The organism is Actibacterium sp., from assembly GCF_055134745.1.
In genome coordinates, this window is the sequence record NZ_JBSRVX010000020.1 from 1 (window position 1) to 50782 (window position 50782).

51 protein-coding genes are annotated in these 50782 nt (G+C 63.1%); 29 read left to right on the forward strand and 22 right to left on the reverse strand.

What is annotated here, in order from left to right; all coding sequences use genetic code 11:
• From ACTCHC_RS04095 to ACTCHC_RS04110, 4 genes are all read left to right on the forward strand, one after another.
• The coding region (locus ACTCHC_RS04095) for a tRNA pseudouridine synthase B (RefSeq protein ID WP_463021189.1) at positions 1 to 630 on the forward strand (630 nt) is incomplete at its 5' end.
• A gap of 66 nt (positions 631 to 696) precedes the next feature.
• Positions 697 to 1203 (forward strand): DUF1643 domain-containing protein, encoded by a 507-nt coding sequence (locus ACTCHC_RS04100; protein ID WP_463021190.1) that lies wholly within the window; start codon positions 697 to 699, stop codon positions 1201 to 1203.
• Between the two features lie 132 nt (positions 1204 to 1335).
• Complete coding sequence (locus ACTCHC_RS04105; protein ID WP_463021191.1) at positions 1336 to 2283, forward strand: calcium-binding protein; 948 nt, start codon at positions 1336 to 1338, stop codon at positions 2281 to 2283.
• 65 nt (positions 2284 to 2348) lie between these two features.
• Positions 2349 to 2657 (forward strand): DUF5665 domain-containing protein, encoded by a 309-nt coding sequence (locus ACTCHC_RS04110; protein ID WP_463021192.1) that lies wholly within the window; start codon positions 2349 to 2351, stop codon positions 2655 to 2657.
• 248 nt (positions 2658 to 2905) lie between these two features.
• Here the strand turns inward: ACTCHC_RS04110 and ACTCHC_RS04115 are convergent, their stop codons facing one another.
• A complete protein-coding gene (locus ACTCHC_RS04115; protein WP_463021194.1) occupies positions 2906 to 3085 on the reverse strand; it encodes a DUF1674 domain-containing protein in 180 nt (59 codons plus the stop codon).
• A gap of 80 nt (positions 3086 to 3165) precedes the next feature.
• Here ACTCHC_RS04115 and ACTCHC_RS04120 point away from each other — a divergent pair, with 80 nt between their 5' ends.
• From ACTCHC_RS04120 to ACTCHC_RS04170, 11 genes are all read left to right on the forward strand, one after another.
• The gene (locus tag ACTCHC_RS04120) at positions 3166 to 4446 is read left to right on the forward strand and encodes an RsmB/NOP family class I SAM-dependent RNA methyltransferase (RefSeq protein WP_463021195.1); all 1281 of its coding nucleotides are present in this window, start codon (positions 3166 to 3168) and stop codon (positions 4444 to 4446) included.
• Between the two features lie 140 nt (positions 4447 to 4586).
• Positions 4587 to 6278 carry a heparinase II/III family protein gene (locus ACTCHC_RS04125; protein ID WP_463021196.1) on the forward strand — a complete coding sequence of 564 codons (1692 nt, stop codon included), beginning with the start codon at positions 4587 to 4589 and terminating at the stop codon, positions 6276 to 6278.
• A 19-nt stretch (positions 6279 to 6297) separates the two neighbouring features.
• Positions 6298 to 7884 carry a bifunctional phosphoribosylaminoimidazolecarboxamide formyltransferase/IMP cyclohydrolase gene (gene purH / locus ACTCHC_RS04130; protein WP_463021198.1) on the forward strand — a complete coding sequence of 529 codons (1587 nt, stop codon included), beginning with the start codon at positions 6298 to 6300 and terminating at the stop codon, positions 7882 to 7884.
• A gap of 7 nt (positions 7885 to 7891) precedes the next feature.
• Positions 7892 to 8362 (forward strand): signal peptidase II, encoded by a 471-nt coding sequence (lspA, locus tag ACTCHC_RS04135; RefSeq protein ID WP_463021199.1) that lies wholly within the window; start codon positions 7892 to 7894, stop codon positions 8360 to 8362.
• Between the two features lie 53 nt (positions 8363 to 8415).
• A complete protein-coding gene (locus ACTCHC_RS04140; protein ID WP_463021200.1) occupies positions 8416 to 8928 on the forward strand; it encodes a DUF3035 domain-containing protein in 513 nt (170 codons plus the stop codon).
• Between the two features lie 84 nt (positions 8929 to 9012).
• Positions 9013 to 10356, forward strand: a complete 1344-nt coding sequence (locus ACTCHC_RS04145) for a M16 family metallopeptidase (protein WP_463021243.1) — start codon at positions 9013 to 9015, stop codon at positions 10354 to 10356.
• A complete protein-coding gene (locus ACTCHC_RS04150; protein ID WP_463021202.1) occupies positions 10356 to 11666 on the forward strand; it encodes a M16 family metallopeptidase in 1311 nt (436 codons plus the stop codon). The genes ACTCHC_RS04145 and ACTCHC_RS04150 overlap by 1 nt, the downstream gene beginning before the upstream one ends.
• A gap of 111 nt (positions 11667 to 11777) precedes the next feature.
• Positions 11778 to 13595, forward strand: coding sequence for a DNA mismatch repair endonuclease MutL (gene mutL / locus ACTCHC_RS04155; protein ID WP_463021204.1), 1818 nt, complete (start codon positions 11778 to 11780; stop codon positions 13593 to 13595).
• A complete protein-coding gene (locus ACTCHC_RS04160; RefSeq protein WP_463021205.1) occupies positions 13592 to 14761 on the forward strand; it encodes a DNA recombination protein RmuC in 1170 nt (389 codons plus the stop codon). Before mutL ends, ACTCHC_RS04160 begins: the two co-directional genes overlap by 4 nt.
• Positions 14762 to 14820: 59 nt before the next feature.
• A complete protein-coding gene (locus ACTCHC_RS04165; protein ID WP_463021207.1) occupies positions 14821 to 15822 on the forward strand; it encodes an LLM class flavin-dependent oxidoreductase in 1002 nt (333 codons plus the stop codon).
• Positions 15823 to 15882: 60 nt separating this feature from the next.
• Positions 15883 to 16479, forward strand: coding sequence for a glutathione S-transferase family protein (locus ACTCHC_RS04170; protein WP_463021208.1), 597 nt, complete (start codon positions 15883 to 15885; stop codon positions 16477 to 16479).
• On the opposite strand, the gene ACTCHC_RS04175 is transcribed toward ACTCHC_RS04170, so the two are convergent.
• From ACTCHC_RS04175 to ACTCHC_RS04185, 3 genes are read right to left on the reverse strand one after another with little or no spacing between them, the layout of a single operon-like run.
• Positions 16467 to 17645: a TIGR03862 family flavoprotein gene (locus tag ACTCHC_RS04175; protein ID WP_463021209.1), complete on the reverse strand. Its 1179-nt coding sequence runs from the start codon at positions 17643 to 17645 to the stop codon at positions 16467 to 16469. The two genes, ACTCHC_RS04170 and ACTCHC_RS04175, sit on opposite strands and share 13 nt — an antisense overlap.
• Positions 17642 to 18277 (reverse strand): enoyl-CoA hydratase/isomerase family protein, encoded by a 636-nt coding sequence (locus ACTCHC_RS04180; RefSeq protein WP_463021210.1) that lies wholly within the window; start codon positions 18275 to 18277, stop codon positions 17642 to 17644. Before ACTCHC_RS04180 ends, ACTCHC_RS04175 begins: the two co-directional genes overlap by 4 nt.
• Positions 18274 to 19029, reverse strand: coding sequence for an SDR family oxidoreductase (locus ACTCHC_RS04185; protein WP_463021211.1), 756 nt, complete (start codon positions 19027 to 19029; stop codon positions 18274 to 18276). The genes ACTCHC_RS04180 and ACTCHC_RS04185 overlap by 4 nt, the downstream gene beginning before the upstream one ends.
• Positions 19030 to 19151: 122 nt before the next feature.
• Between ACTCHC_RS04185 and ACTCHC_RS04190 the strand changes: the two genes are divergently transcribed.
• The 3 genes from ACTCHC_RS04190 to ACTCHC_RS04200 all read left to right on the forward strand — a co-directional run bounded on the left by ACTCHC_RS04190 (position 19152) and on the right by ACTCHC_RS04200 (position 22852).
• Complete coding sequence (locus ACTCHC_RS04190; protein ID WP_463021212.1) at positions 19152 to 20651, forward strand: DUF2125 domain-containing protein; 1500 nt, start codon at positions 19152 to 19154, stop codon at positions 20649 to 20651.
• Between the two features lie 94 nt (positions 20652 to 20745).
• Positions 20746 to 22092 (forward strand): TldD/PmbA family protein, encoded by a 1347-nt coding sequence (locus ACTCHC_RS04195; protein ID WP_463021213.1) that lies wholly within the window; start codon positions 20746 to 20748, stop codon positions 22090 to 22092.
• Positions 22079 to 22852 (forward strand): inositol monophosphatase family protein, encoded by a 774-nt coding sequence (locus ACTCHC_RS04200; RefSeq protein WP_463021214.1) that lies wholly within the window; start codon positions 22079 to 22081, stop codon positions 22850 to 22852. Before ACTCHC_RS04195 ends, ACTCHC_RS04200 begins: the two co-directional genes overlap by 14 nt.
• Positions 22853 to 23162: 310 nt before the next feature.
• Here the strand turns inward: ACTCHC_RS04200 and ACTCHC_RS04205 are convergent, their stop codons facing one another.
• The 3 genes from ACTCHC_RS04205 to dgcN are packed head-to-tail and all read right to left on the reverse strand — an operon-like array spanning position 23163 to position 26009.
• Entirely contained in the window at positions 23163 to 24023 is an 861-nt protein-coding gene (locus ACTCHC_RS04205) for a D-amino-acid transaminase (protein ID WP_463021215.1), read from the reverse strand.
• A 9-nt stretch (positions 24024 to 24032) separates the two neighbouring features.
• Positions 24033 to 24998, reverse strand: coding sequence for an N-acetyl-D-Glu racemase DgcA (dgcA, locus tag ACTCHC_RS04210; protein ID WP_463021216.1), 966 nt, complete (start codon positions 24996 to 24998; stop codon positions 24033 to 24035).
• Between the two features lie 9 nt (positions 24999 to 25007).
• Positions 25008 to 26009, reverse strand: coding sequence for an N-acetyltransferase DgcN (gene dgcN / locus ACTCHC_RS04215; protein WP_463021217.1), 1002 nt, complete (start codon positions 26007 to 26009; stop codon positions 25008 to 25010).
• 202 nt (positions 26010 to 26211) lie between these two features.
• Between dgcN and ACTCHC_RS04220 the strand changes: the two genes are divergently transcribed.
• From ACTCHC_RS04220 to ACTCHC_RS04230, 3 genes are all read left to right on the forward strand, one after another.
• A complete protein-coding gene (locus ACTCHC_RS04220) occupies positions 26212 to 27168 on the forward strand; it encodes an L-malyl-CoA/beta-methylmalyl-CoA lyase (RefSeq protein ID WP_463021218.1) in 957 nt (318 codons plus the stop codon).
• 182 nt (positions 27169 to 27350) lie between these two features.
• Positions 27351 to 28310 carry an acetyl-CoA carboxylase carboxyltransferase subunit alpha gene (locus ACTCHC_RS04225; RefSeq protein WP_463021219.1) on the forward strand — a complete coding sequence of 320 codons (960 nt, stop codon included), beginning with the start codon at positions 27351 to 27353 and terminating at the stop codon, positions 28308 to 28310.
• Positions 28311 to 28431: 121 nt separating this feature from the next.
• On the forward strand, positions 28432 to 29505 hold the full coding sequence (locus tag ACTCHC_RS04230) for a DMT family transporter (protein WP_463021220.1): 1074 nt from the start codon (positions 28432 to 28434) through the stop codon (positions 29503 to 29505).
• Between the two features lie 91 nt (positions 29506 to 29596).
• Here the strand turns inward: ACTCHC_RS04230 and ACTCHC_RS04235 are convergent, their stop codons facing one another.
• Genes ACTCHC_RS04235 through ACTCHC_RS04250 form a run of 4 tightly spaced genes read right to left on the reverse strand, consistent with a single transcriptional unit; the run spans position 29597 to position 32511 of the window.
• A complete protein-coding gene (locus tag ACTCHC_RS04235) occupies positions 29597 to 30202 on the reverse strand; it encodes a pyridoxamine 5'-phosphate oxidase family protein (protein WP_463021221.1) in 606 nt (201 codons plus the stop codon).
• Positions 30180 to 30938, reverse strand: a complete 759-nt coding sequence (locus ACTCHC_RS04240) for a lysophospholipid acyltransferase family protein (RefSeq protein ID WP_463021222.1) — start codon at positions 30936 to 30938, stop codon at positions 30180 to 30182. Before ACTCHC_RS04240 ends, ACTCHC_RS04235 begins: the two co-directional genes overlap by 23 nt.
• A complete protein-coding gene (locus ACTCHC_RS04245; RefSeq protein WP_463021223.1) occupies positions 30938 to 31843 on the reverse strand; it encodes a cell division protein FtsX in 906 nt (301 codons plus the stop codon). Before ACTCHC_RS04245 ends, ACTCHC_RS04240 begins: the two co-directional genes overlap by 1 nt.
• Entirely contained in the window at positions 31840 to 32511 is a 672-nt protein-coding gene (locus ACTCHC_RS04250; protein WP_463021244.1) for a cell division ATP-binding protein FtsE, read from the reverse strand. The genes ACTCHC_RS04245 and ACTCHC_RS04250 overlap by 4 nt, the downstream gene beginning before the upstream one ends.
• Before the next feature lie 158 nt (positions 32512 to 32669).
• Between ACTCHC_RS04250 and ACTCHC_RS04255 the strand changes: the two genes are divergently transcribed.
• Complete coding sequence (locus tag ACTCHC_RS04255; RefSeq protein WP_463021224.1) at positions 32670 to 33479, forward strand: zinc-ribbon domain-containing protein; 810 nt, start codon at positions 32670 to 32672, stop codon at positions 33477 to 33479.
• 9 nt (positions 33480 to 33488) lie between these two features.
• Here the strand turns inward: ACTCHC_RS04255 and mobA are convergent, their stop codons facing one another.
• The gene (gene mobA, locus ACTCHC_RS04260; protein WP_463021225.1) at positions 33489 to 34100 is read right to left on the reverse strand and encodes a molybdenum cofactor guanylyltransferase MobA; all 612 of its coding nucleotides are present in this window, start codon (positions 34098 to 34100) and stop codon (positions 33489 to 33491) included.
• An 82-nt stretch (positions 34101 to 34182) separates the two neighbouring features.
• Between mobA and ACTCHC_RS04265 the strand changes: the two genes are divergently transcribed.
• Both ACTCHC_RS04265 and ACTCHC_RS04270 read left to right on the forward strand, forming a co-directional pair.
• Positions 34183 to 34905, forward strand: coding sequence for an AzlC family ABC transporter permease (locus tag ACTCHC_RS04265; protein ID WP_463021226.1), 723 nt, complete (start codon positions 34183 to 34185; stop codon positions 34903 to 34905).
• Complete coding sequence (locus ACTCHC_RS04270; protein ID WP_463021227.1) at positions 34902 to 35234, forward strand: AzlD domain-containing protein; 333 nt, start codon at positions 34902 to 34904, stop codon at positions 35232 to 35234. The genes ACTCHC_RS04265 and ACTCHC_RS04270 overlap by 4 nt, the downstream gene beginning before the upstream one ends.
• A 28-nt stretch (positions 35235 to 35262) precedes the next feature.
• Here ACTCHC_RS04270 and ACTCHC_RS04275 read toward each other — a convergent pair whose 3' ends face one another.
• From ACTCHC_RS04275 to ACTCHC_RS04290, 4 genes are read right to left on the reverse strand one after another with little or no spacing between them, the layout of a single operon-like run.
• Positions 35263 to 35397, reverse strand: coding sequence for an aa3-type cytochrome c oxidase subunit IV (locus tag ACTCHC_RS04275; RefSeq protein WP_463021228.1), 135 nt, complete (start codon positions 35395 to 35397; stop codon positions 35263 to 35265).
• Between the two features lie 56 nt (positions 35398 to 35453).
• Complete coding sequence (locus ACTCHC_RS04280) at positions 35454 to 35933, reverse strand: hypothetical protein (protein ID WP_463021229.1); 480 nt, start codon at positions 35931 to 35933, stop codon at positions 35454 to 35456.
• Positions 35923 to 36978 (reverse strand): MBL fold metallo-hydrolase, encoded by a 1056-nt coding sequence (locus tag ACTCHC_RS04285; protein WP_463021230.1) that lies wholly within the window; start codon positions 36976 to 36978, stop codon positions 35923 to 35925. The genes ACTCHC_RS04280 and ACTCHC_RS04285 overlap by 11 nt, the downstream gene beginning before the upstream one ends.
• Positions 36978 to 38690: an acyl-CoA dehydrogenase gene (locus ACTCHC_RS04290; RefSeq protein WP_463021231.1), complete on the reverse strand. Its 1713-nt coding sequence runs from the start codon at positions 38688 to 38690 to the stop codon at positions 36978 to 36980. The genes ACTCHC_RS04285 and ACTCHC_RS04290 overlap by 1 nt, the downstream gene beginning before the upstream one ends.
• Before the next feature lie 121 nt (positions 38691 to 38811).
• Here ACTCHC_RS04290 and ACTCHC_RS04295 point away from each other — a divergent pair, with 121 nt between their 5' ends.
• Complete coding sequence (locus ACTCHC_RS04295; RefSeq protein WP_463021232.1) at positions 38812 to 39774, forward strand: L-threonylcarbamoyladenylate synthase; 963 nt, start codon at positions 38812 to 38814, stop codon at positions 39772 to 39774.
• A 6-nt stretch (positions 39775 to 39780) separates the two neighbouring features.
• On the opposite strand, the gene ACTCHC_RS04300 is transcribed toward ACTCHC_RS04295, so the two are convergent.
• A complete protein-coding gene (locus ACTCHC_RS04300) occupies positions 39781 to 40359 on the reverse strand; it encodes a YqgE/AlgH family protein (protein ID WP_463021233.1) in 579 nt (192 codons plus the stop codon).
• 113 nt (positions 40360 to 40472) lie between these two features.
• Between ACTCHC_RS04300 and ACTCHC_RS04305 the strand changes: the two genes are divergently transcribed.
• The gene (locus ACTCHC_RS04305) at positions 40473 to 41288 is read left to right on the forward strand and encodes a protein-disulfide reductase DsbD domain-containing protein (protein WP_463021234.1); all 816 of its coding nucleotides are present in this window, start codon (positions 40473 to 40475) and stop codon (positions 41286 to 41288) included.
• Here ACTCHC_RS04305 and ACTCHC_RS04310 read toward each other — a convergent pair.
• The 5 genes from ACTCHC_RS04310 to ACTCHC_RS04330 form a co-directional block, all read right to left on the reverse strand.
• The gene (locus ACTCHC_RS04310) at positions 41285 to 44692 is read right to left on the reverse strand and encodes an efflux RND transporter permease subunit (protein ID WP_463021235.1); all 3408 of its coding nucleotides are present in this window, start codon (positions 44690 to 44692) and stop codon (positions 41285 to 41287) included. The two genes, ACTCHC_RS04305 and ACTCHC_RS04310, sit on opposite strands and share 4 nt — an antisense overlap.
• 3 nt (positions 44693 to 44695) lie before the next feature.
• Positions 44696 to 46156 carry an efflux RND transporter periplasmic adaptor subunit gene (locus ACTCHC_RS04315; protein ID WP_463021236.1) on the reverse strand — a complete coding sequence of 487 codons (1461 nt, stop codon included), beginning with the start codon at positions 46154 to 46156 and terminating at the stop codon, positions 44696 to 44698.
• A 121-nt stretch (positions 46157 to 46277) separates the two neighbouring features.
• Entirely contained in the window at positions 46278 to 46745 is a 468-nt protein-coding gene (locus ACTCHC_RS04320; RefSeq protein ID WP_463021237.1) for an NUDIX domain-containing protein, read from the reverse strand.
• The gene (gene moaB / locus ACTCHC_RS04325; protein WP_463021238.1) at positions 46742 to 47284 is read right to left on the reverse strand and encodes a molybdenum cofactor biosynthesis protein B; all 543 of its coding nucleotides are present in this window, start codon (positions 47282 to 47284) and stop codon (positions 46742 to 46744) included. The genes ACTCHC_RS04320 and moaB overlap by 4 nt, the downstream gene beginning before the upstream one ends.
• Positions 47281 to 48048 carry a uracil-DNA glycosylase gene (locus ACTCHC_RS04330; RefSeq protein WP_463021239.1) on the reverse strand — a complete coding sequence of 256 codons (768 nt, stop codon included), beginning with the start codon at positions 48046 to 48048 and terminating at the stop codon, positions 47281 to 47283. Before ACTCHC_RS04330 ends, moaB begins: the two co-directional genes overlap by 4 nt.
• Before the next feature lie 303 nt (positions 48049 to 48351).
• On the opposite strand from ACTCHC_RS04330, the gene ACTCHC_RS04335 reads away from it, so the two are divergent.
• The 3 genes from ACTCHC_RS04335 to ACTCHC_RS04345 all read left to right on the forward strand — a co-directional run.
• Positions 48352 to 49305 carry an aspartate carbamoyltransferase catalytic subunit gene (locus ACTCHC_RS04335; protein WP_463021240.1) on the forward strand — a complete coding sequence of 318 codons (954 nt, stop codon included), beginning with the start codon at positions 48352 to 48354 and terminating at the stop codon, positions 49303 to 49305.
• The gene (gene pyrC, locus ACTCHC_RS04340; protein ID WP_463021241.1) at positions 49302 to 50570 is read left to right on the forward strand and encodes a dihydroorotase; all 1269 of its coding nucleotides are present in this window, start codon (positions 49302 to 49304) and stop codon (positions 50568 to 50570) included. The genes ACTCHC_RS04335 and pyrC overlap by 4 nt, the downstream gene beginning before the upstream one ends.
• Positions 50570 to 50782 (forward strand): glycerol-3-phosphate acyltransferase (locus ACTCHC_RS04345; protein ID WP_463021242.1); only part of this gene is annotated, 213 nt, incomplete at its 3' end. The genes pyrC and ACTCHC_RS04345, both read left to right, overlap by 1 nt.

A 50782-nucleotide genomic window follows, 5' to 3' on the forward strand; every position in this document is an offset into this window, starting at 1 on the left:
GAAGTGACCGCCCAAAACGACACCCGGCCCACGGATGACCAGATCAGGGCGGCACTGCCCCGCTTTACCGGCGACATCATGCAGGTGCCGCCCAAGTTTTCCGCCGTCAAGATCGACGGCGAACGCGCCTATAAACTGGCACGCGACGACGAGGATTTCGACATCGCGGCGCGGCCGCTTTACGTGGAAAGCCTTGAATTCGTCGAACGATCCGATGTCGATCACGTGGTGCTGGATATGGTCTGCGGCAAGGGTGGCTATGTGCGCGCCATCGCCCGCGATCTGGGCGAGGCGCTGGGCTGTCACGCCCATGTGCGCGCATTGCGCCGCCTGTGGTCAGGACCGTTTGACGCCGAAGACGGCGTGACGCTGGATCAGGTCGAAGCCCTGGCCCACAGCCCGGATCTGGACGTGCTGTTGCTGCCCCTGGAACAGGGCCTGGTCGACCTGCCCGAACTGCACTGCACCGCCGAAGGCGCAGCGCGGATGCGCAATGGCAATCCCGGCATGGTTCTGACCTCGGACGCAGAATATGGCGACGAGGCCTGGGCCTCGCTGAACGGGCAGGCGGTTGCGGTCGGGATATACAAGGCGGGTGAACTGCATCCCCGCCGGGTCTTCAATATCTGACCCCCTGCCGGTCTGTTGAAACACCCGGCCCTTGCGCGCCCCAGCGTCTCGGGTCAGAACCGGGTCATGATTACCCGCACCCATCTGAAAGGCGATGCCGCCTCGACCGCCGTCTATTCCGATTGCGAAAGGTATCGCTATACACTGACCCGCATATGGGATCCGGCCGGCGCAAAGGCGCTGTTCGTGATGCTGAACCCCTCGACCGCGACCGAGCTCCAGAACGACCCGACGGTCGAACGCTGCGAGCGCCGCGCCCGGGCGCTGGGTTTCGGCGCGTTTCGCGTGACCAATATCTTTGCCTGGCGCGATACAGATCCCAAAAAGATGCGCGCGGCGGCCGATCCTGTCGGCCCGGGAAACGACGCGGCAATACTGGAAAGCGCCCCCTGGGCCGATCAGATTATCTGCGCCTGGGGCACGCATGGCGCGCATCTGGATCGTGGCCCGGCCGTGGCCGCAATGCTGCGTGATACTGGCCTGCCGCTGTTCCACCTGGGGTTGACACAGGCCGGGCATCCAAGCCATCCGCTTTATATCGCCTATACACGTCAGCCCGAACCCTGGCGATAACGACGCCATTAACCGACCGTTAACTATTTGTATATTTTTCAATAGGTTAAATTTCTCCAGCCCTCTATTCTGGCCATGGTGGTGCACATTCGGTCCCTTGGCCCGATGTGCGGTTGAAGCGGGGTAATGGTGATGCTGGGCTTGGCAAGTTTGCTGGGTCTTCTGGTTGTCGGGATGTCTGCGGCCCTGGTCGCAGAACCCCAGCTGACCGAAGATCAGAACGACGATGAAGACACCGATCAGATCGAGGGAACCGAAGACAACGACACGCTTGGCGGCGGCCCGGGCGCGGATTCGATACTGGCTTTCGCCGGGGATGACGTTGCCTATGGCGATCAGGGCAACGATACGATCATCGGTGGCGCGGGGAACGATCTGCTGGATGGCGCATCGGGCGACGACCGGCTGTCGGGCGGGGATGGTACCGACGATCTGCGCGGCGATTATGGCGATGACACACTGCATGGCGGCGCAGGCGACGATACCCTGCTGGGCCAGGACGGTGATGATGTCCTTGACGGCGGCGCCGGTGATGACCGGCTGATTGGCGGGGATGGTGCCGACTGGCTGTCAGGCGGCACGGGCAACGATGCGCTGGCCGGTGGGCTGGGCGATGATGTTCTCATCGGGAATGACGGTGCCGATATCCTGAATGGCAATCAGGGCAATGATACGATCATGGGCGTCAATCCGCACGAGGACGGATTTGCCGACGACGGCGACGGCGATTACCTGAATGGCGATACCGGTGACGATATCCTGATATTGGGCACGGGCGACTTCGCAAGCGGCGGCGAGGGCGCCGACAGCTTTACCCTGGGTGACTGGATTGATCAGGGCCCGTCCAGAATCGCCGATTTCGACCCGGATGAAGATGCGCTGGTCGTCATGTATGATGACGCGGTGCATCCCGACCCCCTGCTGTCATGGGAACCATCGGCTCAGGATTCCGACGGCATAGTGCTGCTGATGGACGGATTGCCTCTGGCTGAAATCAGCGGAACCAGCGGGCTGGATCTGACGCGCATTGCGCTGGTCGCACAAAGCACCGTTGCGACACAGATGGGTCTGGCCGCCTGAGCGGCCCTTGGCGTTACGGGGACAGAAGACTAGGTTGAATACAAACAATATGAAAAGGTAACCGTGTGACACCCCCGCCTGACCCCGACCATGCCTTGCAATCCGAACTGGCGGCCTTGCGCCGCCAGGTCGAGCTTCTCAACGGTCACCGTTTCTTGCGGGTACAGAATTCGCTGTGGCGGATGATGGGGTATAATTTCATGCGTGGCCTGGCCGTGGGGCTGGGCACCGTCGTGGGCGCGACGATCCTGGTATCTGTGGCCGCATATTTTCTGGCGCAGATCAACTTCATCCCGATCGTCGGCGATTGGGCCGCAATGATCGCACAGGAAATACAGGTCAACCGCATGGAGCCGGAGCCCGTTCAGCCCTGACATACGAATGTTTGCCCGGCCTTATCGGACCAGCCCCCCAGGACACCCATCCCTTGGCACTGCGCGCGCCCTGAAGCCCTGGATTTGAGTTGGAGCAATTCATACGAGGCGCGCATGTCGCGCCAGGCCAGAAGGTCGCTGCATAGGCGGCTCCGCTGCCTGCGGCGCGAGTATTTGCACCAATGAGATGCAGGTTTATTCTTGGCAAAAATACCCGTTGTCACCACGCAAAGTGCAAACAGGACGGATCAGAAATCCACCGCGATGCCCTTGCGTTCCCAATCGCCGAACCGCACGGGTTCAGGTCCGTCGCGCCCGCCAAGCTCCTTGGGAAGGGTCAGCTTGGCAGCAGCCCTGCGCCGCTCCTCGGCCTCGGCCAGGGCGCGGCGGGCGGCGGGTGGAAGGTCGTCATGGGGCTTGTCGGTCATTGGTCTGCCTGCTTGTGGGGCGATGGCCCTTGATATACGGCCAGTGCGGCGGGCGGCAAGGTCGGAAGGACAAAAGACAGATGGCAGAGGGTTTCGATCCGGCGCGGGGGGCTGCGGCGCAATTGCTGACACTGGTGGTTCAGGACCATCGTCAGATGGGCGATCTGACAGGTGACGACGGCCCGCTCGTGGCGTTGGAACCTTCTGCACGGGCCCGTGCGCAACGGCTGGCCCTGTCCTGCCTGCGCCATATGGGGCGTGCCGATGCCCTGTTGACCCCCTTGTTGCGCCGCCCGCCACCGCTGCCGGTGCGCAACGTGTTGCGGCTGGCGGTGGTCGAAATGCTGGAAGATGGTGCGCCCCCGCATGGCGTTGTCAATGCCGCGGTTGCCATTCTGCGCAGCGCGCAGAAAACCCAGCATGCGACCGGCCTGGCCAATGCCGTCCTGCGCAAACTGGCGGAAACGCCACCCGAGACCTGGGCCGCCCTGCCGCCCCAGCGCCTGCCGGGATGGTTGCGTGGCCGACTGGAAAGCCGCTATGGCCGCGCCGGTGTTCTGGCGATCGAGGCCGCCCATGCCAAGGGCGCCCCGCTGGATCTGACCCCGAAAGATGGCGACGCAGCCGCATTGGCGGGGGCGGTGGGCGGTATGGTTCTGCCGACCGGCAGCGTTCGCATCACCGGATCGGTGCAGGTATCGGCCCTGCCGGGTTATGACCAAGGTGCGTGGTGGGTTCAGGATGCCGCCGCCGCGATTCCGGCGCGGCTGTTGGCGGCATTGCCGGGCGAACGGGTGCTGGACCTATGCGCTGCGCCGGGCGGCAAGACCATGCAACTGGCGGCGGCGGGGGCAGATGTCACCGCGCTGGATCTGTCGGCGCGGCGCAGTGCCCGGTTGGAGGAAAACCTTGCGCGCACCGATCTTTCGGCGCGGCTGGTCATCGGCGATGCACTGACCTGGCAACCGGATGCACCGTTTGATGCCGTGTTGCTGGATGCCCCCTGTTCGGCGACCGGCACCATCCGCCGCCATCCCGATCTGCCTTTCGCAAGGTCATCGGCCGAGATCAAGCCGCTTTTCGCCCTGCAGGCCGGGATGATCGACAAGGCGTTGGCGTTGCTGAAACCTGGCGGGCGGCTGGTATTCTGCACCTGCTCGCTGTTGCCCGAAGAAGGCGAGGCGCAAGTTCAGGCCGCCATATTACGGCATCCGGGACTGGCGGTTGAACCCGCCACAGCGCCCTGGATCGAACCCGCGTGGCACGATCCGCTTGGCGGTTTGCGGCTGCGCCCCGATTTCTGGTCCGGGCGCGGCGGCATGGACGGATTCTATATTGCAATGCTGCGGAAACCCGCCTGAGGGCTTGTATTGCACGGTGACAGTTCCAGGGTCGAGAGTTATGGTTGCCCAAGAGCAGGATCACCCGCCACAAGAGCAGAACCTTTTCCATGTCAGCCCGTTCGCCTTTTGAAACCCTGATCTCCGGGCAGAGCGGCTGGATGAACATCTTGCATGCGCGTCTGAGCACCCTGGCGCGTCCGGCCACCGCGTTTACATCGCAACCGGAGCCGCGCTCTATCGGTTCATTCGCCCGTGGCCGGCAGTTGATCGGCGGAAATTTCCTGTTTGCGGGTGCGCTGGTCGAGGCCAGCGGAACAGATATCTGGGATCTTTCCATGCCATCGGTCGCCTTCGAACAGGCATTGCACGGGTTTACCTGGCTGGATGATCTGGCTGCGGTCGGGGATGGCGCGGCGCGGATACATGCGCAAGGCTGGACGATGGCATGGATTGCCCATTTCGGGCGCGGACGCGGGCCGGGCTGGACGCCGAACCTGACCGGACGGCGGCTGATCCGTTGGATCAATCACGCGATCCTGTTGCTGAACGGGCAGCAGAAACAGGCCTCGCAGGCGTATTTCCGGTCACTGGCGCAGCAGACCAATTTCTTGTCGCGCCGCTGGCGCAGCGCCGCCCCCGGCCTGCCGCGCATCGAGGCGCTGACCGGGCTGATCTATGCCGGGCTGTCGCTGACAGGGATGGAACGGCATGTGGCCCCGGCCGCCAAGGCGCTGGCCCGCGACTGCCGCCGACAGATCGACGATCAGGGCGGCATCCCGACCCGAAATCCAGAAGAATTGCTGGAAGTATTCACCCTGCTCAACTGGGCCGCCGCCGCGCTGTCGGGGGCCGGCCGGATGACCCCCGCGGATATTGTCGGCGCGATTGAACGCATCGCTCCGACCTTGCGCACCCTGCGCCATTCCGATGGCGGACTGGCGCGCTTTCACGGCGGGGGGCGCGGGGCTGAAGGCAGGCTGGATCAGGCCCTGGCCAGTTCTGGTGTGCGCGGTGGCGGCCGCGCGGGGCTGGCCATGGGCTATGCCCGGCTGTCGGACGGGCGCAGCAGCGTGATCGTTGATGCCAGCGCCCCGCCTTCGGGGGCGGCTTCGGTGGCGGCGCATGCCTCTACCCTGGCGTTTGAACTGACTTCGGGGCGGCGGCCGGTCATTGTCAGTTGCGGTTCAGGTGCAAGTTTCGGCGCGGATTGGCGCCGGGCCGGGCGGGCGACGCAATCGCATTCGACCCTGTCAATCGATGGCTATTCGTCATCGCGGCTGGGCGGTGTGGGGCAGGAAACACTTGTTGAAATCCCTGACGATGTCGGGCTAGAGCATAGTGCCGGTCCTGGCGGGCAAAGCCTTACCGCCTGGCACAACGGCTATGCTGTGACACATGGGCTGGTGCATGCCCGCAGGCTGGACCTGTCCGCCGATGGCAGATCGCTTGTGGGCGAAGACACGCTGGGCGCCTTTACCGCCCCCCAGCGCCAGGCCTTTGACGCCGCGATGGACCGGGCAAGGCTGGCCGGCATCCCCTATTCGCTGCGGTTTCATCTGCACCCCGATGTGGATGCAGCGATTGACATGGGGGGCAGCGCGATATCGCTGGCCCTGCGCAGCGGCGAGATCTGGGTGTTTCGCCATGACGGCCATGCCGAATTGCGCCTGGAACCTAGCGTTTACCTTGAATCGGGCCGGTTGAAGCCGCGGGCGGCGCGGCAGATCGTGCTGTCGGCGCGGGTTCTGGATTATGCGGCGCAGATCAACTGGACGCTGGCCAAGGCACAGGATACACCGCAGGGCGTCCGGGATCTGGTGCAGGATGACGACACCCCCGGCAGTGACTGAACCAAAGCAGGATTGCCTAATGACCGACCTCGTGCCCATCCGCCGCGCGCTGATCTCCGTTTCCGACAAGACCGGGCTGGTTGAATTCGCCCGCGCGCTGAACGCGCGGGGGATCGAGCTGTTGTCAACCGGCGGCACCGCCAAGGCCCTGCGCGAAGCCGGGCTGAGCGTGCGTGACGTGGCCGATGTCACCGGCTTTCCGGAAATGATGGATGGCCGGGTCAAGACCCTGCATCCGGCAGTGCATGGCGGGTTGCTGGCGCTGCGCAACGATCAGGAACATCTGGCGGCGATGCAGGCGCACAAGATCCCCGAGATCGACCTGCTGGTGGTCAACCTTTATCCGTTCGAGGAAACCGTCGCAAAGGGCGGCGATTATGCCGATTGCATCGAAAATATCGACATCGGCGGCCCAGCGATGATCCGGGCGGCGGCGAAGAACCATGAATTTGTCACCGTCATCGTTGATGTCGCGGATTATCATCCGCTGCTGGCGGAACTTGATGCCAATGACGACCGCACCAGCCTGGCCTGGCGCAAGCGACAGGCACAGATCGCTTATGCCCGTACGGCGGCCTATGATGCGGCAGTGTCCACATGGATGGCGGCCGCCATCGGCGAGACGACCCCCCGCCGCCGCTCCTTTGCCGGCACGTTGGCGCAAAGCCTGCGTTATGGCGAGAACCCGCATCAGTGTGCCGCCTTTTACACCGATGGATCAGCGCGCCCCGGCGTCGCCACCGCCAGACAATGGCAGGGCAAGCAGCTGTCCTATAACAACATCAACGACACTGATGCGGCGTTTGAACTGGTCGCCGAATTTGCGGGCAAGGGCCCGGCCTGCGCGATCATCAAACATGCCAATCCCTGCGGCGTGGCCACCGGCAAGACCCTGAAAGAGGCCTATCAGCGCGCATTTCAGTGCGATCAGACTTCGGCCTTTGGCGGGATCATCGCCCTGAACCAGCCGCTGGACGCCGCCACGGCCGAGGAGATCGCCGGCATCTTTACCGAAGTGGTGATTGCACCGGGGGCCGATGACGCGGCCAAGGCCGTATTTACGTCCAAGAAGAACCTGCGCCTGCTGACCACCGACGGCCTGCCCGATCCGGTCGCGCCGATCCTGACCTTTCGTCAGGTCGCCGGCGGGTTTCTGGTGCAGGACAAGGACAATGGTGCGGTGCTGCCCGCCGATCTTCAAGTCGTCACCAAGCGCAGCCCGACGCAGGCAGAACTGGATGACCTTCTGTTTGCCTGGAAGGTGGCCAAGCACGTGAAGTCGAACGCGATCGTCTATGTCAAGGATGGCGCCACCGTCGGCGTGGGCGCGGGACAGATGAGCCGCGTCGACAGCACCCGTATCGCCGCGCGCAAGGCCCAGGACATGGCCGATGCGCTTGGCCTGGCCGAACCGCTGACCCGGGGCTGTGTCGTGGCGTCGGATGCATTCTTTCCCTTCGCCGATGGATTGCTGACCGCAGCCGAGGCCGGGGCCACCGCCGTTATTCAGCCCGGCGGATCGGTGCGCGATGCCGAGGTCATTGCAGCCGCCGACGAGGCCGGTCTTGCGATGGTGTTCACCGGCATGCGCCATTTCCGGCACTGAGGTCCGCATGCGCCGTTTCGTCATCGCCGCCGTTCTGACGTTGCTGGTTGATCAGATCAGCAAATATGTGGTCGTGTTCGGGTTGAACCTGCATCAGCGGCTGGCGCTGGACGTGATCCCGCCCTTCCTGAATTTCCGCATGGCGTGGAACAGGGGTGTCAATTTCGGCCTGTTTTCGCATGATGCCGATATCATGCGGTGGGTGCTGGCGGGTATTGCCGTCTTGATCGTGGCCGGGCTGACCATCTGGGCGGCGCGGGGGCAGCACCGGCCCGTGGTGATGATATCGGCGGGGATTCTGGCCGGGGGCGCATTGGGCAACGCGATCGACCGAGCCTTGCTGGGGGCGGTCGCCGATTTTCTGAACATGTCCTGTTGCGGCATCACCAATCCGTTTTCGTTCAATATCGCCGATGTGGCGATCTTTGCGGGGGCGGCGGGGGTGGTGCTGTTCTCGGGGCGCGACAAGACCCCGTGACGTATCGCGGCGCTTGGGTTAAACAGGCCCGGCAAGGGCGAAGGAGTGCAAGCATGCGTTCAGCACGCAAAATAGTCGTGATCGGGCTGATGTCCGGTCTGGTGCTGGCAGGCTGTGGCGGCAGCGACCGCGGGCTGATGAACCTGCGCCGTGGCAACACGCCCGACGAATTCGCCATCCTGCCGACCAAACCGCTGGAAATGCCGCAAGACGTCGCAGCCTTGCCGCCGCCGACACCAGGCGGCACCAACCGCACCGATCCGAACCCTGAAACGGATATCGTTGTTGCGCTGGGTGGCAGGCCGGGGCGGGTGGGCGCCGGCGGGGATCCTGCGCTGATGGCGCAGGCAACCCGGTTCGGCATCAGCGCTGATATCCGCCAGACGCTGGCCGCCGAGGATCAGCGATATCGCCAGCAGAATCATGGCCGGCTTCTGGAACGGCTGTTCGGCACATCGGTTTATTATTCGGCCTATCGCAAGCAGTCGCTGGATCAGCGCGCCGAATGGGATCGCTGGCGTGCCGCCGGAATCCGCACCGTTGGCGCGCCACCGCCCGCCCCCTGACGGCTGTTCACGACCGCGTATGCGGGGTTGAACGACCTGAGGTTAAGCGTAGGTTAAACCCGAGATTTGGCGGAGGTGTCGTTGATGTTGCGTCTTGTCGGGCTTTGCGTTGCGCTTGTGGCCCTTTTTTCGGCCCCGGCATATGCCGACAAGGCGACCACATTCACCCTGGACAATGGCATGCAGGTCGTGGTGATCGAGGATCATCGCGCGCCTGTCGTGGTTCACATGGTCTGGTACAGGGCCGGATCCGCCGACGAGCCGGCAGGAAAATCCGGCATTGCCCATTTTCTGGAACATCTGATGTTCAAGGGCACCGATGCCTATCCGGCGGGCGAGCTGTCGCGCATCGTCGAGGCGAATGGCGGATCTGACAATGCCTTTACCACTTGGGATTACACGGCTTATTTCCAGCGCGTCGCCGCCGATCGGCTGGATCTGATGATGGCGCTTGAGGCCGACCGGATGACCGGCCTGCAATTGACCGAGGCCGATGTTGTCACCGAACGGCAGGTGATTCTGGAAGAGCGCAGCCAACGCACCGACAATGATCCCGGCGCGTTGTTCGCCGAACAGCGGCAGGCGGCGCAATATCTGAACAGCCGTTATGGGGTGCCCATCATAGGATGGCGCGCCGAAATGGAGGGGCTGACGCGCGATGACGCCTTGGCGTGGTATCGCAGATATTATGCGCCCAATAACGCGATCCTCGTTGTGGCAGGCGACGTGTTACCCGACCAGGTGCGCGAACTGGCGCAACAGTATTATGGGCCGCTGAAGGCCAACCCCGCGCTGACGCCCCGCCAGCGACCGCAAGAACCGCCACAACTGGGCGAGCGCCGCCTGACGCTGTCGGATGCACGTGTATCGCAGCCCTATGTGATGCGCACCTATCTGGCGCCGGAACGCGATCCCGGCGATCAAAGCCGTGCGGCGGCGCTGACCTATCTGGCCAAGCTTCTGGGGGGGGATGGCGCGACATCGGTTCTGGGCGAAAAACTGGTCTTTGATACCAATACGGCGGTTTATGCCGGATCCTATTACAGCGGGATGTCGATCGACGACACGACCTTTGGGCTGATCGTGGTCCCTGCCGAAGGCGTTTCGTTGCAGCAGGCCGAGGACGCCATGGATGCCGCGGTTGCCGAATTCCTGGAAACCGGTGTCGACCAGACCCGGTTCGATTCGCTGAAAATGCAGCTGCGCGCCGCCAATATCTATGCCGATGACAATATTCAGGGGCTGGCGCAACGCTATGGCGCGGCCCTTGCCTCGGGGTTTTCAATTGAAGATATCGAAGCCTGGCCGCAGGTGCTGGAAAATGTCACGCCGCAGGATGTCATGGATGCCGCACGCGACATTCTGGACAGGCGCAACGCCGTAACCGGCTGGCTGATGCGCGCCGACCCGAGCGAGGTAACCCAATGATGCGTTTCGTGTTTGCAGGCCTGTTTTCCTTGATCCTGGCCCTGCCTGCCGCAGCTGCGGTGGATGTGCAGCAGGTCCGCTCGCCGTCAGGCATCGACGCCTGGCTGGTCGAAAGCCATGACATACCGTTTGTCGCGCTTGAAATCAGGTTCAAGGGCGGCGCCAGCCTGGATGCACCCGGCAAGCGTGGCGCAATCAACCTGATGACGGGGTTGCTGGAAGAAGGGGCCGGCGCGCTGAACGCGCGGGAATTCGCCACCGCGCGCGACGCTTTGGCAGCAAGTTTCGGGTTTGATGTGAACGACGATGCGCTGTCGGTTTCAGCAAAATTTCTGACCGAAAACCGTGACGCCGCCATTGATCTTCTGCATCAGGCACTGGTGGCACCGCGTTTTGATCCCGATGCCATTGAACGGGTGCGCGGGCAGATCGCCATGGCGATCCGCTCCGAGGCCACCGATCCCGGCAAGATCGCCGGGCGCAAATTCAACGCCATGGCCTTTGGCGACCACCCATATGGCACATCGGAAAACGGCACCCTTGATAGCCTGGCCGCGCTGACGCGGGATGACATACTTTCCGCCAAGGATAGTGTGATTGCACGTGACAGGCTTTATGTCGCGGCGGTTGGCGACATAACCGCCGATGATCTGGGCCAGTTGCTGGATCGTCTTTTCGCCGGATTGCCGGCGACCGGCGCCGCGATGCCCGGCCCGGCTGACTATCAGTTGCACGGCGGAGTGACGGTGGTGCCATTCGATACCCCGCAATCGGTGGCCGTGTTCGGTCAGCCCGGCATCGACCAGGACAACCCCGATTTCTTTGCCGCCTATGTCCTGAACGCTGTTTTGGGATCGGGAGGCTTTTCGTCGCGCCTGATGCGCGAAGTGCGGGAAAAGCGTGGCCTGACCTATGGCGTGTATTCCTATCTTTACCCGATGGATCATGCCGCGCTGATCCTGGGACAGGTTGCGTCCGGCAATGGGCGGATCGCCGAAGCCATAGAGGTGATCCGGGCCGAATGGCAACAGGCGCAGGCCCAAGGCATTACCGAGACAGAACTGGAGGCGGTCAAGACCTATCTGACCGGCGCCTATCCTTTGCGGTTCGATGGCAATGGCAATATTGCCGATATTCTGGTCGGAATGCAGTTGCAGGGGAAAGGCGTGGATTATCTGGTGCATCGCAATGACATGATCAATGCGGTGACGCTGGAGGATGTCAGCCGGGTGGCAGCCCGGTTGCTGAATGCTGAGGCATTACATTTCGTTGTGGTCGGCAAGCCGGAAGGGCTGAGTTCGACGAACTGACCGCAAAGGCGATTTTTCTGCGAAAAATCGCGCCTTCGGCAAGGGTATTTGCGCCAAGAATAAGGCCAACATGCATGGTCGAATCGCGAGCAGCATGCTAATTGTTGTGGCATGAATGCGTTGGACCCCCAAATAAGCACAAAACGACCTGTCATCCGACAGCTGGACGAGGCGGCGGTCAATCGCATTGCGGCGGGTGAGGTGGTGGAGCGGCCGGCCTCTGCAGTCAAGGAACTGGTAGAGAATGCGCTGGATGCGGGCGCGCGTCGGATCACGGTGGAATATGCCGATGGCGGCAAGACACTGATCCGCGTCGCGGATGATGGCTGCGGCATGGATGCGCAGGACTTGCCGCTGGCGCTGGCCCGTCACGCCACATCGAAGATCGACGGATCCGACCTGCTGGATATCCACACATTCGGGTTCCGGGGCGAGGCGCTGCCGTCGCTGGGCGCGGTGGGGCGGCTGAAGATCACCTCGCGCGCGGGGGATGATGCGGCAGAAATCGCGGTGGCGGGCGGGGCAATGACGGCGGTGCGGCCCGCGGCGCTGAACCGTGGCACGGTGGTGGAACTACGTGATCTGTTCTATGCGACCCCGGCGCGGCTGAAGTTTCTGCGCACCGACCGGGCCGAGGCGCAGGCGATCGGCGATGTCGTCAAGCGGCTGGCGATGGCCGAACCCTTTGTCGGCTTTACGTTGCGCGATCTGTCGGGGGGCGAGGCGCGTGTCGTCTTTCGCGCCGATCCCGAAAGTGGTGATCTGTTCGACGCGCTGCATGGCCGTCTGGCGCGGGTGCTGGGCGCGGAATTTGCCGAAAACGCGCTGCGGATCGATGCGATGCGCGATGGTTTCCATCTGACAGGCTATGCCGCGCTGCCGACCTATTCGCGCGGCTCGGCGGTGGCGCAGTATCTGTTCGTCAATGGCCGCCCGGTGCGCGACAAGCTGTTGATCGGCGCGTTGCGCGGCGCCTATGCCGATTTTCTGAGCCGCGACCGGCATCCGGCGGCGGTGCTGTTCGTGGATTGCGACCCGCATCTGGTCGATGTGAACGTGCACCCGGCCAAGGCCGAGGTGCGGTTCCGCGATCCCGGGCTGGTGCGCGGGCTGATCGTATCGGGGCTGCGCCATGCGCTGGCCGGGGCCGGGCACCGGGCGTCATCGACGATTGCCGGTGAAACGCTGGGCGCGATGCGGGCCGAACCGTTTGGCCCCGCACGGATCTATCAGATGGATCGCCCGTCGGCGGGGGCGCTGTCGCGGTCCTATGCCGCGCAGGCGCCGCAATTTGCCGAGGCCGCAGCGCCCTTTGCCCGGGTCGAGGATGTGGTGGAACAGCCCGGTGATCTGCCGCTGGGCGCGGCCCGGGCGCAGGTGCATGAGAATTATATCATCGCCCAGACCGCCGACGGCATGGTGATCGTCGATCAGCACGCCGCGCATGAGCGGCTGGTTTATGAGCGGCTGAAACGACAGATGGGCGAAAACGGCGTGGCGGCGCAGGCGCTGCTGATCCCAGAAATTGTCGAAATGTCGGGCGGTGATTGCGCGCGCCTGCTGGAGGTGACGGGCGATCTGGCCCGGCTTGGGGTCAGTATCGAACCCTTTGGCGCAGGCGCGATTGCGGTGCGCGAAACCCCGGCGGTGCTGGGGCAGATCAACGCCGATGCCCTGTTGCGCGATATTCTGGACGAGTTGGACGATCAGGGCGACAGCACCCTGGTGCAGGCAAAGATCGAGGCGATCCTGAGCCGGATGGCCTGTCATGGCTCGATCCGCTCGGGCCGCCGGATGCGGGCCGAGGAAATGAACGCTCTGCTGCGCGAGATGGAGGCGACGCCGCATTCGGGCCAGTGTAACCACGGGCGGCCCACCTATGTGGAACTGAAGCTGGCCGATATTGAAAAGCTGTTCGGTCGCAGATGATCCAGATCGGCACCCAATCCTTCGCGTTCAGCGACCCCGTGGTGATTGCCATCCTGATGGGTTCGGGGATCATGGCCTTGATCCTGATCCTGCTCTTCGTGACGATGGCGCGGGCCGGGCGGTCGGCGCGGCTGGCCGAGCCGCTGGTATATCAGATGGATCAGGTCGGGCGGTCGGTGCAGATGCTGTCGGACGGGCAGCAGCAACTGACCGGCGGGCTGACCCGCGTGGCCGAGGCCCAGGCCGCATCCCAGACCAATATGCTGCACCTGATGGAACAGCGCCTGGCCGAGGTCAGCCGGGTGATGGGCGAAAACCTGCAAGGCACCGCTACCCGCACCGCGCGCAGCCTTGGCGATCTGCAACAGCGGCTGGAAACCATCGACAAGGCGCAGGCCAATATCGAAAAGCTGTCGGGCGATGTGCTGTCCTTGCAGGATATCCTGTCCAACAAGCAGACGCGCGGCGCGTTTGGTGAAATTCAGCTGCATGACATCGTGCTGAAGGCGCTGCCCAAAGACAGCTATTCGTTGCAGGCAACGCTATCGAACGGCAAGCGCGCCGATTGCCTGATCCATCTGCCCAACCCGCCCGGCCCGATCGTAATCGACAGCAAATTCCCGCTAGAAGCCTATGAGGCCCTGCGCAACGCCAAAACGGAACGCGATCTGGCCGAGGCCGCGCGGTTTCTGCGCACATCGGTGCGCGCGCATATCAAGGCGATTTCAGACAGATACATCATCGAAGGCGAAACCGCCGATGGCGCGCTGATGTTCCTGCCATCCGAGGCAGTCTATGCCGAACTGCATTCCAATTTCCCCGAACTGGTGCGCGAAGGGTTTGATGCCCGCGTCTGGATCGTATCGCCGACCACCTGCATGGCCACCCTGCACACGATGCGGGCGATCCTGAAAGACGCCCGGATGCGCGAACAGGCCGGCGCGATCCGCAAGACGCTGAAGATGCTGCACCGCGATGTGGAAATGGTCGTGGAACGGGTGGACAAGCTGAACACCCATTTTTCGCAGGCGCGCGCCGATCTGGACGGGATCGGCACCGCCGCCGAACGGGCGGGAAAACGCGCCGCACGGCTGGACAATTTCGATTTCGAGGAATTGTCGCCCGAAGAAACCGCCACCGTCCTTCCTCTGTCCAAACGCGACTGACCCTTTCCTTTGTGCCGGGCAGGCCCCACATTACCGGCAACAACAGACAGGCCCTGCCGATGATCCCTTATTCCCTGCTTGATCTTGCCCCGATCCCTGAAGGGGCCACCGCCGCCGATGCGCTGGCCAATACCGCCGATCTGGCCCGCCATGCCGAAGACTGGGGTTACACCCGATACTGGCTGGCCGAACATCACAACATGACCGGTATCGCCAGCGCGGCCACCGCGATTCTGATCGGCCATGTCGCCAGCGTGACCAAGACGATGCGCGTGGGCGCAGGGGGCATCATGCTGCCCAACCATGCGCCGCTGATGGTGGCCGAACAGTTCGGCACGCTGGCCACGCTGTATCCGGGCCGCATTGATCTGGGGCTGGGCCGTGCGCCGGGCACGGACGGGCCAACCATGCAGGCCCTGCGCCGCGGGATGCGGGCCGAAGACACGTTTCCGCAGGATGTGGGCGAACTGATCACCTATCTGGGCGATGCCGATCCGCAGGCCCGTGTGCGCGCCATTCCGGGCATGGGCACGCATGTGCCGGTGTGGATATTGGGGTCGTCGCTGTATGGCGCGCAACTGGCCGCGCATCTGGGGTTGCCCTATGCCTTTGCATCGCATTTCGCGCCGCAGGCCCTGGAACAGGCGTTCGAGGTTTATCGCCGCACCTTCCGCCCTTCGGCCCAACTGGACAAACCGCATGCGATGATGGCGATCAACATCTTCGCCGCCGATACCGATGCGGCGGGGGCGCGGTTGCAAACCTCGATGATACAGGCCTTTGCCAATCTGCGGGCCGGGCGGCGCGGGCCATTGCCGCGCCCGGTGGATGATATCGGATCGGTTCTGCCCTATCCGGTGGTGGCGGGTGTGATGCAATCGCTGTCCTGTTCGGCGGTGGGGGCGCCGGATACGGTGCGCGCGCAGCTGTCCAGCCTGATCGACAATTTTCAACCCGATGAGGTGATCCTGTCAGGCCAGATCCACGATCCTGCCGCGCGCATCGAATCCTTTCGCATCGGTGCACAGGTGATGCAGGAACTGGGCGCTGTGCCGGCCTAACGGGACTTGCACCGCGCCGCATTCGGCGGGATGATCGGCGCGCGATAGGGGGGAACCATCATGTATACCGTCGTCGGCCATGCCAATACGCGCGCCCTGCGGGTTTTGTGGATGCTGGAAGAACTGGGCCAGCCCTATGACATGGTTCCCGCCCTGCCGCGCAGCGAAGAGGCCCTGAAATTCAACCCCACCGGCAAGGTGCCGGTCTTGTTGGTTGATGATGCCCCGATCATCGATTCCGTGGCGATCCTGACCTATCTGGCCGATCACCATGGCGCGCTGACATGTCCCGCCGGAACAGTGCCGCGCGCCCGCCAAGACAGCCTGACGCTGTTGATCCTTGATGAGATCGAGGGCCTGTTGTGGATGTCGGGGCGGCACAGTTTCGCGCTGCCTGCCGAACACCGGGTGCCCGCAATCAAGGACAGCCTGCGCTGGGAATTTGCCCGCAACATGAAACGTCTGGTGCCCCGAATGGGTGACGGGCCGTTCCTGATGGGCGATCAGATGACGGTGCCCGATATATTGCTGACCCATTGCGTGATCTGGGCCAGGCGCGCGCGGTTCGACATAGATGAACCTGTCGTGGCCGATTATGCCGCGCGCCTGATGACGCGGCCCGCGTTTTTGCGCGCCCAGGCGCATCAGGCAGAATAACGCGCCGCCGCCTGCCCCGCCCACAGACCCGTTGCCAGACAGGCAGTCAACAGATAGCCGCCTGTGGGGGCCTCCCAGTCCAGCATCTCGCCTGCGCAGAACACACCCGGAACGGCGTTCAGCATAAGCCCGGCATCCAGCCCGTCGAACCGCACCCCGCCGGCGGTCGATATCGCCTCGTCCAGCGGGCGGGGGCCGGCATGGGCAATGGGCAGCGCCTTGATCAGCGCGGCCAATGCGGCGCCTTCGGGCAGGGGGCGGCCGAATTCCATCAGCAGTGCGATCTGCGCGGGATGCAGGCGCAGCACCTTGCGCAGGTGATTGGACAGGCTGGCCTTGCCGCGCGGGCGGGCCAGTTGATCGGCAATGCGCGCGACGTTCCAATCCGGCATCAGGTCGATCTGCAACGCAGCCCCGTCGCGCAGCGCGCGCGACAGCGTATAGATCGCGCCGCCCTCAACCCCGCGGGCGGAAATCACAAACTCGCCCCGCACCGTTTTGCCCCCGGCGGTCAGGGCAGTGCCTTTTACGGGCTGGCCGAACTGGCGCGCCATCGCTTCAGACCAGTCCACGATCAGGCCCATATTCGCGGGCCGGAACGGCGCCAGCGGCACACCCCGCGCGCCCAGCAACCCGGCCCAGTGCCCGTCCGCCCCCAGCCGCGCCCAGCTGGCCCCGCCCAACGCCAGAACGGTGACAGCCGGGCGCAATGCCACCGCGCCATCCGGCGTGTCAAAGGTAACGGCATCGCCCTGCCAGCCGGTCCAGCGCCAACGGGTGCGCAATTCCACCCCCAACCCATCCAGCCGCCCCATCCACGCCCGCAACAGTGGTGACGCCTTCATCACACGCGGAAAGACGCGGCCAGTGCTGCCGGTGAACACATCCTGCCCCAACCCGCGCGCCCAATCCTGCACCTGCGCCGGGCCGAATTGTTTCAACATCGGGCCCAACGGGCGGTCATCGCCATATTGCGCCAAAAAGCGGTCAGCGGGTTCGTCCTTGGTCAGGTTCAGGCCCGATTTGCCCGCCATCAAAAACTTGCGCCCGGCGGATGGCTTTGCCTCGGCCAGCAACACCCGCCGCCCGGCCTGTGCCAGCGCCTGCGCCGCCATCAGCCCGGCAGGCCCCGCGCCGATCACCAGCGCATCAAGGGTATCGGTCATCGCCGCACGGGCGGCTGGCCATTGCACATTGCCTTGATCGCGGCGCGGTTTTCGGGCTGGGCGGCCATCGCATCCGTGGACAGGGCCACAATTTCATCCTGCATCGCATCGCCCGGCACGATCCGGTCGATCAGGCCGAACATCAATGCCTCATCCGCCGTCAGCTTTGCCGCCCCCATCAGGATCAGCTTGGCCCGCGCGGGCCCCACAAGGGCCGCCAAACGGCCCGGATCAGACGGCTGCGGCAGGAACCCCAGCTTGATCGCGGGGTAAAAGAATTTCGCCCCCGGCACCGCTAGCCGCAGATCACAGGCCAGCGCCATGCCGAACGTGCCCCCCGCCAGCGTGCCATTCAGCGCGGCAATCGTCAGACAGGGCAAGGCCGCCAGCCGGCCAGACACGCTTTCCCAGATCGGGTCGGTGGCCAGCCCGGCATGGGCCTCTTCCAGATCGGCCCCGGCGGAAAACACCTTGCCGGTGCCCGTCAGCACCAGCACGCCGATATCGGAACTGGCGGCCTGTTCAAAGATTTCGTCCAGCCGCCCCAGCATCGTGCGGGTCAGCGAATTGGCCTTGTCTGGCCGGTTCAGCGTGACGGTCCAGCGGCCCCCGTCGATATCAAGCCCGATCATGCGATGACCCCCACGCGTTTTCTGATGTTTTCATCCCGCAACGAAACCTCCTGTCCGATAAATTCATCCGCATCCGGCCCGCACATCCAGACCAGCGCGCGGCCCACCCATTGGGGCGGGATATGCGCCGACCAGTCCAACTGGCTGACCCGGTTCACCCCGCTGGCGCGGATTGCCCGCTGCATATCTGTGGCCACGGTTCCGGGCGACAGGCCCATAGCCCGGATGCCAAGGGCGCGATATTCCAGATCCAGCGACCGGGTCAACATCGCCACACCCGCCTTGGCGGCGCAATATTGGCTCCAGCCCTGCATCGGGGCGTGGGCCGCGCCAGAACTGACAGTCAAAACCGTGCCGCCCTGCGTGGCAATCATGCCGGGCAGCACGGCGCGCATGCCGTGAAACACGCCCTTCAGATTGATGTCGATCGCGCTGCCCCATATGGCCGGGTCCGCCATATGTATCGGCGCAATCGGTTCAATGACCCCGGCATTGTTGATCAGAACATCCACCGGCCCGAACCGGGCCACAGCTTGTGCCACGGCATCTTGCATGGCCGCGAAATCGCTGACATCGCAGCCCAGTGCCACTGCGCCCGGCCCGATTTCAGCCGCCAAGTCCTGCATCGCGGGCAAATCGCGCGCCATCAGCGCCACCCGGGCACCAGTCGCGGCAAAGCACCGCGCCGCCGCCGCGCCTATCCCACGGCTGGCTCCTGTGATCACCACGTGTTTCTTCGCGATTTGCGCCATCGCCCGCCCCTGTTCAGCCCGCAGATATTCCCCACAAACAGCTTTGTGATCCCACCCTACCCTTGACCCTGACCGGACGAAAGCCGAAGCTGTTAGCGAGTTATCCAGTTAGGAAAGTTTCCATGACCTATCGCCGTTTATGCGCCGCGGCCGCCCTTTGGGTCGGCGCAATGACAGCCCCCGCCGCCTGGGCCGATGTAACAGCCCGGCAGGTCTGGGAACAGATGCAGGACTTCAGCAAGGCGACAGGGCAGTCGCTGAGCGGAACCGTGACGCAAAAAGACAAGGTTCTGACGGTTCAGGGCGCGGCTTATTCCGTAGAGCAACCCGATATGCAGGCCCGCGCCAGCATCGGCACCATCACCTTGACCGAAAGACGCGACGGGACAGTCGAGATCACCCTTCCCGCCGAATATCCGATGACAGTCAGCGCTGCCCCGCAAGATGGCAAGCCTTTCAGCATGTCCGCAATCGTGACATTGGACCGGCCTGTCGTGATCGCCAGTGGCACGGGCGCCGTGACGAATTACGATTTTGACGCCAGGCAGATAACCCTCAGCATCCGCGAACTGGATCTGGACGGAGAGCCGGTCAGCGCCGACATCAGGATGGGCCTGTCGATGCTTGAGGGCAGCTATGCCTTGACGAAGGGATTGCATTACGAGGCCACAGCCAACCTGCGCGCCCAGAAGGCAACCATCGGCGCCGATGTCGCCCCGCCAGAACAAGATGGCCATGTTAGCTTTGTGGCCGGACTGGAAAACATGGTCATGAAATCGCAGAGCGAATTTCCGGCGACCGACGGTTCCGGCGATTTGGGCAAAATGCTGGAATCCGGCCTGATCACCGATGGATCGCTGCGATATGATGGCGCGCAATTGCAGGCCACTTCCGATATTGACGACAAACCTTTCTCGCTGGAAGGCAGCAATTCAGGCGGCACGCTGTCTTATGCGATGAACGATCAGAACATCACTTATGGCGGCACTCAAACCGGCATTAAACTGGCCGTTTCAGGCGCTGATCTGCCGTTGGCACAGATCAAGGCGAGCATTCAGGACACGGCATTCAACATAAAACTGCCCACGGGGCAAACCGACGAACCCGCAGCCTTTGGCCTGCTGACGACACTGCGGGGCATTGCCCTGGATGATGCCGTCTGGGCCCTGATCGACCCGCAGGCCATGCTGCCCCATGATCCGGCGACGCTGACATTCGATCTGTCGGGTATCGCCCGCCTGTTTGTCGATGTGTTCAACCCGGACGCGCTTGCCGATCTGGATGGGCGCGCCGGCGAATTGCACCAGCTTACGATCAATGACGTGGAGTTGAGCGCCGCAGGCGCCAGCCTGACCGGCAGCGGCGCATTCACCTTCGACAATTCCAACCCGTCGGAACCATTCCCGGTACCGATCGGCAGTGCAAGCCTGCGGCTGACAGGCAGCGATACGCTGCTGGACCGGCTGACGAAGATGAAGGTGATCGAGCCGTTCATGGCAATGACTGCGCGGTCAATGCTGAAAAATTTCGCCCAGCCAGGTGAGGACGACGACACAATGACATCCGAAATCACCGCCACGCCGGATGGTCAGATTCTGCTCAATGGGCAGCGTATCCGCTGAATGCAGGATCGAATGCGGGTGTCCGGGTGGCAGCGGCACTTGCCGATGGGCGGCATTTGGCAGTAAGCCAGCCTGACCAAATGAAAGCCCCCGGATGACCGACAGTCTTGCATCCCTGACCGATCAATTGTTGCATGCCGCCCGCAAGGCGGGGGCAGATGCCGCTGATGCCATCGCCGTGGCCGGCACCTCGCTTAATATTGATGTGCGCAGCGGGGTTCTGGAACAGGCCGAACGCTCGGAAGGCACCGATATCGGTCTGCGGGTTCTGATCGGGCAACGGCAGGCCTGCGTCTCGGCCTCGGATACGCGCGCGCAAACAATCGCCGAAATGGCGGCACGTGCCGTCGCCATGGCGCGCGAGGCGCCACAGGATCCATCCGTCGGGCTGGCCGACCCCGGCCAGATCGCCCGCAACTGGGATCTGGCCGCGCTGGAACTGGCCGATCCCGCCGACGAACCCGCCCCGGCGGCATTGCAAGACGACGCTCGCCGGGCCGAAGCTGCGGCCCTGTCCTGCAAAGATGTCACGCAGGTCCAGGCTGCCTCGGCGGGCTACAGCCGCAACCATGTTCACCTGGCCGCCAGCAATGGCTTTTCGGGCGGCTATTCGCGCACCAGCCGCGATATTTCCTGCGTCGCCATTTCGGGCAAGGCAGGCGGGATGGAGCGCGACTATGCCGCCGAATCCCGTGTCTTTCAGGCCGATCTTCCAGATGCAGCCATCGTCGGCCAGCTGGCTGCCGAACGGGCTGTCGCACGGGCCGGCGCGCGGCGGCCCAGGACCGGCCATTATCCGGTCCTGTTCGATGAACGTATCGCTTCCTCGCTGATCGGCCATCTCTTGTCGGCCATCAACGGCGTGGCAATCGCGCGCGGGGCGTCATGGCTGCGCAATGCCATGGGTGAGCCGGTTCTGCCGGATGGGCTGTCGCTGATCGAAGACCCGCATCGCCCGCGCGCCACCGGATCGCGCCCGTTTGATGCCGAAGGGTTGCCGACAATGCGGCGCGCGATCATCAACAACGGTGTGCTGACGGGGTGGACACTCGATCTGGCCACAGCCCGCCGCCTAGGCCTGTCCAGCACCGCCAATGCCGCGCGCGGCACATCATCGCCGCCCACGCCGTCGGCTGGCAATGTCACGCTGACACCGGGGCAGTACAGCCGGAACGATCTTGTCACGCAGATGGGCACCGGGCTGTTGGTTACGTCGCTGATCGGCAGCACGATCAACTCCAATACCGGTGATTATTCGCGCGGCACGTCGGGGTTTTGGGTTGAAAACGGTCAGATCCGGCATCCGGTCAACGAATGCACGCTGGCGGGCAACCTGCGCGACATGCTGCGCGGGCTGATCCCGGCCAATGATGCCCGGCCGCATCTGTCCAGGCGGGTTCCCAGCCTGCTGATCGAAGGGCTGACCCTTGCCGGAGAATGATCTCGCCCTGCTGACCGATGCCGCCCTGGCCGCAGGCGACATCGCCGTCAAATTCTGGCGCAACAGCCCGCGAACCTGGTACAAGGCCGGACATCAGGGCCCGGTAACCGAAGCCGACATCGCCATCGACAGCATGCTGCGCGCCAGGCTGATGGCCGCCCGGCCAGATTATGGATGGCTGTCGGAAGAAACGGCCGATACCGCGGCCCGCCTGTCCAATCGCAGCAGTTTCGTCATCGACCCCATCGACGGCACCCGTGCCTTCATCGAAGGCGACCGCACGTTCGCCCATTCGCTGGCGGTGGTCCGGGATGGGGCCGTCACCGCAGCCGTGGTCTTCCTGCCGCTGCGCGACAAGCTGTATGCCGCACAACAGGGTATGGGGGCCACGCTGAATGATGCGCCTATCCGGGTAACCGACCGTGCCGCGCTGGACGGCGCCGATCTGCTGATCGCCCGCGCGGCGCTGGAACCTCAGCACTGGTCGGGGCCCGTCCCACAGGTTCAGCGCCACCTGCGACCCTCGCTGGCCTATCGGCTGTGCCTGGTTGCCGAAGGCCGGTTCGACGCCACTCTGACATTGCGCGACAGCTGGCACTGGGACACCGCAGCTGGCAGCCTGATCGTCACCGAATCCGGCGGCATGCTAACCGACCGGCATGGGGCACAGATGCCCTTCAATACACCCAGCCCGCTGTCACGGGGCGTTGTGGCCGCCGGTCCGTCCCTTCATGCGCTGGTCATAAAGCGGCTCGCGTGACCTGCCATTCCGAAATCGAATGATACAGCTGTCACAAGGTGTTCTGACCCCGCCGCCAGACCTGCCTCTGTCCCGCTCATCTTGTAGCGCGGTTGCACCGAATATGTCAGCATGCCTCCGGCGGGGATATTTATGCGAAAAAGAAACACAAGAATGCGCCCCGCTTCACATTCGGAAACGGGGCGGCTTCTCTTTCGGCGGTCATCGGCGTCCCCGCCTGTACCGCAGGAGCAGATCATCCGATTCTGGTTTCTTTTTCGTTAAAATATCTTCGGGGAGCGCGAGGGGCAGACAGCCCCTCGCCCTGGCCTCACATACCGGCCTTGCGGCTTTCGTCCAGATAGATCTCGCGCAAGCGCAGGGCTACCGGGCCGGGCTTGCCCGTGCCAATGGTGGCCCCGTCGATTTCCACCACCGGCTGCACGAAGGTCGTGGCCGAGGTGATGAACGCCTCATCCGCCGCTTGCGCCTCGGCGATGGTATAGGGGCGTTCCTCTACGACCATCTGCGCCTCGCGGGCGAAGCGCAGGATGGCAGCGCGCGTAATTCCATGCAGAATTTCGCTGCCCAGCTGGCGGGTAATGATCCGCCCGCCCTTGACGATATAGGCGTTGTTCGACGTGCCTTCGGTCACGAACCCGTCTTCGACCATCCAGGCGTCGTCGCATCCGGCCTTTTTCGCCATCATCTTGCCCATCGAGGGATAGAGAAGTTGCACCGTCTTGATGTCGCGCCGCCCCCAGCGCAGATCGTCGATGGAAATAACCTTTATGCCCGTTTCGGCTGCGGGTGACGACACAAGGTTCTTTTTCTGCGTGAACAGAACGATGGTCGACGGCGTAACCGCCGGGTCGGGAAAGGCGAAATCACGATCGGCGGGCGCGCCGCGGGTGATCTGCAGATAGACACCGCCCTCGGCCAAATCATTGCGCCGCACCAGTTCGCGGTGAATCTCCAGCAATTCGTCCATTGCCACGGGCGAGGCCATGTCCAGTTCTCTCAAGGAACGCTCTAGCCGTTCGGCATGGCCCTTGAAGTCGATCAGCTTGCCGTCCAGAACGCTGGTCACTTCATAGACGCCGTCGGCCATCAGGAAACCGCGATCAAAGACCGATACCTTTGCCTGATCTTCGGGCAGGTATTCTCCATTCACGTAAACGATCCGGCTCATGCTGTTCTCCTATCCCCAAAGCGCCGCGTCGGGCGGGTATACTTTGGCATCATCATAGTGCAAAGGCTGCGCCCGGTCTTCGGCCAACAGAAGCGGGCCGTCAAGGTCTGTGATATCCGCATCCTGCGCCACCAGAACCGCCGGGGCCATCGCCAGCGAGCTGCCGACCATGCAGCCGACCATCACACCAAAGCCCGCAGCGCGGGCCGCGGCGCGCAGGGCAAGGGCCTCGGTCAGACCGCCTGTCTTGTCCAGCTTGATGTTCACCATGTCGTATTTACCCGCGAGGGCAGGCAGCGACGCGCGATCATGGCAGCTTTCATCGGCGCAGACGGGCAAGGGGCGGGCGATTTCGCCCAGCATGTCATCGGCCCCGGCAGGCAGCGGCTGTTCGACCAGTTCCACCCCCAGACGAACCAGATGCGGGGCCAGATCGGCATAGATATCGGCGCTCCAACCTTCATTCGCATCAACGATGATGCGTGATCCGGGGGCGCCTGCGCGCACAGCCTCCAGGCGCGGCATATCGTCCGGCGTGCCCAGCTTGATCTTCAGCAACGGGCGCGCGGCGTGCCGGGCGGCGGCGGCGCGCATGTTTTCGGGGCTGTCCAGCGACAGGGTATAGGCGGTGACAACGGGCCGTGGCGCGGGCAGACCGGCCAGTTGCCAGACCCTTTTGCCCGCCAATTTCGCCTGCCAGTCCCACAGGGCGCAATCAACCGCATTGCGCGCGGCACCGGGCGGCAGAAGGGTTTGCAACCGGGCGCCATCAAATTCGTCCGGCAGGCCCGCGATCTGCGCGGCGACACTGTCCAGGGTTTCGCCATACCGCGCATAGGGCACGCATTCGCCACGGCCCTGTTGACCATCCGCAACCAGTGTCACAGTCAGAACCCGCGCCTTCGTCCGAGAACCGCGGGCGATCGTGAATACGCCCGCGATCGGAAAAATGTCATGTGAAACCGTGATCTGCATATCAGGCTTCTATACCGCCATCAGCGCATCGACCAGCCGCCCGGCCCCCTGCCGGAACGGATCAACAGCGGGCAGGCCCATCCAGGTCTCGACCGCGGACATGTGTTCCAGCGCCTGATCGTCGTTCAGATGCTGGGTGTTGACCGAAATGCCGACCACCTGACAGGCCGGGTTGGCCACCCGTGCCAGGACCAGCGCCGTATCGCGCAGCAGTTCCAGCCCGGGCGGTCGATAGCCGGGCAGGCCACGCATATGCGCCCGCGTTGGTTCGTCACACAGGATCAGCGCATCGGGCTGACCGCCATGGATCAGTGCCAGTGTCACGCCCGAATATGACACGTGGAACAGGCTGCCCTGTCCCTCGATCATGTCCCAGTGATCATCGTCATTGTCGGGGGTCAGCCATTCCACGGCCCCTGCCATGAAATCTGCCACAACGGCATCCAGCGGCACGCCCGACCCGGTGATCAGAATGCCCGTCTGCCCTGTGGCGCGAAAGGTCGATTTCAATCCGCGCGCGCGCATTTCGGCATCCATGGCCAGTGCGGTATACATCTTGCCCACCGAACAATCGGTCCCCACCGCCAGACAGCGTTTGCCGCGCCGCTTGATGCCATTCGCCACAGGATAGCGCATGCCGGGAACCCGGACATCGTGCAGCTTTCGCCCGTTCATACGTGCCGCATAGGCCAGATCGGGTTCATCACGCAGAAGGCTGTGCAGGCCGCTGGCCAGATCGAACCCTTCCTCCAGCGCCTCGATCAGTATCTTTCGCCATGATTGCGAAATCTCGCCGCCCCGGTTGGCGACCCCGATTACAACCGTCTTCGCCCCGGCCGCGCGCGCCTGTGCCAGTGTCATGTCGGGTATCCGCATATCGGCCTGACAGCCCTCCATTCGGATCTGGCCTGCCACGTTTTCCGGCCGCCAGTCGCGGATACCCTGTGCGACCTTTGCGGTCAGCGGATCGACCGCATCGCCCAGAAACAGAATATAAGGGGTCTGGATCATCGCAACGCTCCCACATGGACATGCTGACGGGATCAGTATGGAACCCGGCACGCGAAGTGAGAAGCGAATTCATGCATTTTGGCCGCCGTTACGGCGCCGACAGCACCATGCTGCATCTGCAAACCATTCTTGAAACGAGATGCGCAATATCCTATCAGTGGCGGCAATCTTCCCGAAACTTCCTTACTCAAAGGCGCCCAGCATGAGCTTTCGCATTCAGCCCCCTGCCCCCGCCCGCCCGAACCGTTGCCAGTTGTTCGGCCCCGGTTCCCGCCCTGCCATTTTCGAGAAAATGGCCGCCGGCCCGGCAGATGTGATCAACCTGGATCTGGAAGACAGCGTCGCACCCGATGACAAGCCCGCAGCACGGGCCAATATCATTCAGGCGATCGGCGATATCGACTGGGGCAACAAATACCTGTCCGTGCGGATCAACGGGCTGGACACGCCCTATTGGTATCGCGACGTGGTCGATCTGCTGGAACAGGCCGGCGACAGGCTGGACCAGATCATGATCCCCAAGGTCGGCAATGCGTCGGATGTCTATGCCGTCGATGCCCTTGTCACCGCGATTGAAGCCGCCAAGGGCCGCACCAAACCGATTACGTTCGAGGTCATCATCGAATCCGCCGCCGGTCTGGCCAATGTCGATGCGATTGCCGCCAGCAGCCCGCGCTTGCAGGCGATGTCGCTGGGGGCCGCCGATTTCGCGGCCAGCATGGGCATGCAGACCACCGGGATCGGCGGCACGCAGGAAAACTATTATATGCTGCGCGAGGGCGAAAAACACTGGTCCGATCCGTGGCATTGGGCACAGGCCGCGATTGTGGCTGCCTGCCGCACGCATGGCGTGCTGCCGGTCGATGGCCCGTTTGGCGATTTTTCCGATGACGAAGGTTTCCGCGCGCAGGCGCGGCGGTCGGCCACGCTGGGCATGGTCGGCAAATGGGCGATCCACCCCAAACAGGTTGCCATCGCGAACGAGGTCTTCACCCCCTCGGCCGAGGCCGTCGCCGAAGCGCGCGAAATTCTGGCCGCAATGGAAAAGGCCAAATCCGAAGGCGCAGGCGCCACGGTTTACAAGGGTCGTCTGGTCGATATCGCGTCGATCAAACAGGCCGAGGTGATCGTGCGCCAGTCGGAAATGATCGCGGGCTGACCGCCCCAAGGGCGGCAAGTATGCCCCCGCACCAAGACGACGCCACCTGTCTGCGGGGCAGGTGGTGATCCTTTCACCTATCGGCACCCGTCGACAGATCACATCGCTTTGCATGCCTTGCTTTGTTGCAAATCCCGCGCGCCGCCGTCATATATCCTGCACCAACGGCCCGGAGTCCGCCCATGCAATATCTTGAATTCGAAAAGCCGCTTGCCGAAATTGAAGGCAAGGCAGAAGAACTGCGCGCGATGGCGCTGGCCAACGACAAGATGAATGTCAGCCAAGAGGCCGCGGCGCTGGACAAGAAAGCCGCCGACATGCTGCGCGATCTCTACAAGGGATTGAACGCCTGGCAGAAATGCCAGGTCGCGCGCCACCCTGAGCGGCCTCATTGCAAGGATTACATCGACGCGCTGTTCACCGATTACACGCCGCTGGCAGGCGACCGCAACTTTGCCGACGACCACGCGGTGATGGGCGGGCTGGCGCGGTTCAAGGATCGCCCGGTGGTGGTGATCGGTCAGGAAAAAGGCTCTGACACCAAAACCCGGATCGAACGGAATTTCGGCATGGCCCGCCCGGAAGGCTATCGCAAGGCGATCCGGCTGATGGATCTTGCCGACCGGTTTCACCTGCCGGTGATCACGCTGGTGGACACGCCGGGCGCCTATCCCGGCAAGGGCGCCGAAGAACGCGGCCAGTCCGAGGCCATTGCCCGATCAACCCAGAAATGCCTGCAGATCGGCGTGCCGCTGATCTCGATTATCATCGGCGAAGGCGGGTCGGGTGGGGCTGTGGCCTTTGCCACGGCCAACCGCGTGGCGATGCTGGAACATTCGGTCTATTCGGTCATCACGCCCGAGGGCTGCGCCTCGATCCTGTGGAAAGACGCCGAAAAGATGCGCGAGGCCGCCGCCGCCCTGCGCCTGACCGCGCAGGATCTCAAGGCACTGAATGTCATCGACAAGATCATCCCCGAACCGTTGGGCGGGGCGCAACGCGACGCCAAGACCGCGATTGCGGATGTCGGAAAGGCGATCGCCACCCTGCTGAAAGAGCTGGACGGCAAGGACGCCAAGGCCCTGATCGCCGACCGCCGGCAAAAGTTCCTGGGCATGGGGGCCAAGGGGCTGGCGGCGTAGGAGGGGGTGAGACCGGTCCGAGCCCAAAGCTGCAACCAGCGATAATTTCTGCAGGACATTTGTTTCCGCAATCTCTGGCTTGTGCCCTTGTTGGTTCGGGCTCGCGTGGTAAGCTTTGCCAATGTCGAATTCTCGATCACATCTCTGGCCCGGTGTGCCGCTTGCGCTCGGCGCAGCCATTCTTTTCGGGGCTTCCACCCCGTTGTCCAAATTGCTGATGGGTTCGGTTGACCCATGGCTTCTCGCCGGAATTCTCTATCTCGGCGCAGGCGTCGGTTTGGCGGCGGTCCAATGGGGGCGACCCCGGATCGGGCTGTCCAACGCCGAGGCTGCTTTGGAGAAGTCTGATTTGCCATGGCTTGCCGCAGTAATCCTGTTTGGCGGCATGTTGGGACCGTTGTTGTTGATGCTTGGCCTGTCGCGGACATCGGCTTCATCAGGCGCGCTACTGCTCAATCTCGAAGGTCTGGCGACCATGGCAATTGCATGGATCGTGTTTCGTGAAAACGTCGACCGGCGTTTGTTGCTTGGCGCTGGCGCGATCTTGTTTGGGGCCGTCTTGCTGTCTTGGAACGGGCGTGGCCTTAGCCTCGATACGGGCGGGTTGCTGATCGCGGCGGCCTGCTTGTGCTGGGGAATCGACAACAACCTCACGCGCAAGTTGTCTGCGGCAGATCCTGTTCAGATCGCGATGCTGAAAGGTCTGGTCGCAGGTTGCGTGAATTTCGTTCTGGCGCTTTGGCTTGGGGCGGCTCTACCCGATGCCCGGCTCTTGGCTGCCGGCGCAATAGTCGGCTTTCTGGGGGTTGGGGTAAGCCTTGTGATGTTTTTGCTGGGGCTTCGGCATCTGGGCACAGCGCGAACTGGCGCCTACTTCTCGCTGGCTCCCTTCATCGGATCAACCCTCGCGTTGATGCTGTTCAAGGACGCAATCACCGTTTCTCTGGTGTCTGCCGGTTTGCTGATGGCTCTCGGACTTTGGCTGCACCTTGCGGAAAAGCATGACCACGAGCATCTTCATGAACGGCTGGAACATGATCACATCCATAGTCACGACGACCATCATCGGCATGAGCATGACGGACCGATAACCGAACCGCATTCACACTGGCATCGACACGAACCGGTGCGGCACAAACACGCTCACTATCCGGATTTTCACCACCGGCACAGTCACTCTGACTCCACCTCGTAGCCCAACTAATGTTCAAGCAATAACGTCCGCTCCGTTCCCATCCCGACCATTCGATAGCAAGGCAATCCCAATCAATCAAAACACCCTGCCCCTACCACATCGTCTTTGCCGCCCGCCCCGGCCAGTCGGCATCATAGGCGGCGCCGTCGATCGCGCCCGATGTCATCTCGGTCAGGATATCGCCGGCGCTGGGCAGCTCTGCGCATTCGTCCCCTGCCGTCCACAGCCGCGCACGGATCAGGGCGCGGGCGCATTGGGTATAGATCTGGGTGATGGTGATCACGATCACCGTGCGCGGCAGGGCGTCGCCACGGGCAAAGCGCGCGCGCAGCGCGTCATCGGCAGTCAGGCGGGCCGTGCCGTTCACCCGCACCACATTATTCGATCCGGGCACCATGAACATCAGCGATACCCGCCCGTCGGCGACGATATTGCGTAAAGAATCCAGCCGGTTATTGCCGCGCCAGTCGGGCATCGCCAGCGTGCGCGCATCCAGTTCCATCACCACCGGCCCGTCATCGCCGCGCGGGCTGCCATCGGTGCCATCCGGCCCGACCGTGGACAGCACGCAAAACCGGGCCGCCATGATCCATTTGCGATAAAGCGGGGTCAGTTGCGGGGCCACCTTGCGCAGCGCAGGCGCGCCGGGGGCACTATACAGCACCTCAAGCGTTTCAGTCCGGTCGATGAACTCCATCCGCGCGCTCCATATCAAACCCCGCCTCGGCCATCAGCCGGTTCGAGGCCGTCTCGACATCGCGCTCCAGACGCGCCATGAATCCGGCCATGTCACCGCCCGCCGGAATGGTTGGCAGGAACTCCAGCACCGCCAGCCCCGGCTTGCGATAGATGCCCGTGCGCGGCCAGAAGACGCCCACATTCGTGGCCGCCGGCACGCAATCCTGTCCGATTTCCGCGTAAAGCGCACCGGTTCCGATCTTGTAGGGTTTGCGTATCCCGGGTGCCACACGCGTGCCTTGCGGATAGATGATCAACTGCCCGGGCTGCTGCAGACCGGCCTTTACGGCGGCCAGCATTCCGGTGATCGCCTGCCCCCGTTTGCCCCGGTCCACCGGCACACAACCGATGCGCAGCGCATACCAACCCAGCACCGGCGCCCAGCGCAGCGATTTCTTCATGATGAAGCGCGGGCGCGGCAGCACCGAGCACAGCAGAATGATGTCAAAGAACGACTGATGCTTTGAGGCCACCAGGACCGCGCCAGCCGGCACCGCGCCGCGGATTTCCGACCGCAGGCCGATCATCCAGCGCGCTGTCCAGCGCACCCAGTTGCAATAGGTATGAACGCCCGCAAAGGCCCAGCGGCGCGAGATGACGGCCGGCAGGGTGAAAATCGCCGCGAACACCCCCATCATCGCATACATCTGCCCCACGAAGAAAAGCGATCGCAACCAGCGCCAGCCATGTGCCATCAGGTAATCCCCCGCAGCAGGCGCAGCGCAGCCGTGCGGGTCGCCCAGAACGCCACAACAGCGACCAGCAGCGGCACCAGCAAGGGCCACAGCCAACCCCAGCCCTGAAATCCCAACCCGGTCAGGAACCCGCCCGCAACATCGGCCCCAGGCAGTAACGCAATCCCCGCCATTGCCACGATGGTGCCCGCCGCGGCCCCCTGAACGGCGCGGATGGTGAAACGCCGCACAAAGGCGCGGGCAATATAGACATCGCGCGCGCCTACCAGGCGCAAGACCTCGATCACACGGGTATTGGCGGCAAGGGCGGCGTTGGCCGACAGGGTGATCATCGCCGCCGTCGTCAACGCGATCAGACCGATCGCGACCCAACCCAGCAGGCGCAACCGATCTGCGGCGCGCACCAGGGGGCGACGCCAGCGTGTGTGATCATCCAGCACCGCGCCCGGCGCTTCGGCCGTCAGGCGCAGGCGCAGTGCATCAGGATCATAGCCCTGCGCATCTTCGACCAGTTCGACCAGTTGCGGCAGCGGCAGATCGTCCAGCGGCAGGTTCGGCCCGAACCAGGGCGCCAGCAAGTCGTGCTGTTCGTCCTTGCTCAGCACGCGCGCGGTGGCGACACCGGGCGTGGTGCGCAAAACATCTATCACCGCATCGGTCTGGGTCTGCATCTGGCCCTGGGGGGCTGAAATGCGCACGGTCGCGGTTCGCGCCAGCGCGTCAGACCACCGATCCGCCAGCCGCCCGGCCGCCAGCGACAGCGCCAGCGCGAATACCGCCAGAAACGCCATCGCAGCCGAGGTGAACAATGTCAGGCGAACGGTAAAGCCGGTTGGCGGCACGACCCTGTCGGCCTGAACATCGCCCCGCGCCAACGCGCGAAACCGGTCCAGCGCCGCCCTCACAGATCGGCCCCGGCAAGCTGAACGCGACGATCCTTTATCCGCAACACCCGCGCCGACACCTGCGCCTTGGCGGCGCGGATCAGGTTCAGATCATGCGTGGCAATCAGAATGGTTTTTCCCATGCGGTTCAGTTCCGTCAGCAATTGCAGCAGGCGCAACGACATATCCCAATCTATGTTTCCGGTGGGTTCATCAGCCAAAACCACATCGGGGGCCATCACCACCGCCCGCGCAAGCGCCGCACGCTGGCGTTCGCCCCCCGAAAGCTGCGGGGGCAAAGAAGCGGCCTGGCCGCGCAGCCCGACCCAGCCCAACAATTCGTCCAGATCCGTCTGGGCCACATCGCGGCCGGCCGCAGTCAGGGGAAGTGCCACATTTTCGATCAATGGCAGGTGATCCAGAAATTGGCAGTCCTGATGCACAACGCCGATACGGCGGCGGGCCCGCGCCACATCGTCGCGGGTCATCGTGCCGGCATCACGGTCAAAAAGCCGGACAACCCCGCCGGATGGCCGCAATTCGCCATAGCACAGCTTCAGGAAGGTCGATTTTCCCGCACCCGAAGGCCCCGTCAGAAAATAAAACGATCCCGGCGTCAAACGCAGGTTCACATCCGTCAACAGATCCCCGCCACCATAATTGTGCGAGACGTTTTCCAGTTCGATCACGCCGGTCTCCAAGTCTGACAACAGTGTTGTGCCTGACACGGTGATGGGTTTCAATTGCAGGAAGGTGCATTTCCTTTGAATTTCAAAGACGCATGGTTCAACATGCGCAAAGTCAAGAGTAAGCCCTGCTTGGAACGGCACGGATGGTAGGAACAAGAATGCGGCTGATCTGCCCGAACTGCGATGCCCAATACGAAGTCGACGACGCTGTGATCCCGCCCGGTGGCCGTGATGTGCAGTGTTCCAGCTGTGGCCATACCTGGTTTGAAAGCAGGGCAGACGACACCGATCTGGAACCTGCGGATGCCGAACAGCTGATGCGGGATTACGCCGATGTGAACCCAATCGACGATGATATCGCGCCAGAGCCGCAGGCGGATGATACATACGAACCCGCGCCGCAAACGCCCCCGCGCCCCAAGGTGGACGACGCCATTCTGGGCGTTCTGCGTGAGGAGGCCGAGCGTGAGGTTCAGGCCCGCAAATCCGAAGCGCGGCAGGCCCCGCTGGAAAGCCAGCCCGATCTTGGGATCGAGCCCGGCCCGCGTGGCGGCCTGAAAGAGCGTGTGGCACGGCTGCGCGGGCTTCCACCCGGCGATGAAAACCGCAAATCCGGCAACACCGCGCGCCGCGACCTGCTGCCCGATATCGAGGAAATCAATTCCACCCTGCGCGCCAGTTCCGAGCGCGCCAATGGCGTTGTGGCTGATGGGATGGTTCTGGAAAACACAGAACTGCCACGCAAGCGCAGCGGGTTCGGGTTGGGGTTCGGCATCGTGGTGCTGATAACGGCGCTGATCGTGGGCCTGTATATCCTGACGCCCAATATCATCATCGTCTTCCCGGCATCCGAGCCGGTGATGATGTCATTCGCGACAATCATTGATGCCATCCGCATTTCGGTAAACAGTTGGGTTATGAATGTGGCGACACAGTTGACCGACATGCTGAACGGGCTGACGAAATAGCATCGAGGCCTAGAATAGGCCCGTGTCCGGCTGCAGGGCAGCGCGGGCATTGGTCAGGTCCTGTTCTGTGTTGATGTTGAAGAATTCATCGGGCGTCTGCAACGCAAACTGCGCCGGCACTGCCCCCATTTCTTCTGCCCAGCCCCCCAGACGCCGCACGCCGCTGGCCAGCGCGTGGCGAAGGTCGTCGCGCAGGGAAACAGACCACATACCACAGGTCGGATGAATCCGGCCACCACTTCTGGCCAGCGCAATGGGCGCGGCAGCCTGTTCTGCGGCCAGATACAGCTGTGGGACAAGATCGCAAGGCAGGAACGGGGTGTCGACCGATGCGGTGGCGATGAAATCGGCGCCTTCCGCCGCGGCCCAATCCATTCCGGCCAGGATTCCGGCCAGCGGTCCGGCAAAGCCCGCAACAGTGTCGTGCAGAACAGGGCCCTTGAACCCGTCGAACCGGGCCGGATCACCGTTCGCGCTCAGCGCCATCTGTGCGACTTGCGGCCCCAGGCGGCTGGCGACATGGTCCAGCAGCGACCGCCCGGCCAGATCAATCAGTGCCTTGTCCCGCCCGCCAAGACGGCTGCCACGGCCGCCGGCCAGAATTATCCCGAATATCTGCATCTTGCGACCTCCGGTTTGCTTTGATTGCACATGATGCCCCAAACGCCCTATCTTGTGTCGAATAGTTGAACAGGAGTGTCCAGTGTCACATCCAAGCACCAGCTCTGCGTTCTGGATGGGGTTCCGCGACGGGCTGCCCTTTCTTCTGGTGGTCGCACCATTCGGGTTGCTGTTCGGTGTCGTCGCGACCGAGGCTGGCCTGAACCTGGCCGAGGTCATGGGCTTTACCGTTCTGGTCATCGCGGGCGCATCGCAATTTGCCGCTATCCATCTGATGGCGGAAAATGCCCCGACCATCGTCGTGCTGGTCACGGCGCTGGCGGTCAATCTGCGGATGGCAATGTATTCCGCCGCCATCACGCCCCATCTGGGCGCCGCATCGTTTCGGCTGCGCGCAATTGCGGCCTATTTTCTTGTCGATCAGACCTATGCGCTGGCGGATGCCAAATATGCGCGACATCCTGATTGGCCGCTTCGCAGCAAATTCGCTTATTTCTTTGGAACGGTGGCCCCGATTTGCCCGGTCTGGTATGCGGTGACGCTGGCGGGGGCGCTGGTCGGCAATCGTATTCCGCCGGAATACGCGCTGGATTTCGCAGTGCCGATCACCTTTCTGGCGCTGGTGGCACCGGCCCTGCGCAGTGCGGCCCACCTGATCGCAGCGGCCGTTTCGATTGCGCTGGGGCTGACCTTTGCGTTCATGCCCTATAATGCCGGGCTGTTGCTGGCGGCATTGGGGGCGATGATGGCCGGGGCGCAGGCCGAACTGTTCTTTGCACGACGTGCGGAAAGGCGGGCGGAATGATCGGGCAAAGCACGGCCGAAATCTGGTTCACGATCCTTGCCCTGGGGGCGGGGACATTTGTGATACGGTTCTCGTTTCTGGGGTTGATCGGCAACCGCAAGCTGCCTGAATGGGTGCTGCGGCTTCTGCGCTATACCCCGGTTGCGGTCCTGCCGGCGCTGATCGCCCCGCTGGTGCTGTGGCCAGCCGCCACAGGGGGCAACCCCGACCCCGCGCGCCTGTCTGCGGCCTGTGCCGCGTTGTTGCTGGGGGTGTTGACCCGCAATACGTTGATCAGCATCGCAGGTGGCGCGGCGGTGTTATACGGCGCGCTCTATCTGTTCGGGTAGTCGGGGCCGTTTGCCGTGCGCGGTGGGATCAGCCGTTTACCAGGCCCATGAAGATGATCACCAGAATGGACGCAATCCCCACCCGGGTTGCGAATTTGATGAACCCATCAAAGGTCTTTTCCTGAACGGTGATATCCATCTCGCCATGTTTATGGTCAGCCATGGTGTCGGTCCTTTTCCTGTCACTGACGCCCCGGATAATTGATTTGCGCGCCGCTGTCACGTGGCAGATCGCTCGGGGCCGTCATGTTCCAGATCCGCTGCCAACCGAAATCCGATACGGCGGGCAACGGTGTTTTCGGGTTTTTTCGGCATGGCCCGCAGCATGACGTTCAATTGCGTGACATGTTGCACAAGCTGGGTCCGCATGCCTTGGGCGTCGGTGCCATAGAATGTCACGATATCGGGATCGAAATACCCGACACCTTCGATTCGCAGGATGCCGGTTTCGCCACCGGTGAAACCCATGGCGATTTCCTGTTCAGGGTCGAGCTGTTCCTCGAAATTCTGGATATACAGAATCACGCGTTCATAGGCCCATTCGGCGGGGCTTTTCTGATCGACGGGCTTGCGCGCCACAGCGGGCGGCAGCGGTTTCTGTTCCGCCGATACTGGTGCCTTTGGGTCGGCATGAACGACATGCGCCATCGGTTCGGCGCAGGGCGATTCTGGCGCGGGCCGGGGTTTGTTATTGGTCATGGGCGCTGGTGGCTTGCCACAGCCATGCGTCATCGTCGTTTTTCCATCGCACCAGATGCCCGTTGCGATGCAGGTGATTGAGATGCGCCACAGCCTCGGCCATGGCAAAGTTATAGCCGGCGTCGCCTATGTTTCGCTTGAACAGCGTCAGGAACGTATCACAGGCCACATGCGGCGTTTCCAGAAATTCGTGCAGTCGCCTGAGCGCCCCGTGATGCCCTTCGATCATCTGGCGCAGGCGAACCGGCAGCCCGGTATAGGGCAGTTTGTGGCCGGGCAGAACCAGGTGGTCTGATCGCGCGATCGTGCCAAAGCGCGCGCAGGATGCCAGCCATTCCGCAACCGGATCGGCCTCTGGTTCATAGGCGTAAACCCCCAGATTGGGAGAGATCGACGGCAAAAGCTGATCGCCCCCCAACACAAGATTGTCGTCCCTGCTCCAGAAGGTGGCATGTTCGGGGGCATGGCCATTGCCCATGTGAATATCCCAGTCGCGCCCGCCGATTGTGATGCGATCGCCTTCCTTGATCCGATGAAAGCCCAGCGGCAACATCGAAACCATGTTGCGCATGTTGTAGGGCCGTTCCGTCAGGCGCTGTTCGTACATCTCGCGGGGCAGGCCTGCAGCGCGCCAGAATGCCAGCGTTTGCGGATCATGTTCGTCCTGAACATCCAGCAGCAGCATACGCGCAAAATACCATGCCGTGCGCGTCGTCCACAGTTCGGCGCCGAATTGCGTCTGCATCCAGCCCGCAAGACCGATGTGATCGGGGTGGTGGTGCGTAACCAGAACCCGGTTGATCGGCTTGCCCTTCAGCGGGCCCGCCATCCATGCCTGCCACAATTCACGCGATGCCTTGGTATCAAAGCCGGTATCGACGATGGTCCAGCCATCGCCATCGTCGAGCGCAAAAATATTGACGTGATCCAATTGGATCGGCAGCGGCATCCGCAGCCACAGAATGCCCTCGGCGATCTCTGTCGCCTCGGCCCCCTGGGGTGGTTCGGACCAGGGATAGTCAATCAGTGGTGGTGTTCCGTCCATCAAAATTCCAGATCATTCGCCGGCAGGGCATACAGCCCCTCGGCTCCTTCAAGCGCCTGAACCAACAGCGCGGAATGTTCAGGCAAAAGCCGCCTGATGAAAAATCGTGCCAGCGCCGTGCGCGGGCCGGTGCCACCTTCGGCCATGGCAGCACGTAAATGGTAATGCGCCCCCAGCCCGAGCGCAATGGCGCGCAAATAGGGCACTGCCCCGGCGAACCGGTCGTTCAGCCCCAGTTGCAACAGGCGTTCGGTTCCCTCGCGCAGGGCCTCGGTCGCTGCCCAGACATCTTCGGCCAGTTCGCGCAAGGCCTTGCGCGCGGTTTCCGCGCTGGCCTGCATTTCGTCCAGCAGCCGAAAGACCGCATCGCCATTATCCATCAATTTGCGAGACACCAGATCCATCGCCTGAATGCCGTTCGTGCCCTCGTAAATGGCTGTTACCCGGACATCGCGCAGGAACTGCGCCGCGCCCGTTTCCTCGATAAAGCCCATGCCGCCATGCACCTGGATACCGGTCGAGGCGATCGAGATTCCGATATCGGTGCCATAGGCCTTGGCGATCGGCGTCAGCAGCGCGGCGCGGGCCGCCCAGTCACCACCGTCATCGGACCGGGACATATCCATGGACAGTGCGCAATCCAGCGCGATGGCACGGGCTGCGAAGATCTCGGCCTTCATCGCCATCAGCATCCGGCGCACATCGGCATGATCTGCGATGGTGCCTGTCCCTTCAACCGGGGTCGGGCCCTGCTTGCGTTCCTGTGCGAAGGCAAGGGCCTGTTGAAACGCCGCTTCGGCCACGCCTATCCCCTGGGTTCCCACGCCCAGCCGGGCATTGTTCATCATCGTGAACATTGCGGCCATGCCCTTGTGGGGCTGCCCCACCAGCCAACCGGTTGCCCCGTCATAGCGCATCACCGCGGTCGGTGATCCATGCAGCCCCAGCTTGTGTTCCAGGCTGGCCACGGTCAGGGAATTGGCCAGACCGGGTTTGCCATCGGCATCGGGAATGTATTTGGGCACCATGAACAGGCTGATGCCCTTGGTTCCCGGGCCGCCATCGGGCAGGCGTGCCAAAACCAGATGGCAGGTATTGGCGTTGAAATCGCTGTCACCCCAAGTGATGTATACTTTCTGCCCGGTAATTGCATAGGTTCCGTCGTTATTGGGAACGGCGCGCGTCGTCAGGGCGCCGACATCCGAACCGGCCTGAGGTTCTGTCAGGTTCATTGTGCCGTTCCATTCGCCCGAAATCAGCCGGGGCAGATACAGCGCGCGCAGCTTTTCGTCGGCATGATGTTCCAGCGCCTCGATCTGGCCCTGCGTCAGCAGCGGGTTCAGTTGCAACGCCAGGCAGGCGCCACTCATCATTTCGTTCACCGCCGTCGCCAGGGCCATCGGCAAGCCCATGCCGCCATATTCCGGCGATGCGGCCATGCCGACCCAACCGCCCTGCGCGATCTGCTCATAGGCCTGGGCAAAACCGGGTGACGTTCTGACCTTTCCGTTTTCAAGACTGGCCGGAAATTTGTCGCCCTCTCGATTGACGGGGGCCAGAACCTGATCGCACAGGCGTCCGGCCTCGGTCAGAATCGCGGTTGCAGTGTCGGGTGTGATATCGGCAAAGCGGGCCACATCCCCAAGGCGGGCAAATCCGACCACATGATCAAGAATGAACTGAAAATCGGCCACCGGCGCGCGATATGGCATGGCATGATCCCCTTGCAGGCGCCTTGTGCATGTCAGGGCGCAACTTTATGTCAGGTGTATAAGCAACCGGCGCAAGTTTAACCAACCCCGCCGCCCCTTCAAGGCGAACGCAACGTCAGTCATGGAACGGATATCCACCCAGATCTTGCAGCCCGACGATGCGGGGCTGACACGTGCGGCGCAGATATTGGCGCAGGGCGGCTTGGTCGCCTTTCCGACAGAAACGGTGTATGGATTGGGCGGCGATGCGCGCAACGACCATTCCGTCGCGCGCATTTTCGCCGTCAAGGGGCGACCGCAGTTCAACCCGCTGATCGTGCATCTGCCTGACATGGACAGTGTCAGCCGTATCGCCGACCTGTCTGCACAGGCGCAGCGTCTGGCGTCGGCCTTCTGGCCGGGTCCGCTGACGCTGGTCTTGCCTTTGCGGGCCGACAGCGGGCTGTCGTCACTGGTCACCTCTGGTCTGGACAGCGTGGCGGTGCGTGTGCCGGAGCATCCTGTGGCACGGGCCTTGCTGGCGCGTTTTGACGGGCCGCTGGCGGCGCCATCGGCCAACCCATCAGGCCGGATCAGCCCCACCCGCGCCGATCATGTGTCCCGGGGTCTTGGCGAACGGATCGAGGCAATCATCGACGGCGGCCCCTGCGCCGTGGGCGTCGAAAGCACGATCATCGGCATGACGGGCCGCCCCACCCTGCTGCGCCCGGGAGGATTGCCGGTCGAAGCGATCGAGGCCTGTCTGGGCGCCGCGCTGGCGCGCCACGACGACACGGGCACCATTTCAGCGCCGGGGCAACTGGCCTCGCATTACGCACCCGGCGCGCCGGTGCGCCTGAATGCGGCACATGCCGAACCGGGTGAATTATGGCTGGGTTTTGGCCCTGACAGCGCCGAAGCAACGCTGAACCTGTCGCAGAGCGGCGATCTGGTTCAGGCGGCGGCCAATCTGTTTCACCACCTGCATGCGCTGGATGCGATGGCGCTGCCGGGGCAGCGGATTGCGGTTGCCCCTGTGCCCGAACACGGGCTGGGCATAGCGATCAATGACCGTCTGCGCCGTGCGGCGGCCCCGCGCGGCTGACGCGGGTCAGGCACGCCCTGCAGTGCCTGACAACAGTAGCGGATCGACGCCCAGCTCATGCAGAGCACCCATCCATTTTCCGTCATCATTGCGAGCGAACACAATCTCGGGGCGGGCATCGCAACTGAGCCAGCCATTGCGGGCGATCTCGTCTTCAAGCTGACCGGGGGCCCAACCGGCATAGCCCAGCGCCAGCAGGCTTTCGCTTGGGCCCCTGCCTTGTGCGATGGCCTGCAGGATATCCAGCGTGGCGGTCATTGCGAAGGTGTCATCGACCAGAAGCGTGGTGTCAGTTTCCGAAACGAAATCGGCCGTATGCAGAACGAAACCGCGCCCATGTTCAACCGGCCCGCCGAAATGCACCCGGATGTCACAGGCCGGATCGCCCTGCGGAATCTTCAACTGGTCCAGAAGGTCGAACAACCGCACATCCGGTGTTGGCTTGTTCACGATCAGGCCCATCGCGCCATCGGCGGAATGCACGCAAACATAGATCACCGCCTTTTCAAAGCGGGGATCGCCCATACCGGGCATCGCGATCAGCAGCTTGCCGCTCAGATCAATCGGGGTGTCTGGTATCTTCATGATCTAACATGTGGTCGAAGCGGCCTGCAAAGCAAGGGTGCGAAAAGCCACAGTCACAACAGGCTGGCTGAAAAGTGATTTCTGTCCTGGGTCCAGACGCTTATGTTGTACGCATGAAATTGGCCCCGCTTCGACATCTTGCCGTGATTTGTGCCCTTGTGTCGGCGGCGTCAGCCCCGGCAACGGCCAGCGATTCCCTTGATGGCATCGTCAGGGCAGAGATTCTGCCCGGCTGGACGACGGCACAGGGAACGCAGTTTGCCGGTATTCGCCTGGTTCTGGCCGAGGGCTGGAAAACCTATTGGCGGGCGCCGGGCGATTTAGGCATACCGCCGCGGCTTGAATGGGCGGGGTCGGAAAATCTGCGCGATGTCGTGATTCACTGGCCGCGACCGCAGGTCTTTGACACCGACGGCACGCGCACCATCGGCTATAAGCACGAGGTCGTACTGCCGATCGAACTGACGCCCAGCGACAGAACCGCGCCGATCATGCTGAACGGGCTGATATCAATTGGCGTTTGTCGGGATGTCTGCGTTCCGGTCGATCTGGCATTGATGGCGCGGTTGCCGGCCCCGTCGCAGGATCGCCCGATAAGGGCGGCGCTGGCGCAACAGCCCGATCCTGCGTCACGCGCAGGGGTTTCCGCTGTCAGATGTTCGGTTGAACCCATCGCGGACGGGCTGCGCCTGACCGCCACGATCACCATACCCCGTCTGAGCGCACCCGAGATCGCTGTCATCGAACTGGCAGATGCGAATGTCTGGGTATCCGAGGCCACGACAACGCGAAAAGGCGGACAGGTGATCGCGGTATCGGACCTGGTGCCAACGGACACCGCACCGTTCTTTCTGGACCGTTCAACGGTTCGGATCACCCTGCTGGCCGGCGCGCAGGCGGTTGATATTCAGGGCTGCTCTGGCGGTTAGGGCCGCGTGGCGCGTTCAGACCGGCCATATACGGCAACACCCAGATAGACCAGCATCAGAAACACCGCTGCAATGGCCACGAACAGCCCCAGCGCCACGGCAAGGGGCGCGCTGGCGGCAGCATCCGGCAATGTGTTTTCCAAAGGGGCAGCCAGCCTTCCTGTCAGCAGAACCGGAAGAAATACGGCCGCAAACAGCATCAGAATGCCCGCACCCGCAGCGCCGACAAGCCCGACAAATCGCCGCGCGCGCGGCGGCACCCGCATGGCGCGGCGCAGGGCACGCCACTGGCGGCCGACATCATGCTGAATGACCAGCATCGCCGGCACCATCAGCAGCACCAGAACCATGCCAAACCCCAGGCCGTAAACCAGCGTGATCACCGTGGGTTTCAGGAACTGCGCCTGTTGCGAGGTCTCATACAGCAGCGGCGACAGGCCCAGAACCGTGGTTGCCGTGGTCAGGAAAACCGGGCGCAGGCGGTCAGATGTGCCATCGACAATCGCCGGGATCAGGCCGCGCCCGCGCGCGTATTCATCCACCGTGCCGACCAGAACGATGGAATCGTTGATGATGATCCCCGACATGCCAATCAGGCCGATCACGCTGAACATCGACAAAGGCACATCCCACAGGGCATGGCCATAGACGGTGCCGACCAGCCCGAAAGGAATGATCGCCATGACCACCATCGGGCGTATCCAACTGGCAAATATCCACGCCAGAACCAGATAGATCCCCAGCAGGCACAGCGTGAACCCGAAAATGGCATCGGCCAGGAACTGGTTTTCCTGCTCGGCCAGGCCGGACAATTTCCAGCCGACCGAAAAATCGCTTTCGATCTGGGGCAGGATCGTGTCGCGCAGGCTTTCGACGATGGCCTGGGCGCGGGCCGGATCATCTTCGGAAATATCGCCGGTCACTGAAACAACCCGCAGCCCGTTTTCGCGCCTTATGGTCGTGAAGCCCGTCTGCTGGGCGACCGTCACGATATCGGCCAGCGGCACATAGGCGCCGCCGGGCGCGCGCATCAGGGTGCGGTCCAGGAAATCGGCTGTCAGTTCTCCCGCGGGCAGTTCCACCCGGATCGCCGCCGAACGCGGGCCATCGGGATAGGTCGCGGCCTCGATCCCGTTCAGCCGGGCCCGCAGCACCTGCCCCAATGCATCAATGGTAAAGCCCAGCGCATTTCCTTGCGGGGTCAGGTCAAGGATCAGTTCTTCCTTGTCATAGGCCAGACTGTCCTCGACCGCCGATACTTCGGGAAATTTCGAAACCTGCGCCTTCAGCGCCTCGGCGGCGGCCTTTAGCGTGGCAGAATCGGCACCATAGAACTGCACGTCCAGCGCATCGCCGCCGGGCCCGGATCGCCAGCCGCGGAATGACAGGGTTTCGGTCATCGGATGCTCGACCACCTCGGCCTGAAGATCGGCCAGAAACTTGAACGATGAATAGGGGCGCAGATCGGCGTCGATCAGATCAATGGCGATCGAACCCAGAAGGTCTGTATCCTTGCCTTCGACGCCTGACAGCCCGCGGCCGGTGTTGCCGCCAACGCCGGCCAGCACGAAATCCAGCGGGGTGGCGCCATATTCCTGCTCATAGCGCTTGGCGACGACCTCGGTGGCGCGTTGCAATTCGCGCATCATCGCCATGGTGTCATCGCGCGACGCTTCGGGCAGCATCGCGAAATTGCCCGATATCGACCCCTGTTCGGGCGAATTGAAGAACCGCCATGGCACATCGCCCCGGATCAGCATCGCAGTCTGGCTGGCCAGCGCGGCCAGCGCCAGCGCAATGACGGGATAGCGCGCCCGGATCACGCCGGCGATCAAGGGGCGGAACAGCACCCGCTGCACCCATTCAAAGCCGCGATTGATTACACGCGACGGCCGGTCATACCAATGATCGCGCTGGCTGTGCGCCAGGGCATGCGACATGTGATGTGGCAGGATCAGGAAACATTCCACCAAAGATGCCGCCAGGACCACGATGACCGTGAACGGTATGTCGGAAATCAGGTCACCGAACCGCCCGGTGATCGCGGTCAGGCCGAAAAAGGCGATGATGGTGGTGATGGTGGCCGAAAATACCGGCACGGCCATGCGGCGCACCCCGTTTTCAGCCGCCTCGATCGGGCTTTCACCCAAGACGCGGGCGCGAAAATCGGCATGTTCGCCCACGACGATGGCATCATCGACGATGATACCAGTGGTGATGATCAGCGCAAACAGCGAGATCATGTTGATGGTGATGCCAAAGGCGAACATCAGTGCAAGCGTGGTCAGAATGGCAGCCGGAATGCCCGCTGCCACCCAGAACGCCGTGCGGGCATTCAGAAACAGGAACAGCAGCAAAACCACCATCAGCAGTCCGGTTGCGCCGTTATACAGAAGAATGTTCAGGCGTGCGGTGATCGCTTCGGCGCGGGTGCGGACCAGATCAATCCGCACATCCGCAGGCAGGCCGCGGGCCATTTCATCGGCGATATCCTGAACTACGCCCTGAATCTTGATTGCGTCACCCCGATCAGACCGATCGACCCGCACGATCAGCGCCGGGTCAGCCCCCACGAAATAGGCATCGTTCCGGTCGATCCCCTCGACGCGCAGCGATGCCACATCGGCAACTGTCAGGTTGGATCCGTCAGGATTGGATCGCAGCACGATCCGCCCCAGATCGGCCGCCGTGCGCTTGGCCACCCCGGTGCGGACCCGCGCATTGGCCCCGCTGACATCACCGGCCGGGGCTGTGTCAGCCTCGGCTGCGATCGCCGCGGCGATTTCGGTCATGCTGATATCATGGCGCATCAGCGCGGCAGAGGGCACCTCGACAATCGTGGTGGGTGCGGCAAAGCCGCGAATGGTGGTGCGCGTCACCCCTTCGGCAAACAGGCGTGTCACGAATTCATCGGCAAAACGGCCCAGTTGGTCGATACCGACCGGCCCGGTGATCACCACATCTGTCACCCGATCCCGCCAGCCATCCCGCCGCACGGCCGGATCTTCGGCATCGGCCGGCAGGGTATTCACCGCATCCACGGCCGCCTGAACATCGTCACCGGCGCGCGACATGTCCCAGCCCGGCTCAAACGTCAGCTGGATCGTCGCCTGCCCTTCTGCCGAACGCGAGACCGAGCTTTCGACGCCTTCGACCGCCAAAAGGACAGGCTCCAACACCTGAACGATGCCTTCGTCCACGTCTTCCGGGCCGGCACCTTCCCACACGATCGAGACGGTCAGATCTGCGTTTACAACGTCAGGGAAAAACTGGGTCCGCATCTGCGGAATTGCCGCCAGGCCCAACACCACCAGGATGACCAGCAACAGATTTGCCGCCGTTGGGTGGCGGGTGAAATACGACAGGATGCCCCCCGCCGAAGTCTGTTTCGGGCGGATGGACATGGCCTAGCCCCCCATTCGGCTTTCCAGCCGTTCCACAACATGGGCAGGAACCCTGTCCAGCGCCAGTTGCGCCAGAACACGTTCCTTGGCCTCGTCTGGCATGAACTGATTGTCGCGGACAAAGGCGATCAGCATGGCCCGGCGTTCGGGTGTCAGTTCTATCGTTTCGGGCGCGGCAGGGGCGTCGGCGGCCTGGGCGCGGCGGATCGGGCGCACCTTGATCCCGTCGCCAAGCAGCGGCTGGCGTTCAGCCACGATCTCGCGCCCGTTCAGACCCTCGGCGCGGACGATGACCATATCCCCCTGCCGGCGCAGCAATTCGACAGGCATTTGCACAAGCCTGTCATCCGCGTCCACGACAAGGATGGTCACCGCCGCATCAATTGCGCCCGCGGGAAGAACAAATACGTCACGCAGCAGCGGTTCGCGCACATCGACCCGCACAAAATCACCCGGACGAAAGCCCGCTGCGGGATCAAGCCGGGCGAACAGCAAGCGCCCGGTCTGGCCTTCGCCGACAGCGGCGCTTTCGCGGGTGATTGCCCCTTCGGCAGTCAGATCGGCGCCATAGGCATCCAGCGTTGCGGTGACATCGGCGCGCAACAGCGCCCCCGTTGCATCCAGCAGCCGCAGATATTGCGGGGTCGATACCCGAAATGACACTTCCAGATCAGTCGGATCGATCAGCTGTGCGACCTGTTCGTTATTGGCGACCAGCCCGCCTTCGACAAGGTTTACATTGCTCAGCGTGCCATCAAACCCGGCATAAAGCGCCGTATCGGCCAATCTGCGTTCGGCTTCGGCCAGCTTGATTACCGCACGATCATGCTGGGTATCGGCCTGATCAACGCGGCCTTGGGCCGTGGCCAGTGCCTGACGGCGTGACAGCACCGACTGGCGCGCCGACGCGGCGGCAAGTTCGGCATCCTCGACCGCCGCATCACTGCCGAATCCTTTGGTTTTCAGGCTGGTCTGGCGGGTCAGGGCCTGTGTGCGCAGCCGGGCCTGTTCTTCGGCGGCGGCCAGATCATCGCGCGCCAGCGCAACCGCGCGCAGGGCGTCACGCTGTTCGGCCTCGGCTTCGGCCAGATCGGCACGCGCGACATCCAGGGCAGCCTGCGCATCCGCAGGATCGACCCGGAACAACAGCTGCCCCGCCTGCACCTGCCCGCCATCCTCGAACCCGTCTGAAAGCTCTACAACGGTGCCCGCAACCCTTGCGCGGATGTCCAGCATGCGCCGGCTGCGCAATTCACCAAAGGCGGTCAGAACCGGTGCCACATCCTGCATATCGGCGCGCACCACATTCACCGCGAAGACACGTTCGCGCGCGGGTGGCACCATATCGCTGACCGCCCAGCGCACCTTGAGCGCGGCATAGACGGCATCGCCCGCATAGGCCAATAAACCCAGCGTGACCGCGAACATGAAAAGCCCCACAAGGCTGCGGCGCAAAAAGCGCATTCAGAATATCCCCAACGCGGTTGTCGAAATCAGGCCATACCACATAGAACGATAGCGCAGGGTCCGGCGCGGTCCAAGCACATCTGTGTTACGTCTGTCGTTCCCGTTTCCGTCGAAATTTTCAGGCGCGGCGCGCCTGGGCGGGTTCACTGAACCAGTCGATCACACTGCGGATGGCCGGAACGGTGCGATAGCTGCGCACCTGATCCAGTGTCAGAAAGGCAAACCCGGCCCCCTCGCCCAAAGAAACATCTTCGGGGCGCAGGGGCCGCAGGCAGTGATAAACGTATAATACGCCGCCCTCGGTGGACGAAGATTCGATACGGGCAAGGGGCTGCAGATCTGTGGTCGCCAAGGCGATACCGGTTTCTTCGCTGAATTCACGCAGTGCGGCCTGCTGCAGCGTCTCGCCGGTTTCCATGCTGCCCCCGAACAGGCACCAGTAACCGGGGGCAGCAATATGCGGAATATCATCGCGCAGTTGCATCAGGAAACGGCCCCGCGCATCCTGCGCCAACAGAATAGAGGCTTCATAGCTGGGCTTGGCGGGCAGGATGCCGATCCGGTGAAAACACGAGCGTTCGGTCATGATCGGCGCTTGTGCTCCTCTAGCCGGGGCATGATTTCGACGAAATTGCAGGGATGATGGCGGTAATCCAGCTGCTGGGCAAGTATCCCGTCCCAGGCATCGCGGCAGGCACCTGGACTGCCGGGCAAGGCGAACAGATAGGTGCCGCCCGCCACCCCGCCGGTGGCCCGAGACTGGACAGCCGAGGTGCCGATCTTGCCCATCGAGACAATCGCGAAGATCGTGCCAAAGGCGTCGATTTCCTTTTCATAGACATCGCGATGGGCCTCGACCGTTACATCGCGCCCCGTCAAACCGGTGCCGCCGGTCGATATCACCACATCAATGTCAGGATCGGCGCACCAGCGGCGCAGCTGGGCGGCGATCTCGGCCCGTTCGTCGCGCAGGATCATCCTGTCGGCCAGAATATGGCCTGCATCGGCAATACGCCCTGCCAGAATATCGCCAGAGCGATCCTCGGCCAGGCTGCGGGTGTCCGACACCGTCAGCACCGCAATGCGAACCGGGATGAATGCGCGGGATGGTGTGGAAGCAGTCACGGCGCACCACGCATTCTTGCCTGCAACATAAGCAGATCGTGCCAGGCCGCGCGCTTGGCGGATGGCGTGCGCAGAAGATAGGCCGGATGGAACATCGGCAAGGCCGGGCGGCCCAGTGCCTGGGTCCATGTGCCCCGCAACCTGGTAATGCCTTTGCGCCCCAGTAAGGCCTGGCAGGAATGATTGCCCATCAGCACCAGAAAATCAGGGGCGGCCAGTTCGACATGGCGTTCCACGAAGGGCAGCATCATCGCCACCTCCTCAGGGTTCGGATCGCGATTCTGCGGCGGGCGCCAAGGCAGGATATTGGTGATATAAAGGGCCGCTTCCAGATCAGGCGCCGCCCGGTCCATGCCGATGGCGGCGAACATCCGGTCCAGCAACTGGCCGGCCCGACCGACAAAGGGCTTGCCCTGAATATCCTCGTCACGGCCGGGCGCTTCGCCGATCACCATCACTCGCGCGCCGGGGCGACCATCAGCAAAAACCAGCGACCGCGCACTGTGTTTCAGGTTGCAGCCCTCGAACGCGCCCATGGCTTCGCGCAGGGCGGCCAGATCACCGGCAGCGGCTGCCGCGCCCCGGGCCGCCGCCACCGGATCGGCGGCCATAGCAACAGCTGGCGTCGCAACCGGGGCGGCGCGCCGGGGCGCCGGGGCCTCGAAGCGGTTTATTGGCCTGTCCCCGATCGCCTCGGTCGCGCCCAGTTCGATCTGCCAGGCCAGCAACGCTTTCGCGCTATGATAATCCATTTGGGAATCCATGGCGCAAAGGCTATGTGCGGCCAAGCCAAAGGTAAAGCCATGGCTGCCCTGCAATACGTTACAAAAGGACGCGCCTGTGGCGCGGCGCCCCGGTTATGCCGCGCAAGGCGCGGCACTGCCGCTGGCAGGGGTATTTGAACAAGAATAAACCCAAGGCATATCACCTTGGCGCAAATACTCGCGCCGCAGGCCGCGCCCGACAGGGCGCATCATGATGCAGTGGCCCGGAACGGGCCGCAATTTTGTAACCTTGCCGATACTGCCCGTGCTTTCTATAAGCGGAGCGATCAGGACGGAGGTGGCATGACATTCCGCGGCAAACACCTGCTGGGCATCGAGCCCCTCTCATCCGATGATATCCGTTCTGTGTTGGATCTGTCGGATCAATACGTGGATCTGAATCGTGGCCCCGTGAAACATTCCGAGGCGCTGACCGGCCTGACGCAGATCAACATGTTCTTCGAGGCCTCGACGCGCACCCAGGCATCGTTCGAGCTGGCCGGAAAGCGGCTGGGCGCTGATGTGATGAACATGTCGATGCAGGCCAGTTCGATCAAGAAGGGCGAGACCCTGATCGACACCGCGCTGAGCCTGAACGCGATGCATCCCGATCTGCTGGTCGTGCGTCATCCGCATTCCGGTGCGGTCAATCTGCTGGCAGAAAAGGTGAATTGCGCCGTGCTGAACGCGGGCGACGGGCGGCATGAACACCCCACCCAGGCCTTGCTGGATGCGCTGACCATCCGCCGCGCAAAGGGGCGGCTGCAGCGGCTGACCGTGGCGATCTGTGGCGACATCGCCCATTCCCGGGTTGCCCGCAGCAACATCCTGTTGCTGGGCAAGATGGAAAACCGCATCCGTCTGATCGGCCCCCCCACCCTGATGCCCGCGCAGATCGACCAGTTCGGGGTCGAAGTATTCGACGATATGGCAAAGGGTCTGGAAGGCGCCGATGTGGTGATGATGCTGCGCCTTCAAAAGGAACGGATGGATGGGGCCTTCATCCCGTCAGAGCGCGAATATTACCACCGTTTCGGGCTGGATGCCGAAAAACTGGCCCATGCCAAGCCCGACGCGATCGTCATGCATCCCGGCCCGATGAACCGAGGCGTCGAAATTGATGGCGTGTTGGCCGATGACATCAACCGCTCGGTCATTCAGGAACAGGTCGAGATGGGCGTCGCGGTGCGCATGGCTGCAATGGACCTGCTGGCGCGCAATTTGCGGGCTGCGAAGGCGGAAGGGGTCTGGGCATGAGCACCCTTCTGACCAACGTCCGCCTGATTGACCCCGAAACCGGCACCGACACCCTTGGCTGGTTGCGCATCGAAGATAGTCTGATCGCGGCCACAGGCAGTGGCAAGGCCCCTGTCAGCGGCATCGACTGTCACGGTCACTGCCTTGCCCCCGGTATTGTCGATATCGGCGTCAAGGTCTGTGAACCCGGCGAGCGACACAAGGAATCGTTCCGTTCGGCCGGGCTGGCGGCAGCGGCGGGCGGCGTGACGACCATGGTGACGCGCCCCGACACGCTGCCGGCTATCGACACACCCGAAACACTTGAGTTCGTCACTCGCCGCGCCCGCGAAGCATCGCCCGTGCGCATCAAGCCGATGGCCGCGCTGACCAAGGGCCGCGCCGGGCGCGAGATGGTCGAGATCGGGTTCTTGCTGGATGCAGGTGCCGTGGCCTTTACCGATGGCGACCATGTGATCAGCAATACCAAGGTTCTGTCGCGCTGCATGACCTATGCCCGTTCGCTGGGCGCGCTGGTCATCGCGCATCCGCAGGATCCGGGCCTGTCGGATGGCGCGGCCGTGACCAGCGGCATGTTCGCATCCCTGCGCGGCCTGCCCGCCGTTTCGCCGATGGCCGAACGGATGGGGCTGGACCGGGACATGGCGCTGGTTGAAATGACCGGCGTGAAATACCACGCCGATCAGATCACCACCGCGCGCGCGCTGCCCGCGTTGGAGCGCGCCAAGCGCAACGGGCTGGACGTGACCGCCGGCGTGTCGATCCATCATCTGACGCTGAATGCGCTGGACGTGGGCGACTACCGGACCTTCTTCAAGGTCAAGCCGCCGCTGCGATCCGAAGAGGATCGCCTGGCGATGGTGCAGGCGGTGGCAAGCGGGCTGATCGACATCATCAGTTCCATGCACACACCCCAGGATGAAGAATCCAAGCGCCTGCCCTTCGAAGAGGCCGCCAGCGGCGCTGTCGCGCTGGAAACCCTGCTGCCTGCCGCGTTGCGACTGGTGCATTCGGGCGATCTGACATTGCCGCAGCTGTGGCGCGCATTGTCGCTGAACCCGGCGCGGCGGCTGGGGTTGGAAACCGGGCGGCTGGCCATCGGTACCCCCGCGGATCTGGTGCTGTTCGACCCCGATGCGCCCTTCGTGCTGGACCGGTTCGCACTGCGGTCGAAATCCAAGAACACGCCCTTTGACGGGGCGCGGATGCAGGGTAAGGTCATCGGCACCTGGGTTGGTGGCAAAAAGGTTTTCGGAGAGGCGTGATGCCCGAAATTATAGCCTCGCCTGCGGTTTTGTCCGTGGTTGCCCTACTGTCCTATCTTCTGGGAGCCGTGCCTTTCGGGGTGTTGATCGCGCGGGCTTTCGGGCTGGGCGATCTGCGCAAGATCGGGTCAGGCAATATCGGCGCAACCAATGTTCTGCGAACCGGCAACAAGATGGCCGCGTTCCTGACACTGGTGCTGGACGGGGCCAAG

What these genes read in the sequence shown, in the direction of transcription:
- ACTCHC_RS04240 (WP_463021222.1), bottom strand. Translation starts at nt 30,938, where the DNA reads ATGGCACATGGCTGGCGCTGGTTGCGATCGCTTTTCTTCGTGGGGCAG.
- ACTCHC_RS04220 (WP_463021218.1), top strand. Translation starts at nt 26,212, where the DNA reads ATGAGCTTTCGCATTCAGCCCCCTGCCCCCGCCCGCCCGAACCGTTGC.
- ACTCHC_RS04290 (WP_463021231.1), bottom strand. Translation starts at nt 38,690, where the DNA reads ATGCCATATCGCGCGCCGGTGGCCGATTTTCAGTTCATTCTTGATCAT.
- ACTCHC_RS04320 (WP_463021237.1), bottom strand. Translation starts at nt 46,745, where the DNA reads ATGACCGAACGCTCGTGTTTTCACCGGATCGGCATCCTGCCCGCCAAG.
- ACTCHC_RS04275 (WP_463021228.1), bottom strand. Translation starts at nt 35,397, where the DNA reads ATGGCTGACCATAAACATGGCGAGATGGATATCACCGTTCAGGAAAAG.
- ACTCHC_RS04335 (WP_463021240.1), top strand. Translation starts at nt 48,352, where the DNA reads ATGACATTCCGCGGCAAACACCTGCTGGGCATCGAGCCCCTCTCATCC.
- mutL (WP_463021204.1), top strand. Translation starts at nt 11,778, where the DNA reads ATGAATGCGTTGGACCCCCAAATAAGCACAAAACGACCTGTCATCCGA.
- ACTCHC_RS04235 (WP_463021221.1), bottom strand. Translation starts at nt 30,202, where the DNA reads ATGGAGTTCATCGACCGGACTGAAACGCTTGAGGTGCTGTATAGTGCC.
- ACTCHC_RS04225 (WP_463021219.1), top strand. Translation starts at nt 27,351, where the DNA reads ATGCAATATCTTGAATTCGAAAAGCCGCTTGCCGAAATTGAAGGCAAG.
- ACTCHC_RS04295 (WP_463021232.1), top strand. Translation starts at nt 38,812, where the DNA reads ATGGAACGGATATCCACCCAGATCTTGCAGCCCGACGATGCGGGGCTG.
- ACTCHC_RS04150 (WP_463021202.1), top strand. Translation starts at nt 10,356, where the DNA reads ATGCGTTTCGTGTTTGCAGGCCTGTTTTCCTTGATCCTGGCCCTGCCT.
- ACTCHC_RS04175 (WP_463021209.1), bottom strand. Translation starts at nt 17,645, where the DNA reads ATGACCGATACCCTTGATGCGCTGGTGATCGGCGCGGGGCCTGCCGGG.
- ACTCHC_RS04180 (WP_463021210.1), bottom strand. Translation starts at nt 18,277, where the DNA reads ATGATCGGGCTTGATATCGACGGGGGCCGCTGGACCGTCACGCTGAAC.
- ACTCHC_RS04315 (WP_463021236.1), bottom strand. Translation starts at nt 46,156, where the DNA reads ATGCGCTTTTTGCGCCGCAGCCTTGTGGGGCTTTTCATGTTCGCGGTC.
- lspA (WP_463021199.1), top strand. Translation starts at nt 7,892, where the DNA reads ATGCGCCGTTTCGTCATCGCCGCCGTTCTGACGTTGCTGGTTGATCAG.
- ACTCHC_RS04255 (WP_463021224.1), top strand. Translation starts at nt 32,670, where the DNA reads ATGCGGCTGATCTGCCCGAACTGCGATGCCCAATACGAAGTCGACGAC.
- ACTCHC_RS04145 (WP_463021243.1), top strand. Translation starts at nt 9,013, where the DNA reads ATGTTGCGTCTTGTCGGGCTTTGCGTTGCGCTTGTGGCCCTTTTTTCG.
- ACTCHC_RS04165 (WP_463021207.1), top strand. Translation starts at nt 14,821, where the DNA reads ATGATCCCTTATTCCCTGCTTGATCTTGCCCCGATCCCTGAAGGGGCC.
- ACTCHC_RS04160 (WP_463021205.1), top strand. Translation starts at nt 13,592, where the DNA reads ATGATCCAGATCGGCACCCAATCCTTCGCGTTCAGCGACCCCGTGGTG.
- ACTCHC_RS04185 (WP_463021211.1), bottom strand. Translation starts at nt 19,029, where the DNA reads ATGGCGCAAATCGCGAAGAAACACGTGGTGATCACAGGAGCCAGCCGT.
- dgcN (WP_463021217.1), bottom strand. Translation starts at nt 26,009, where the DNA reads ATGATCCAGACCCCTTATATTCTGTTTCTGGGCGATGCGGTCGATCCG.
- ACTCHC_RS04195 (WP_463021213.1), top strand. Translation starts at nt 20,746, where the DNA reads ATGACCGACAGTCTTGCATCCCTGACCGATCAATTGTTGCATGCCGCC.
- purH (WP_463021198.1), top strand. Translation starts at nt 6,298, where the DNA reads ATGACCGACCTCGTGCCCATCCGCCGCGCGCTGATCTCCGTTTCCGAC.
- mobA (WP_463021225.1), bottom strand. Translation starts at nt 34,100, where the DNA reads ATGCAGATATTCGGGATAATTCTGGCCGGCGGCCGTGGCAGCCGTCTT.
- ACTCHC_RS04105 (WP_463021191.1), top strand. Translation starts at nt 1,336, where the DNA reads ATGCTGGGCTTGGCAAGTTTGCTGGGTCTTCTGGTTGTCGGGATGTCT.
- ACTCHC_RS04285 (WP_463021230.1), bottom strand. Translation starts at nt 36,978, where the DNA reads ATGGACGGAACACCACCACTGATTGACTATCCCTGGTCCGAACCACCC.
- ACTCHC_RS04300 (WP_463021233.1), bottom strand. Translation starts at nt 40,359, where the DNA reads ATGAAGATACCAGACACCCCGATTGATCTGAGCGGCAAGCTGCTGATC.
- ACTCHC_RS04230 (WP_463021220.1), top strand. Translation starts at nt 28,432, where the DNA reads ATGTCGAATTCTCGATCACATCTCTGGCCCGGTGTGCCGCTTGCGCTC.
- ACTCHC_RS04190 (WP_463021212.1), top strand. Translation starts at nt 19,152, where the DNA reads ATGACCTATCGCCGTTTATGCGCCGCGGCCGCCCTTTGGGTCGGCGCA.
- ACTCHC_RS04305 (WP_463021234.1), top strand. Translation starts at nt 40,473, where the DNA reads ATGAAATTGGCCCCGCTTCGACATCTTGCCGTGATTTGTGCCCTTGTG.
- ACTCHC_RS04170 (WP_463021208.1), top strand. Translation starts at nt 15,883, where the DNA reads ATGTATACCGTCGTCGGCCATGCCAATACGCGCGCCCTGCGGGTTTTG.
- ACTCHC_RS04205 (WP_463021215.1), bottom strand. Translation starts at nt 24,023, where the DNA reads ATGAGCCGGATCGTTTACGTGAATGGAGAATACCTGCCCGAAGATCAG.
- ACTCHC_RS04330 (WP_463021239.1), bottom strand. Translation starts at nt 48,048, where the DNA reads ATGGATTCCCAAATGGATTATCATAGCGCGAAAGCGTTGCTGGCCTGG.
- ACTCHC_RS04310 (WP_463021235.1), bottom strand. Translation starts at nt 44,692, where the DNA reads ATGTCCATCCGCCCGAAACAGACTTCGGCGGGGGGCATCCTGTCGTAT.
- ACTCHC_RS04120 (WP_463021195.1), top strand. Translation starts at nt 3,166, where the DNA reads ATGGCAGAGGGTTTCGATCCGGCGCGGGGGGCTGCGGCGCAATTGCTG.
- ACTCHC_RS04140 (WP_463021200.1), top strand. Translation starts at nt 8,416, where the DNA reads ATGCGTTCAGCACGCAAAATAGTCGTGATCGGGCTGATGTCCGGTCTG.
- ACTCHC_RS04100 (WP_463021190.1), top strand. Translation starts at nt 697, where the DNA reads ATGATTACCCGCACCCATCTGAAAGGCGATGCCGCCTCGACCGCCGTC.
- ACTCHC_RS04115 (WP_463021194.1), bottom strand. Translation starts at nt 3,085, where the DNA reads ATGACCGACAAGCCCCATGACGACCTTCCACCCGCCGCCCGCCGCGCC.
- ACTCHC_RS04280 (WP_463021229.1), bottom strand. Translation starts at nt 35,933, where the DNA reads ATGACCAATAACAAACCCCGGCCCGCGCCAGAATCGCCCTGCGCCGAA.
- ACTCHC_RS04125 (WP_463021196.1), top strand. Translation starts at nt 4,587, where the DNA reads ATGAACATCTTGCATGCGCGTCTGAGCACCCTGGCGCGTCCGGCCACC.
- ACTCHC_RS04270 (WP_463021227.1), top strand. Translation starts at nt 34,902, where the DNA reads ATGATCGGGCAAAGCACGGCCGAAATCTGGTTCACGATCCTTGCCCTG.
- dgcA (WP_463021216.1), bottom strand. Translation starts at nt 24,998, where the DNA reads ATGCAGATCACGGTTTCACATGACATTTTTCCGATCGCGGGCGTATTC.
- pyrC (WP_463021241.1), top strand. Translation starts at nt 49,302, where the DNA reads ATGAGCACCCTTCTGACCAACGTCCGCCTGATTGACCCCGAAACCGGC.